The 48439-nt window shown below is 68.8% G+C and carries 34 protein-coding genes; 5 read left to right on the top strand and 29 right to left on the bottom strand.

Annotated elements, in window-relative coordinates:
* Both ACYQ2W_RS11110 and ACYQ2W_RS11105 read right to left on the bottom strand, forming a co-directional pair.
* Positions 1-3879, bottom strand: a 3879-nt coding sequence (locus ACYQ2W_RS11110) for a fibronectin type III domain-containing protein (protein ID WP_459866491.1), incomplete at its 3' end; no start/stop codon positions are given.
* A 335-nt stretch (positions 3880-4214) separates the two neighbouring features.
* Complete coding sequence (locus ACYQ2W_RS11105) at positions 4215-5033, bottom strand: esterase/lipase family protein (RefSeq protein WP_459866488.1); 819 nt, start codon at positions 5031-5033, stop codon at positions 4215-4217.
* 133 nt (positions 5034-5166) lie between these two features.
* On the opposite strand from ACYQ2W_RS11105, the gene ACYQ2W_RS11100 reads away from it, so the two are divergent.
* Positions 5167-6357 (top strand): PQQ-dependent sugar dehydrogenase, encoded by a 1191-nt coding sequence (locus ACYQ2W_RS11100; protein ID WP_459866485.1) that lies wholly within the window; start codon positions 5167-5169, stop codon positions 6355-6357.
* 179 nt (positions 6358-6536) lie between these two features.
* Here ACYQ2W_RS11100 and ACYQ2W_RS11095 read toward each other — a convergent pair whose 3' ends face one another.
* A complete protein-coding gene (locus ACYQ2W_RS11095) occupies positions 6537-7268 on the bottom strand; it encodes a sulfite exporter TauE/SafE family protein (protein WP_459866482.1) in 732 nt (243 codons plus the stop codon).
* A 401-nt stretch (positions 7269-7669) separates the two neighbouring features.
* Here ACYQ2W_RS11095 and ACYQ2W_RS11090 point away from each other — a divergent pair, with 401 nt between their 5' ends.
* Both ACYQ2W_RS11090 and ACYQ2W_RS11085 read left to right on the top strand, forming a co-directional pair.
* On the top strand, positions 7670-9118 hold the full coding sequence (locus ACYQ2W_RS11090) for a methyl-accepting chemotaxis protein (RefSeq protein ID WP_459866479.1): 1449 nt from the start codon (positions 7670-7672) through the stop codon (positions 9116-9118).
* A gap of 19 nt (positions 9119-9137) precedes the next feature.
* On the top strand, positions 9138-10937 hold the full coding sequence (locus tag ACYQ2W_RS11085) for a response regulator (RefSeq protein ID WP_459866476.1): 1800 nt from the start codon (positions 9138-9140) through the stop codon (positions 10935-10937).
* Between the two features lie 257 nt (positions 10938-11194).
* On the opposite strand, the gene ACYQ2W_RS11080 is transcribed toward ACYQ2W_RS11085, so the two are convergent.
* From ACYQ2W_RS11080 to ACYQ2W_RS11040, 9 genes are all read right to left on the bottom strand, one after another.
* Positions 11195-12472, bottom strand: coding sequence for a dihydroorotase (locus ACYQ2W_RS11080; RefSeq protein ID WP_459866473.1), 1278 nt, complete (start codon positions 12470-12472; stop codon positions 11195-11197).
* Positions 12472-13455 carry an aspartate carbamoyltransferase catalytic subunit gene (locus ACYQ2W_RS11075; protein ID WP_459866470.1) on the bottom strand — a complete coding sequence of 328 codons (984 nt, stop codon included), beginning with the start codon at positions 13453-13455 and terminating at the stop codon, positions 12472-12474. The genes ACYQ2W_RS11080 and ACYQ2W_RS11075 overlap by 1 nt, the downstream gene beginning before the upstream one ends.
* 37 nt (positions 13456-13492) lie before the next feature.
* On the bottom strand, positions 13493-13996 hold the full coding sequence (gene pyrR / locus ACYQ2W_RS11070) for a bifunctional pyr operon transcriptional regulator/uracil phosphoribosyltransferase PyrR (RefSeq protein WP_459866494.1): 504 nt from the start codon (positions 13994-13996) through the stop codon (positions 13493-13495).
* Positions 13996-14463 (bottom strand): Holliday junction resolvase RuvX, encoded by a 468-nt coding sequence (ruvX, locus tag ACYQ2W_RS11065; RefSeq protein ID WP_459866467.1) that lies wholly within the window; start codon positions 14461-14463, stop codon positions 13996-13998. Before ruvX ends, pyrR begins: the two co-directional genes overlap by 1 nt.
* A gap of 107 nt (positions 14464-14570) precedes the next feature.
* Complete coding sequence (locus tag ACYQ2W_RS11060) at positions 14571-15131, bottom strand: YqgE/AlgH family protein (RefSeq protein ID WP_459866464.1); 561 nt, start codon at positions 15129-15131, stop codon at positions 14571-14573.
* A 268-nt stretch (positions 15132-15399) separates the two neighbouring features.
* A complete protein-coding gene (locus ACYQ2W_RS11055) occupies positions 15400-15927 on the bottom strand; it encodes a cache domain-containing protein (RefSeq protein ID WP_459866461.1) in 528 nt (175 codons plus the stop codon).
* On the bottom strand, positions 15927-19799 hold the full coding sequence (locus ACYQ2W_RS11050) for a non-ribosomal peptide synthetase (protein ID WP_459866458.1): 3873 nt from the start codon (positions 19797-19799) through the stop codon (positions 15927-15929). The genes ACYQ2W_RS11055 and ACYQ2W_RS11050 overlap by 1 nt, the downstream gene beginning before the upstream one ends.
* Positions 19800-20212: 413 nt before the next feature.
* Positions 20213-22372 carry a cyclic nucleotide-binding domain-containing protein gene (locus ACYQ2W_RS11045; RefSeq protein WP_459866455.1) on the bottom strand — a complete coding sequence of 720 codons (2160 nt, stop codon included), beginning with the start codon at positions 22370-22372 and terminating at the stop codon, positions 20213-20215.
* 316 nt (positions 22373-22688) lie between these two features.
* A complete protein-coding gene (locus ACYQ2W_RS11040) occupies positions 22689-24305 on the bottom strand; it encodes a B12-binding domain-containing radical SAM protein (protein ID WP_459866452.1) in 1617 nt (538 codons plus the stop codon).
* A 175-nt stretch (positions 24306-24480) separates the two neighbouring features.
* Here ACYQ2W_RS11040 and ACYQ2W_RS11035 point away from each other — a divergent pair, with 175 nt between their 5' ends.
* Positions 24481-27366, top strand: a complete 2886-nt coding sequence (locus ACYQ2W_RS11035; protein WP_459866449.1) for a TIR domain-containing protein — start codon at positions 24481-24483, stop codon at positions 27364-27366.
* Positions 27367-27924: 558 nt separating this feature from the next.
* Complete coding sequence (locus ACYQ2W_RS11030; RefSeq protein ID WP_459866446.1) at positions 27925-28380, top strand: REP-associated tyrosine transposase; 456 nt, start codon at positions 27925-27927, stop codon at positions 28378-28380.
* A gap of 162 nt (positions 28381-28542) precedes the next feature.
* Here ACYQ2W_RS11030 and ACYQ2W_RS11025 read toward each other — a convergent pair whose 3' ends face one another.
* From ACYQ2W_RS11025 to ACYQ2W_RS10945, 17 genes are all read right to left on the bottom strand, one after another.
* Positions 28543-28887, bottom strand: coding sequence for a hypothetical protein (locus ACYQ2W_RS11025; protein WP_459866443.1), 345 nt, complete (start codon positions 28885-28887; stop codon positions 28543-28545).
* Between the two features lie 514 nt (positions 28888-29401).
* The gene (locus tag ACYQ2W_RS11020) at positions 29402-31060 is read right to left on the bottom strand and encodes a B12-binding domain-containing radical SAM protein (RefSeq protein ID WP_459866440.1); all 1659 of its coding nucleotides are present in this window, start codon (positions 31058-31060) and stop codon (positions 29402-29404) included.
* 230 nt (positions 31061-31290) lie between these two features.
* Entirely contained in the window at positions 31291-32955 is a 1665-nt protein-coding gene (locus ACYQ2W_RS11015) for a B12-binding domain-containing radical SAM protein (protein ID WP_459866437.1), read from the bottom strand.
* Positions 32956-33834 carry a class I SAM-dependent methyltransferase gene (locus ACYQ2W_RS11010; RefSeq protein WP_459866434.1) on the bottom strand — a complete coding sequence of 293 codons (879 nt, stop codon included), beginning with the start codon at positions 33832-33834 and terminating at the stop codon, positions 32956-32958. It lies immediately after the preceding gene.
* Between the two features lie 464 nt (positions 33835-34298).
* On the bottom strand, positions 34299-35240 hold the full coding sequence (locus ACYQ2W_RS11005) for a prohibitin family protein (RefSeq protein ID WP_459866431.1): 942 nt from the start codon (positions 35238-35240) through the stop codon (positions 34299-34301).
* A 54-nt stretch (positions 35241-35294) separates the two neighbouring features.
* Positions 35295-35726, bottom strand: coding sequence for a CoA-binding protein (locus ACYQ2W_RS11000; RefSeq protein ID WP_459866428.1), 432 nt, complete (start codon positions 35724-35726; stop codon positions 35295-35297).
* A gap of 67 nt (positions 35727-35793) precedes the next feature.
* Complete coding sequence (locus ACYQ2W_RS10995; protein WP_459866425.1) at positions 35794-36852, bottom strand: DUF2202 domain-containing protein; 1059 nt, start codon at positions 36850-36852, stop codon at positions 35794-35796.
* A gap of 127 nt (positions 36853-36979) precedes the next feature.
* Entirely contained in the window at positions 36980-38665 is a 1686-nt protein-coding gene (locus tag ACYQ2W_RS10990; protein ID WP_459866422.1) for a potassium channel family protein, read from the bottom strand.
* 120 nt (positions 38666-38785) lie between these two features.
* Complete coding sequence (locus ACYQ2W_RS10985) at positions 38786-39169, bottom strand: DUF6394 family protein (RefSeq protein WP_459866419.1); 384 nt, start codon at positions 39167-39169, stop codon at positions 38786-38788.
* Between the two features lie 49 nt (positions 39170-39218).
* Positions 39219-39644: a type II toxin-antitoxin system VapC family toxin gene (locus ACYQ2W_RS10980; RefSeq protein WP_459866416.1), complete on the bottom strand. Its 426-nt coding sequence runs from the start codon at positions 39642-39644 to the stop codon at positions 39219-39221.
* On the bottom strand, positions 39641-39967 hold the full coding sequence (locus ACYQ2W_RS10975; RefSeq protein WP_459866413.1) for a FitA-like ribbon-helix-helix domain-containing protein: 327 nt from the start codon (positions 39965-39967) through the stop codon (positions 39641-39643). The genes ACYQ2W_RS10980 and ACYQ2W_RS10975 overlap by 4 nt, the downstream gene beginning before the upstream one ends.
* Positions 39968-40104: 137 nt before the next feature.
* On the bottom strand, positions 40105-41169 hold the full coding sequence (fba, locus tag ACYQ2W_RS10970; protein WP_459866410.1) for a class II fructose-bisphosphate aldolase: 1065 nt from the start codon (positions 41167-41169) through the stop codon (positions 40105-40107).
* Between the two features lie 209 nt (positions 41170-41378).
* The gene (pyk, locus tag ACYQ2W_RS10965) at positions 41379-42824 is read right to left on the bottom strand and encodes a pyruvate kinase (RefSeq protein ID WP_459866407.1); all 1446 of its coding nucleotides are present in this window, start codon (positions 42822-42824) and stop codon (positions 41379-41381) included.
* A gap of 81 nt (positions 42825-42905) precedes the next feature.
* Positions 42906-44087, bottom strand: a complete 1182-nt coding sequence (locus ACYQ2W_RS10960; protein ID WP_459866404.1) for a phosphoglycerate kinase — start codon at positions 44085-44087, stop codon at positions 42906-42908.
* A gap of 278 nt (positions 44088-44365) precedes the next feature.
* Positions 44366-45370: a type I glyceraldehyde-3-phosphate dehydrogenase gene (gene gap / locus ACYQ2W_RS10955; protein ID WP_459866401.1), complete on the bottom strand. Its 1005-nt coding sequence runs from the start codon at positions 45368-45370 to the stop codon at positions 44366-44368.
* A 55-nt stretch (positions 45371-45425) separates the two neighbouring features.
* The gene (gene tkt / locus ACYQ2W_RS10950) at positions 45426-47414 is read right to left on the bottom strand and encodes a transketolase (RefSeq protein ID WP_459866398.1); all 1989 of its coding nucleotides are present in this window, start codon (positions 47412-47414) and stop codon (positions 45426-45428) included.
* 330 nt (positions 47415-47744) lie between these two features.
* Positions 47745-48299 (bottom strand): thioredoxin family protein, encoded by a 555-nt coding sequence (locus ACYQ2W_RS10945; RefSeq protein ID WP_459866395.1) that lies wholly within the window; start codon positions 48297-48299, stop codon positions 47745-47747.
* Between the last annotated feature and the right edge of the window lie 140 nt (positions 48300-48439).

Raw genomic sequence — 48439 nt, 5'->3', positions numbered from 1 at the left:
CCAACGCACCTCCACCACGCCGCCACTCACCCTCACCTCCGGCCCGGCGATCAGCGCCGGCGCCTGGAGGTCCGCCGCGACCGGCGTCTGGAAGGTGATCGGCGCGGCCTGCGCCCGATTCCCGGCGCCGTCGCTGGAGGAGGCGGTCAGGCGATAGGCGGTCCCCGGGGTGAGACCGGTCAGCACCAGCTGGTGATCGAAGCGTTGGACCAACTCGGCCGCCGTCCGTCCCTCGCCACCGGCGGCCGGGGCGTAGGCCACCCGGCTGTCGGCGATCTCGTCGGTCCGCCAGCGGATCACCGCCCGGTCGAGCGCCAGATAGAGCGCGGCGGGCACCTCGACGAACTGCGGTGGCGTGACATCGGCCTGCGCCGGGGTGGTGAAGCCGCCGCCGGCGGCCCGCCGCTCGCCGGCGATGCTCTCGAAACGCACCGGGTTGCCGGCCAGATCGCAGGATTGGATCAGGAAGGAGTGGGCCGCGCCGGGAGTGAGGCCGGTGAGGGTCACCCGGTGCTCGCGCTGCCGGCGACCGTCGCCCAGGGTGCGGTCGGTGGCGCCGCCGAGCCCGTAGGAGACCACCCCGTCGGTGGGCTCGTCGGTCACCCAGAAAAGGGTGGCGGAGGTGGCGTCGGCGCCGATCACCTGCGGCGTCTCCAGCAACAGCGGTGCCGCGGTATCGGGGAGTGCCGCACTGCGGAAGGTGGCGAGCGCCGACGTCCAGCGGTTGCCGGCGCTGTCACTGGAGCTCGCCCGGAAGTGGTAGAGGGTGTCGGCGGCGAGCCCGGTGAGCTGCACCGAGTGCTGGACGGTCAAACGACTCTCGGTCGCCCGTCCGTCGAGGGCATCGGCGGCGGTGCCGAAGGCCACCACCCCGTCGGCCGGCTCGTCGGTTCGCCACTGGATCAGCGCCGAGTGATGGGTCAGCCCCACCACCCGCACCTCGCCGATCAACATCGGCGGGGTGACGTCGGCGGCGGCCAGGGTGGTGAAGGTGAACGGGGTGCCCAACGTCGGCCCGTTGCCCTGCGCATCGGAAGAGGAGACGGTCACCTGATAGGCAGTGGCTGCGGCCAGTCCGGTGAGGGTCACGCTGTGGCGGGTGAGCGGACGCTCATCGCTGAGCACCTGATAGTGGACACCGTCGTTGAACGAGACGCCGCTGGTGGCAGGCTCGTCGGTCTCCCACTCGACCATCGCCTCGCGATCGCTGATGCCGGTGACGATCGGCCCGGCGACGATCACCGGGGGTACGGTATCCGCCGCCGCCAGGGTGGTGAAGGTGACCTCCGCACTCTGCGTGGGGCCGTTGCCGAGGGCGTCGCTGGAGCCGACCGTGAGCGCATAGGTGGCGGCGGGGGAGAGCCCGCTGAGACGGAAGCGGTGCTCGACGGCATACCCGCCGTCCCGCGCCCACACGCTGCCGTCGGCGGCGAGGACGACGCCGTCGGCCGGCTCGTCGGTGCGCCACTCCACCGTCGCCTGATCGGCGCCGATGGCGGTGATCACCGGCCCTTCGATGATCACCGGCGGCGTGCGGTCGGCCTGCTCGCCGGTGCGGAAGGCGACCGTCGCGGTGACCGGGCCGTTGCCGGCCGCATCGCTGGAGGAGACGTCGGCGACATAGTCGGTGGCGGGGGCGAGACCGGTAAGGGTCACGCTGTGGACGGTGGAGAAGGCGCCCTCCTCGGCATGGGCGGAGCCGGCGCTGACCGCGCCATCGGCCGGTTCGTCGGTAAGCCACTCGATCACCGCGCTGGTGGCGCCGATCTGGCGGGCGTGAGGGCCGGAGAGGATCCGCGGAGCGGTCTGATCCAGATGCTGGAGGATGATGTCGTTGCGGGTCGCCCCGGTGATTTCGACACCGGGCACCACGGTATCGAGAAAGCCGCTGTCGGCCGGCGGATAGATCTTGAACTGATAGCTGCGGCCGGCCAACCCCAGGCGATAGGAGCCGTCAAGCGCGGAGGTGATCAGCTCGCCGCTCGTCCCGTCCGGGTAGTAGTCCCTCAAATAGCGACCGTCCGCGGAGGAGTCTCCGTTGGCGCTCACGCCGACTCCCGGCACCGGCACGCCGTTGCCGTCGGTGGTGAAGCCCGCCACGGTGTAATAGGGGGGCAAGACGATATCCTGGACCGTGTCGCCCGTGAGCGTCAGTGACTGATAGCGGTGGTAATAGAAACGGCCGGAGGTCACCACGGTATCGTCACTGACCCGGGACTTGCTCAGCATGAAGGCGTACGGCCCGGGGGCGGCCGAAAAGCGGTATCGGCCATCGGCACCGGTAACGTCGTAGTCGATCAGCGTGGGGACCGCTCCATCGGCGTAGAGGCCCACCCAGACGCCGGCCACCGGGGTCGTGCCGTCGGCGGCGAGGAGCGTGCCGCTGAGTTCGACCGGCCCATCGACCGGCAGATCCACGGCGGGCTCGTCGCCGAGGGCGAAATCGACGAGGCGCGTGGTCGCCAGCGCCCCCCCCGCGGGAGGTTCCAGGGTGAGCTGGTAGGCGGCGGGGAGCGTAGTGAACGAGTAGCTCCCGTCGCTCCCGGAGTGTACCGGGCAACCCTCGGCGCCGAGGGTGACGGTATAGGTGACGTAATCCTCGGTATACCAGCGTGCCGTCGCCTGAATACCCACCCCCGCCACCGGCGTACCGCCGTTCACGGTGTGGCCGGATACCGTCTGCATCGCGGGGAGGGCAACGTCCAGGGTGGTCTCGCCGGAGACGCTGAAGTTGTGGTAGCGGTCGATCAATAGAGCGGTGGGCGCCGCCAGATTGCCGCCGGCACAGGCGCTCCGCTCGATCGACAGCGCATAACTGTCCGGTGCCAGATCGACGCTGTAGCTGCCGTCCGCGGCGGTGGTCACGCTGGCCACCCGCACCCGTCGGTAGCGCTCTTCGATATGGATCTGGAAGTTGTCCGCCGGGGTGACCCCGTCCGCCGCGGTGAGCACGCCGTGGACCCGCACGCCATCATGCACCACCAGGTCCAGCGGCCCCCCATCGACGACCGCGACCTGCGGGTGGACCGTGTAGGCGGGCGTCCCGCCGGCAGGCGGGATCAACTGGATCCGGTAGTCGGCCGGCAACAGCGTCAGCTCGTAGCTGCCATCGGTTGCGGAAAAGCGGGGACAGCCGTCGTCACCCTCACGTACGCCATAGGTTCCCAAGTCGGTCTGCCCCGAGGCGAGGCTGCTGATGCGCACGCCGGCGAGGGGATTGCCGGCCTCGTCCACGGTGCGGCCGCGGAGGGTCAAAAACGACGGCAGGGAGAGATCCCGTTGGGTGTCTCCGGCGACGCTGACCACCTGCCAGTCGGCCAGTTGGAAGAAGCCCGGCGTGCCCACCCCCCCGGTGGCGGCGCACGCCTCCTTGTCCACCTTCACCCGGTAGTCGGCCGCATCCACCTGGAAGCGGAATGCACCATCGGGGCCGGTGGTCAGTTGCCCCGCCAAGCTGCGGGTGGCCGCGTTGTAGAGCGTCAGCCGGATGTTCTTCGCCGGGGTGACCCCGTCGGCGCCGAACAGCGTTCCGCTCCACACGGCGTGGGCGGCGAGGAGGAAGACGTTCTGCGTGGCGTCCCCGTCGCTCACCGCCACCGCATCCACCTGGGACGCCTGATAGGCGCTGCCGGCGGGCGGCACCACCGTCAGGCGGTAGCTCCCGACGAGTCCCGTCACCGCATAGCCGCCGTCCCCGCCGGTGGTCACCGTGGCGACCAGCGATCCGCTCGTCGCGTCGCGCACCTCGACCTGCGCCTCCGGCAGCGCCTGCGCCCCGCCGAAAACGGTGCCGCTCAGGGTATGGGCCAGGCCCGGCGCCCCCCACAGCAGTCCACACAACAACCCGACCAAGCGAAAAGCCGACCAACGCGCGTCCATGAGGTTCCCTTCCATCTCCGGGACCGCCCGACCCGCGCAATCGCGAAAATCAGCCGATCATGCTAAGGATTTTCCTCAATTATCGGCACGAACGTATGTTCGGTTCCAGAACATAAATGGTGATTTGGAGCCCGGAATTTTCCTACGGGTTTTTACTAGCCCGCATTTTTCACCAGTCTCCGTAGCGAGGGCACCGAGATCCCGCTGTGACGGGGCGCGCGGACCGGAGGGTGACGATGGCATAGCTGACACTATGTTGAGGAGCCCGGAGGGAGCACGCCCCGTCACAGCGGGAAGATCGGCGGCCGCAGTAGGAGACTGGTGAGAAAGGCGGGCTAGAGGGAAAGAATCCGCGCGACCAGCTCGCCGTCGGCCGGAGTGAGGCCGTGGCCGGCCGGCGTGAGGTAGAGGGTGGCCCGACCGCGCAGGGCGGGAACCTGGTTGAGGTCCTGACTGAAGGCGGGGACCAGGGCGTCGCCCCCCTGGCGCACCACCGCGTAATAGGCGATGTCGGGGTGGGGCTGGCGGTTGAGCCAGTCGGTGAGATTGCCCGGCGCGACGGGGGTCAGATCCACCAGGGCGGCGCGGGAGTCGCGCAGGTAGCGGTAGCTGCCGCCCCCCACCATCTCCTTGAGGAAATCGACCCCGGGACCGGGACAGAAGAAGGGCCGCCCCTCGGCCACCTCCAACCCCTGCAGGGCGCGCCCGGTGCCCAGATTTGGGGTGGCGATGGTGATCAGGGTGTCGACCCGCGGCGCCCCCGGCGCCACCAGGGCGAGCCGCGCCACCAGCCCACCGGCGGAGTGGCCCACCAGGTGGAGCGGCTGGTCGGGGTAGCGGGCGCGCAGGTAGCGCAGCTCCGCCAGCAGCTGCCCCGCCTGGAGGGTAAGCGGCGCCTCGGCGATGCTCTGGGCACGATAGACCGTCCGCTCGCCGTCACCCCGGCCGCCCACCCGGTAGACCCCGCCCGGCCCGGCCACCACCACCCCGCCATCGCGCCAACCGTGGCCCTCCAGCACCGGCACCACTCCGGAACGAAACCAGGTATCGGCATCGGCGGCCCAGCCGTGGACCAGCACCAGCAGATCGGCACGGGCCGGGGTGGCGACGAGCAGGGCGAGCCAGAGGAGGGCGAGCAGGGGGGAGCGGAACATGGCGGACCTCTTCGGAGACGGGGGGTAGGTTCGGACGCGCTTTTTATACCACGAAGGACAAGCCGCCGAATCGAAGTCCCCACGCCGGCAGACTATAGTGGGTGGGCGGAATAACAGCGGAGCCGACCGGAACATGAAACCCCTCCTCGCCCTCCTCTTCTCCCTCATCGTCCCGGCCACCGTCCTGGCCGCCCCGCAGCCGGTCAAGCTGATCGAAAGCACCATCGAGGCGGCCGGCCGGCAGGAGGCGGTGCAGGTGCCGGACGGTTTCCAGTTGGAGCTGCTGACCAACCGGCTGAACGGGCCACGGCTCTTCACCTTCGCCCCCGGCGGCGAGCTGCTGATCGGATCGCGCTCCGGCAACCTCTACCGGCTGCCGCCCCCGTACACCGATCCGCAGGTGCTGGCGACCCTCGACGGCTACCCCCACAGCGTCGCCCTGCGCGGCAACGACCTGCTGGTGGCGAAGACCGACGGTCTCTACCGCGCCCCCTACCACGACGGGACGGAACACATCGAGGCGGGCGCCTTCACCCGAGTGGCTCCGCTCCCCGCCGGCTCGGGACACAACAGCCGCAGCGTGGTGATCGGCCCCGACCGGCGGATCTACGTCTCCCTGGGGATCAGCGGCAACTGCAGCGATCAGTACATCGGCGAGGGCTACCCTTTCGACCAGCGACGCGGCGGCGTGCTGGTACTCGACGAGGGCGCCGATCCGCCCGTCTGGCGCCCCTACGCCGGCGGCCTGCGCAACCCGGTGGGCATCGCCTGGCGCCCTCGGGACGGCACCCTCTACGCCTCCAACAACGGCCCCGACCACCTCGGCTACGACCTGCCGCCGGAGTACTTCAGCCGCCTCACCCCCGACTCCTTCCACGGCATGCCGTGGTTCCAGTACGACGGCCACGCGATCCGCCGCGACGCCTGCATCGAACGGGATCCGCCCCGTCCGGCGGCGGAGGTGACGGCGCCGGCGGCCACCTTCCCCGCGCGCAACGCCCCCATGGGGGCCGCCTTCGTCCCCGACGGGGCCGGACTGAAGGCGCTGGTCGGCGACGCGGTGGTGGCGCTGCACGGCTCCTGGGGGACCCGCCCCGGCGGCGGCGCCTACGGCAGCGCCGCCAGCCGGCGGCCGCCGGCCCTGGTGGCGGTGCGTTTCGAGGGGAATCGGGCGACGGGAGTGGTTCCGCTGGTGAGCGGCTTCCAGCGCGTCGACGGCAGCCGCTGGGCACGCCCGGTAGGCGTCGGGGTGGGGCCCGACGGGGCGCTCTATTTCACCAGCGACGGCGGGACCAACGGGCTGTTCCGGTTGCGCAAGGAGTAATCCCCTTGGGGGACCGGAGCCTTTCGGCGCCAGGTAAAAGGCGAAAGGTCAAAGGTTAAAGGTTAAAGGAAAACAGGCCATGCCAATCTGACATATCGCTCTCCAAACGGTACGACGTGGAGAGAACGGGTAGCGTCGAACAAAGGTCCTTTCGCCTTTAACCTTTCACCTTTGACCTTCTATTTCACGAGCAGCGCGACACCGGAGCCGAGCAGCACCACGGCGACGATGCGGACGAAGGCGCCACGCGAGAGGGTGGTGTGGACGTGCCCCCCGACATAGAGCCCGGCGGCCACCGCCGGCAGGCCGGCCAGGGAGAGCAGCAGCGCGTCGCGGGCGTAGAGCCCGCTGACCGCGAAACCGACCAGCCGCATGCCGCCGTCGAGCAGGAAAACGGTGGCGATGGTGCCGCGAAAGGCCGCCTTCTCCAACCCGCGGATGGTGAGATAGATGACGGTGAACGGTCCGCCGGTGGCGAACAGGGTGCCCACCAGGCCGGCGAGAAAGCCGGCGGGGATGGACCACACGCGGGAGCCGCGCAGCTCGGGCAGCGGCAGCAGCGAATAGAGTGCATAGGCGATGACAAAACCGCCCAGCGCGCTGGTCAACAGCCCCGGCTCCACTCGGTGCAGCAGGTAGAGGGCGACGACGATGCCCACCAGGGTGAAGGGGAGCAGCGGCCACAGTTCGCGCCACTGGATGTGGTGACGATTGCCGAAGCCGTGCCCCACCGAGCCGAGGTAATCGAGCAGCACGACCACCGGCACCACCACGATCAGCGGCAGCAGCAGCGCCAGCAGCGGCACCGCTACCAGGGCGGAACCGAAACCGGCGATGCCGCGGACGAAGTAGGCGGCGAAGAGGATCGCGGCGACCGCGCCCCATTGGGAGATGGTCAGGCTTTCGAGCATCGCGGGTGATGTCGGCGGAGAGGGGCGCGTACCCTACTCTCCCCGGGACAGCGGGTCAATTTCCCCTCGCCCGGGAATTCCCCTATCATCCAAACGCTATCAATCAATTCGTTAGGGACGCGTAAAGAATAAATTACCCCGAATTGCGCCGGATCGCGGCTCGTCTTCAAGGGTCGCTCCCGGCGTCCTGCCTCCCGCGACACTTGCACGTCCCCGCACATCGCGCGGCAAGGGGCGCATCGCCCGGCCAGGTAGCCCTTGCCGCAACGCCGAAGACGGGCCGCGAGACAAGCAATTCGGGGTAATTTATTCTTTCCGCGTCCCTCATGGCCCGAGTCCGGAACGTTACCGGGGTGAGTCCCCCGGCCATCCTAACCCTCGACACTACGGAGCCGTGCACCATGCACAGCCTGACCGCCCGCCTGCAATGGGGCCTGCTCGGCCTGACCGCGCTGGTCCTGCTGCTTGCCGGAATCTCCCTCTACCGCAACGGCATCGATGCCGCGGCGATCGCCACCGGCCTCCTCGCGCTGACCATCCTCGGCCTGCTCCAGCGCTCCCTGCGCCGGCTCCACCGCCAACTGGTGCACACCTGCGATGTCGCCGAGCGGATGGCCGCCGGGCGCTTCGAGGAGCGCTTCACCCACCTCGGCGACCGCGACGAGCTGGGGCGCACCGGCTGGGCGATGAACGATCTGCTCGACCAGTTGGAGACCTTCGTGCGCGAGGTGAAGGCCGCCTTCCACGCCGCCAGCGAGAGCAACTTCTCCCGCCGCGCCTTCCCTGAGGGGCTGCACGGCGAGTTCGCCGACATGCTCGGGCGCATCGGCCAATCGCTCAAGGTGCTGGAGGACAACGCCAACAACAACCTGAAGAACGTGCTGCTCTCCGAGCTGGGGCTGCTCAACTCCAGCAATCTGATGAAGAACCTCAACCAGAACCAGAACGATCTGGTGCGGATCAACGGCGAAATGGAGTCGGTGCGCGCGGCCTCCGGCGAGACCGCCACCGAGGCGCTGAGCGGTCAGCAGGCGGTGGGCCAGGTGGTCGCCGCCCTCGGGCGGATCGGCGGGCAGATCGACGCCATGGGCGAGAGCGTCGGCAAGCTCAACCGCCAGAGCGAGGAGATCGGCCGGGTGCTGACGATGATCACCGAGATCGCCGAACAGACCAACCTGCTGGCGCTCAACGCCGCCATCGAGGCGGCCCGCGCCGGCGAGCACGGCCGCGGCTTCGCGGTGGTCGCCGACGAGGTGAAGAGCCTCGCCGAGAACACCAAGCAGGCCACCGGCGAGGTGGGCCAGATCGTCGCCTCGTTCCGCCGCCAGGCCGAGGCGATGATCGCCGAGACCGCCACCATGCGCGAGGAGGCGAGCGGCTCCAGCGGGGTGATAAGCGAGTTCGAGCAGCGCTTCGCCCGCTTCGCCGAGGCCTCCAACCACACCGTCGAACGGCTGCAACTGGCCCAGGACATCAGCTACACCTCGCTGCTCAAGGTGCACCACATCATCTACAAGCAGAACGGTTACATCGCGATGACCGAAGGGAACGACTCGGAGCAGGCCCGCGCGGTGCGCCAGACCCATGCCCAGTGCGACCTCGGCCGCTGGTACGAGCAGGAGGGGCGTGAACGGTTCGGCCATCTCCCCTCCTTCGCCGCCCTCACCGCCCCCCACGTCAAGGTCCACGAAAGCTTCCGCCAGGGCACCACCTGCCTGGAGCGCAACTGGGGCCGCTGCCGCGACGACCAGGTGGAGATCCTCAACAGCTTCTACGCCGGCGAGGAGGCGAGCCTGGAGCTGATGGAGCTGATGGACCGCTTGATCGCCGAGAAGCACCCGCAACACTGAACCCTGGCGCAGCGCAACGATGGATCGACAACGGCGCACCCGTCTGCTCATCGCCGCCGTCCCTACCGCGGCCTCCCTGATCGCCGCCCTGCTCACCGGGCGGGCGGAGTTCTACGCCCTCGGCCTGCTCTTCTTCGCCGCCCTGCTGATCACCCCCTGCCCGCGGCCGCCCCCACGGTCGACCCTTCCATCGCCCCTTCCATCGACCCATCCGTCGACCATGAGCCGCATGACATCGGAGGAGCCCGCTCCCGTCGAAGCCCCGCCGCAGGAACCCCGCAAGCCCCTCCCCGCCCGGGCGGCCGCGGACGACGCCCTGCCGGAGGAGCGGGAGTCGCCCTGCCCGCGGCTGCTCCAGGAGCAGCGGACGAGGCGACGGGCGGAGCGCTCCGCCCGCCTCCACCGACGGGTCGCCGGCGGCCTGCGCCGCCACCTGCGGGAAACCGTCGCGGTGCTACGCGACAGCGACCGCCGCGAGCGCCTCGCCCGCGCCGCCGCCCTCCAGCGGCGACTCGCCGACCTGGAGGACCTGAGAGACCTCGAAGGGGACCGCCTGGAGGTCGACCTCCACCCTTTCTCCCCGCGCCGTCTCGCCGAAGAGCTGCTCGCCCGCCACGGGGCGCGGGCGACGGAGCGCGGTATCACCCTCAGCCAGCAGTGCCACGACGGACTGCCACCGACCCTGGTGGGCGATCCCGGGCGCCTCGGCCGCGCCCTCGACCACCTGTTGGAGAACGCCGTGGAGGCGGGCGGTTCGCGCTTGATTCGGGTCTTCCTCGAGCCGCTCCACACCGGCAACGACCGCCTGCGCCTGCGCATCACGGTAAGCGACGGCGGCCCCGGCCTCAGCCGCGAGCGGATCGCCGCCCTCACCGAGCCGGGGGTCGACCCCGACGAAACGGAAGGAGAGGCGGTGGGGCTCTACTTCGCCCGCGCCCTCACCGAGGCGATGGGCGGCAGCCTTGGGGTCGAGAGCGCGCCGGGCGAGGGGAGCCGGTTCTGGCTGGAGCTGCCGGTGGAGGCGCGCGAATCGGCACTGGAGGGGGGGGCCACCACCACCGTGCTGGTGGCCGAGGACGAAGAGGCGACGCGGATGATCGTCACCGCCCTGCTGGAGCAGTCCGGCTGCCGGGTGATCCGCGCGGTGGACGGCCGCCAGGCAGTGGAACGGGCGGCGGAGCACACCCCGGAGCTGGTGCTGATGGACCTGCAGATGCCGGAGATGGACGGCTTCGAGGCGGCCCGGCGGATCCTCGCCCAATCCCCCCTCCCACCGCGCATCGTCGCCATGAGCGCCACCGACGACCCGCGCGAGGAGGCCCGCGCCCAGGAGGCGGGGATGCCGCGTTTCATCACCAAGCCGCTCACCCTCGACAAGCTGCGTGCGCTGCTCTCGCCCCGGGCGTGGAGCGACCGGCCAGACGCGCCGGCGGCGGCCGTCCCCGCCGAGGCCGCCGAGGAGCCGGCCGCCGCGGTGTTCAACCCGCAGCGGCTCACCGAGATGATCTTCGACCTCAGCGCGGTGTGGATCGACAAGGTGACCCGTACCGGCGCGGTGTCGATCAGCGAGACCGCCGAGGCACTGGCGGCAATGGACCCGGCCGGGGAGCTGGAACCGCTGCGCGCGGCGGCCCACAAACTGAAGGGGGCGGCGGGCAACAACGGCCTGGATCGGCTACGGGCGCTGGCCGCCGAGCTCGAGCGCCACGCCAGGGAGGGGGAGCGGGAACCGATCAGCGGGCTGCTGGCGCAGGTGGACCCGCTGGTGGAGCAATCCCTGGAGGCGCTGGCGGCGTGGAAGGAGAATCCGCGGGGGTAGGATGGTGGACGGTTACGACGCAGAGCGTCATAACCAGAAAAGGGACGGTTACGACGCAGAGCGTCATAACCAGAGAACGGACGGTTACGACGCAGAGCGTCATAACCAGAGAACGGACGGTTACGACGCAGAGCGTCATAACCAGAGAATGGACGGTTACGACGCAGAGCGTCATAACCAGAGAATGGACGGTTACGACGCAGAGCGTCCAAGGCGTCTGGTTACGACGCGGAGCGTCGTAACCAGACAGTCCCGGTTCAGGTAGCCTTGTAGACCAGCCGCCCCGCCACCACGGTATGGGTCACCCGCCCGGCGAACTCCCAGCCCAGGAACGGCGTGTTGCGTCCGCGGCTGACCATCGCCGACTCGCGCAGCCGCCAGCGCGCCGCGGGATCGAAGATGCACAGATCCGCCGGCGCTCCCGGGGCGAGGCGCCCCACCGGCAGCCCGAGCACCTCCGCCGGCTCCCAGCTCAACCGCGCCACCGCCTGGGAGAGGGTCAGCACCCCCTCCTCCACCAGCCGCAGGGCCAGCGGCAGCAGCGTCTCCAGGGCGGAGATGCCCGGCTCGGTGAGCGGGAAGGGGAGCAGCTTGGCGTCGGGCTGGTGCGGCTGGTGGTCGGAGCAGAGCACACCAACCGCGCCGCGGGCCAATGCCTCGCGCAGCCCCTGGCGGTCGCCTCGGGTGCGCAGCGGCGGGGTCACGTGGCAGTTGGCATCGAACCCCTCCAGCGCCTCGTCGGTGAGGAAGAGCTGGTGGGCGGCCACGTCGGCGCTCACCGGCAGCCCCTCCTCCCGCGCCCGCTCCACCATCCGCGCCGCCCGCGCGCTGGAGAGGCGGCCGAAGTGGGCGCGCACCCCGGTCTGTTCGATCAGCGCCAGGTCGCGGGCCACCGCCGCGGTCTCCGCCGCCTCGGGGATGGCGGTCAGCCCCATGCGCGAAGCGACCGCCCCCTGATGGGCGCAGCCGCCGCCGGCCAGCGACGGCTCCTCGGGATCGAGGAACAGGGTCAGCCCCTGGCTGGCGGCGTACTCCATGGCGCGCATCAGCACCTGCGGGTTGGCCAGCGGCCGGCGGGCGTTGCCGATGCCGACGCAGCCCGCCTCGCGCAGGGTGGCCATCTCCGCCAGGTGCTCGCCGGCGAGCCCCTGGGTCAGCGCGCCGAGGGTCACCACCCGGGCGGCACCGGCCTGCTCGGCGCGACGGCGGATCAGCTCCACCACCGCCGGCTCGTCGATCACCGGCCAGGTGTCGGGGGGAATGCACACGGTGGTGATGCCGGCGGCCACCGCCGCGCGGCTCTCACTGACGATGTCCGCCTTCTCCATCTGGCCCGGTTCGCGCAGCCGCGCCGCCAGGTCCACCACCCCGGGGATCACCACCCGGCCGCCGGCGTCGATCTCGCGGTCGGCGACGAACCCCTCCGGGGCCGCGCCGAGGGCCACCACCTTCTCCTCGACGATGTAGAGGTCCTGGACCCCGTCCACCCCCTGGGCCGGGTCGACGATGCGCCCGCCATGAATCCGGATACGCATTACTCGCCCTCCCGCAGGCTGGAGGCCTGATTGCCCAGCACCATCGACATCACCGCCATGCGCACCGCGATGCCGTAGGTGACCTGCTGGAGGATCACCGAACGCTCGCCGTCGGCCACCTCGGAGTCGATCTCCACCCCGCGGTTGATCGGCCCGGGGTGCATCACGATGGCGTGGTCGGCGGCCCGCGCCAGGCGCTTCTCGGTGAGCCCGTAGAGGTGGAAGTACTCCTGCTCGCTGGGCAGCAGGGCGCCGGCCATGCGCTCCTTCTGCAGCCGCAGCATGATCACCACGTCGACCTCGCGCAGCCCCTCGTCCATGTCGTGGAACACCCGCACCCCGAGGGACTCGGGTTGCGGCGGCAGCAGGGTCTTCGGCGCCACCACCCGCACCTCCTCCGCGCCCAGGATGTTGAGGGCATGGATCTGCGAGCGGGCGACGCGGGAGTGCTTGATGTCACCGACGATCACCACCTTCAACCCCTCGACCCGCCCCAGCTTGCGGCGGATGGTGAACATGTCGAGCATCGCCTGGGTGGGGTGGGCGTGGCGGCCGTCGCCGGCGTTGACCACGCAGACGTGGGGGGCGACGTGGCGGGCGACGAAGTGGGCGGCGCCGCTGGCGTTGTGGCGCACCACGAACATGTCCGACTGCATCGCCTCCAGGTTGTGCAGGGTATCGAGCAGGCTCTCCCCCTTGGAGGTGGCGGAGGTGGCGATGTTGAAGTTGAGGACGTCCGCCGAGAGCCTTTTCGCCGCCAGCTCGAAGGTGGTGCGGGTGCGGGTGGAGCTCTCGAAGAAGAGGTTGACGATGGTCTTGCCGCGGGCCAGCGGCACCTTCTTCACCTGCTGGGCGTGGACCCCGGCGAAGGACTCGGCGGTGTCGAGGATCTGGGTCAGCAGCTCCTTCGGCAGCCCCTCCACGGTGAGGAAGTGGCGCAGCTTGCCGTCGGCGTTGACCTGGAGGGCGTAGTGGGGGTTCATGGGCTCTCGTCGGCGCGCGGGGTAGATGGATCGTTATTCAGGGGGCCCGCTGGATCACCAGGGTCAGGTCGTCGGCGTCGGTGAGCTTGATGTGCTCGTGGGGCATGAGGTCGAGCTGCATGCCGGAGACGTCCGCCTCCACCGGCAGCTCGCGGCCGTTGCGGTTGACCAGCACCGCGAGGGTCACCGAGGCGGGGCGGCCGTAGTCGAACAGCTCGTTGAGGGCGGCGCGGATGGTGCGCCCGGTGTAGAGGACGTCGTCCACCAGCACGATGTGGCGCCCCTCGATCTCGAACGGCAGGTTGGAGGGGCGCACGTCGGGGTGCATGCCGATGCGGGTGAAGTCGTCCCGATAGAAGGAGATGTCGAGACTGCCGAGGGCGTCGGCCAGCCCCAGTCGACGATGCAACCGCTCCGCCACCCACACCCCGCCGGTATGGATGCCGACCATCGCCGCATCCTCGATGCCCCGCTCGGCGAGATGCACCTTCAGGTTCTCGGCCATGGCGGCGATCAGCCGCTCCACCGCTTGCGCTCCAATCACACCGCACGCTCCCGCTGGTCGAACCAACTCTGCAAAATGATCTGTGCCGCCTCCCGGTCCACCGTTCCCGCCTGCTCGGCGCGGTGCCAGTCGCGGACCCGCCCGGCGAGCCGCTCGCGCGCCTCCACCGAACTCAACCGCTCGTCGACGAAGGCCACCGGACGGTGGAACCGCCCCTCCAGCCGGCGGCCGAAGTTGCGCGCCGCCCGGGTCAGCTCCTGTTCGCTGCCGTCCATGTTGAGCGGCAGCCCCACCACCACCAGCACCGGCCGCCACTCCGCCAGCAGCCGCTCGATCCCCGCCCAGTCGGTCTTGCCGTTGACCGCCTTGAGGGTGGTCAGCGGCGCCGCGGTGGCGGTCACCCCCTGGCCGACCGCCACGCCGATGCGCTTCAGGCCGAAATCGAAGCCGAGCACGGTGCCACTGGCGGGATCAACCGTCATGAGTTCGTCGCTGTTCTGCATCCCGGAAGAAGATCCAACCGCAGATTAACGCAGATTGGCGCAGATATTTGCTTTGTTGAATCTGCGGTTCGTCCGATCTGTGATTGGGATACAGGACCCTCACGGGATCAGGCGTGTCCCGCCTCGCCGGAGAGCAGATTGAGGTCGACGCCGAGCAGCGCGGCGGCCGCCTCCCAGCGCCGCTCGTGGGCCATCTGGAAGAGGATGCCGGGATCGGCCGGGCCGCTCAGCCAGGCGTTCTGCACCATCTCCTGCTCCAGCTGGCCGGCCCCCCAGCCGGCGTAGCCCAGGGCGATCAGCACGTCCTTCGGCCCCTCGCCCAGGGCGATGGCGGCGAGAATGTCCTTGGAGGTGGTCAGCGCGATCTCCTCGGCGATCGGCAGGGTGGAGTCCCAGCGTCCCGGCGGACGGTGGATGACGAAACCACGATCCTGCTGCACCGGCCCGCCGGTATAGATCGGCAGGTCGGCCCGCGCCCCGCGGGCGTCGATCCCCATGTGCTCGAAGATCTCCCCCAGATGGAGTTCGGTCGGGCGATTGATGACGATGCCCATCGCCCCGTCGTCGTTGTGCTCGCAGATGTAGGTGACCGTGTGATGGAAATTGGGGTCGGCCAGCTGCGGCATGGCGATCAGGAAGTGGTTGGTGAGGGAGGTGGAGGCGTTCATGGAGCGATAGTATCCGAACTCGCGACAACAGCCGCAAGGGGCGATCGAGCAAACCGCCGGCCGGGGCATCCAGGGATTCATTCCTGGATGCCCCGGCCGGCGGTTTGCTCGATAAAGAACGCGCGTTTGACGGTTCCGCCCGCTGCCGCGCGGGTGGAACGTCGCCGGCTACGGGAGCCGATGGAGTTCGGTGAGGGTGAACAGATCCCCCATCGGCAGCATTTGCGGCACGGGGAAGGGAGCGCCACCACTCCCCCGCCGCGGCGTATCAATCCAGATAGATGGCGCTGCAGACGATGTACGCCTTGCCGTCGGAGCCGGTGACCCGCTGATAGTAGGCGCGCTTGGGATGGATCCCCTCGGCGTCCGGCTTGCTGTAGTGGTAGTCCTCCCAACCCTTCCCCGCCTTCTTCGCGCCGGCGAGGATGTCATCGCGGTAGAACTTGCCGTCGGCATCGGCTACTCCCTTCATGTTGCGTCCCACCAAGTCGTGGCGGTAGTGGGCGACGATGGTCAATTGCATGTCGTAGACGAAGACGTAGCGGGTCGGATCTTGCGGGTCGCGGTAGGGGGCTTGGCCGGCATTGATCGCGGCGAGGGTCGCCGCGGCGTCCTCGGCCAACGCGGCGGCGGTGCGCTCCAGCAGGGCGATGGCGTGGGTGGCGGCCTCGCTGGAGGCCTGGGCGTCGGCCAAATCGGGGGCGGAATCGGCGGCGCGGGCGGCGGGCGCAAGCGCCGCCAACCAAGTGGCGAGCAGCAGGATGAAGAGGCGGGCGTGGGAATGGTGAATGGACATCACGTTTCTCCGGGTGGTTGGGGGGATTCGGGCGGGAGGTCGCCGCGCAGCCGGGCGGCCAGCTCGGCGACGTGCTCCGGGTTGAAGATGGTACCGTGATGGCCGGCCACCCGGCACACCTCCAGCCCGGCACCGAGCAGCCGGCACCACGGACCGAACAACACCCGCTCCCAACGGGCGACGCCGGAGGAGACGATCAGGGTGGCGGGACCGGCGTAGGGCTGCGGGCGCAGGCTGCGCTGCGCACACACCTGGGCGCTGAGGCCGGGGTCGCTGAACAGCGAGCCGAGGGTGCGGCCGTTCATCGTCACCTCCTGGAAGCGCAGGGTGCGCACCAGCCACGCCGACAGCCGCCACGGCAGGGCGCGGCGCATCAACCAGTGGGGGTAGACGGTATCGAGCAGCACCAGGCGGCGGATCGCCACGCCGCGGGCGGCGAGGACGCGGGCGGTCTCCAGGGCGGTGATGCCGCCCACCGAGAAGCCGGCGAGCAGCGGCGGCGGATCGTCACGCTCCAGGGTGCGCTCCTGGATCAGGTCGGCGTAGCGCTCGGCCAGTTCGCCGAGGGTGCGGAAGGGGACGCCGCTCGCCGCCAGCGGCGGTTGCAGCATGTGCAGGGTGTAGGTGCCGGCCAGGGCTTTGGCCAGCGGCGCCAGGCGTAGGGCATCGCCATGGCCGGAGGCGGCCAGATAGAGCGGGGTCTCGCCGTAGCCCCCTTCCTCGCCGAGGGTCACCAGCAGGGAGCCGGCCCCCATCCGCCCGGCGAGCGCCGCGGCCAGCTCGGCCACCGTCGGGTGTTCGGTGAGCAACGACAGCGGGTTGCGCCGGCCGCTCAGGGCATCGACGGCGGAGAGCAGGGTGACCGCCGCCAGGGAGTCGCCGCCCCGTTCGAAGAAGTTGTCGTGGATACCGATGGAGGTGCGCCCCAGCACCTCCTGCCACAATTCGACCAGACGCCCTTCCAGACCGTTGCGCGGGCGGCCTCCACCGCCGTTCACCACGCCCTCCACCGGCTCGGGCAGGGCGCTGTAGTCGATCTTGCCGCTCACCCTCTCCGGCAACCGCGGCAGCGCGGTGATCCCGCGCGGCAGCATGTAGTCGGGGAGGCGTCGGCGCAGGGCGCGCTGGAGCGCCTCGGCGGTGGGCGCGGCGCCCGGCTGCGTCGCGACCCAGGCGTGCAGCGCCCGCCGCCCCTCGCGTCCCACCAACTTGACCGCCGCGGCGCGCACCCCGGGCTCGGCGGCGAGCGCCGCCTCGATCTCGCCGGGCTCGATGCGGTAGCCGCGCAGTTTCACCTGGCGGTCGACCCGGCCGAGGAAGTGGAGGTTGCCGTCGGCCCCCCAGTAGCCGCGATCGCCGGTGCGGTAGATACGCCCGCCCGGCACGAACGGATCGGCGCGGAACGCCTCGGCGTCGAGGTCGGGTCGGCCGAGGTAGCCGCGGGCGAGGCCGCCGCCACCGATGTAGATCTCGCCCGCCTCGCCGGTAGGGCGCGGCTGCATGGCGTCGTCGAGCACGTAGATGCGGCTGTCGTCCACCGGACGACCGACCGGCAGCACCTCGCCCTCGGCCAGCGTCTCGCAGGCCCAGGCGGTGGCGAAGATGGTCGCCTCGGTGGGGCCGTAGACGTTGTAGAGGCGGCCACCGGTGCGGCGGGTGAAGCGCTCGGCCACTGCCGGGGGGAGCACCTCGCCGCCGCAGCAGGCGACCCGCAGGCGCAACCCGTCGAGCCCCTCGGCGGCGGCGAGGAAGCGCGCCAGCGTCGAGGGCACGAAGGCGATGAAGGTGACGCCGAAGGCGGCGGCGAAGCGCGCCAGCCGCTCCGCCGGCAGCCGGCCGGGCGGCGGCAGGGCGACGCTGGCACCGTGGCTGAGCGGCAGCAGCAGCTCGATCAGCGCCGGATCGAAGATGAGCTGGGTCGACTGGCCGGCACGGTCACGGGGGCTGATGGCGTAGTTGCGGGCGAGCCAGGCCAGCCGCCGGGCGAGGGCGCCGTGCTCCACCATCACCCCCTTGGGGCGGCCACTGGAGCCGGAGGTGAAGAGGACGTAGGCCAGTTCACCGGCGGTGGGCGGGGCGTCCGGATTCCCGTCCGGCAAGGAGGCATCGAGCAGCGGACTGTCGGCTGCATCGAGGGCAAGCAGCGGCACGTCGAGGGCGGCGAGCCGCTCCAGCAGGTGGGACTGGGTGAGCAGCAGCGGTGTATCGCTCTGGCGGACGATATCGGCGAGCCGCTCCAGCGGCGCGTCGGGGTCGAGGGGAAGGAAGGCGCACCCCGCCTTGGCCACCGCGAGGATCGCCGCGACCACCTGCGGCGAGCGCTCCATGACCAGGGCGACGACCTCCTCGCGCCCCACGCCGAGCTCGCGGAGGCGGTGGGCGAGGCGGTTGGCGCGGCGGTTCAGTTCACCGTACTCCAGCCGGCCGGCCTCCCACAGCAGGGCGTCGGCGTCGGGGCGTAGCGCCGCCTGGTGCTCGAAGGCGGCGATGAAGGGTGTCGGGTCGTCGTGGTGCGGCACCTCGGCGTGGATGCCGTCGATCAGCTCGCGCCGCTCCTCGGCGGGCAGGGGGTCGGCGGCGGCGAGCGGTGCGCCGGCGTCCGCGGCCAACGCCTCCACCAGGTGGTGCAGACGTCGCGCGAGCAGCGCCGGCTCGCCCTCGGCGAAGCAGTCGGCGGCACCCTCCAACACCAGCTCCACCGGCTGCTCCGGGTGGAACTCGCAGACGGTCAGCGCCAGCGGGTAGCGGGCGACACCGGTGAAGAGCTGGCGCGCCTCCGTCAACACCGCCTCCCCGAAACGGACCGCGTAGTCCTGGCGCTCGAAGGAGAGCAGCACATCGAACAACCGATCGCGGCCGTGGCGGATCAGCTCCAGCTCGCGGCCGAGCGCACTCAACGGATAGCGCGGATGGCGATAGGCCGCACGCAGCGCCGCCGCCACCTCCGCCAGCAGCTCCGCCACCGTGCCCTCCTCCGGCAGGGTCACCTTCAGCGGGAAGACGCCGACGAACATCCCCAGGGTCGCCTTGTAGCGCCGCCCGCCGCGGTTCAGGCTGGGCACGCCGATGACCACCTCGCGGCGGCCGTGGAGGCGGCCGTAATAGAGGGCGAGCGCCGCCAGGAACAGGTGGAAGACGCTCCCCCCCTGCCCTTCGGCGAAACGGCCGAGGCGGTCGTAGAGTTCACGCGCGAGCAGATGGGTATGGAGCCGCGCCTCGGGCAGCGCGCCATCGGCGCGGGCGGCGCGACGCGGCTCGATCAGCGGCTCCGGCGGCACGGGGAGATGCTCACGCCAGAAGGCGGCGTCCTTGGCGTAGGCGGTGGAATCGGCGTAGGCGAGGGACTCCTCGATGAAGCGCAGATAGCCGGGATCGCCGCTCGCCGGCGGCGCCTCCCCCGCCTCCAGGGCGTTGTACAGCTCCGCCCAGCGCTGGAACACCCGCGCGGTGCCCCAGCCGTCCATCACCAGGTGGTGGAAGAGGATCATCACTCCGTGGCGGCGGTCGTCGGCACGCAACAGCTCGACCCGCCAGGGACGACCTTCGCCATCGAGGGAGAGGGGACGCCGGAACGCCGCCTGCCACCACTGCCGGATCGCCGCGGAGGGGTCGTCGACATCGCCGAAGTCGTGGAACTCCAGGGGCTCGCCGACCCGCTCCAGCAACCGCTGCCCGCCTTCCGGCAACGGCACCAGGCGCAGCGCCTCGCTCTCCACCACCAGCAGCCCCAACGCCTGCGCCAACCGCTCGCGGTCCAGCGGGCCGTCGAGGAAACAGCAGCCGCCGATGTTGAGGTGCGCGCTGTCGGGGTAGGCCCGGTAGTCGAGCCACACCTCGCGCTGGCTGAGGGAGAGGGGGTGACTCCCGCTCACGATCCATCTCCGTTGGCGAATGGGCGGACGAGGCGCGCCGAACGAACCATGGAAAAACCCTGCAAGGAGTGGATATGACCCACCGAGGATACCGAAGACGGCCCGCGGTTACGCGCCGGATTCCCCTGAATTGTGATCCGTGCACCTTTCACGGGTCACGCCTTGCCATTCCGCCCCGTGCCTGCATGGAGATGCAAAACTCTCACAGCGTCTATCGAAAAAACGTTCCCGATACCGCACGCTCCCCGAACGAGACGTAGGTCGGCGCTACCGCGCCGACGCGAACGAAAGCAGCGGGCTCATGGCCATGACGATCGTGCCGGACGGGACGTTCCATCCGGACGGCACGGCATAACCGGTGGAAGCGGTGCCTCCGTTTACGTCGGCGCGGTAGCGCCGACCTACGGCCGAATTCAACGCCCCGGCAGGGAGTCCCAGGCAGCGATCTGTACCGCGGCGTAACGGTAACCCACCTCGGCGATCTCCTCGTTGCGCCGGTAGCCGAGCATCGGGAAGCCGGAGACCGGCGGTTGCAGGTAGTGGTCGGCCAGCTCGATCTGCCGCTCGCGGCGGGCGAGGCCGCCGATGTGGCCGGCGCGGGTGAGGAGATCGACGATGCCGGGCAGGCGCTCGGGCGCCTCCACGCCGCGCAGCCGCTGCTTCAGCGCCTGCCACACCGGGATGCGGCTGAGCGAGGGGTCGACGCTCAGCTCCTCGCGCACGTCGACGTCCACCGCGATCAGCGGGCCGCCGCCGATCCGTTCGCGCATCGCCTCCACCGGCACGTTGTCGAGCAGCGCGCCGTCGACCAGCAAATCCCCCCCCTGCACCACCGGCGGCAGGATGCCGGCGGGCGAGTTGCTGGCGAGCACCGCCTGCCACAGCGGCCCCTCGTCGTGGACCCGCATGGCCGCCCGGCTGAGGTTGCAGGAGACGGCGAAGTAGGGGTGCCACATCGCCTCGATGGCGGTCTCGCCGAAGCGCGCGCGCAGGTCGCGCTCCAGCCGCCGGCCGGCGACCAGCGAGACCAGCGGCAGCGCCGGCATCTCGCCGGCGAGGATGAACTTGCGGGTCCAGCGCTGGATCTCGGCGAGCGGCAGGCCGAGGGCGTACTGGGCGGCGATCAGCGCACCCATGCTGTTGCCGCCGATGATGTCCACCGGGATCTGCGCCTCGGCCAGGGCGCGCAGCACGCCGATATGGGCGAAGCCGCGGGCGCCGCCGCCGCCGAGCACCACGCCGACGGCGCGGTCGCTGAGGAAGCGGGCGAGCCGCTCGACGTCCCCCCGCTCGCCCTCGCGCAGCGGGTAGACCCGCTCCAGATCGCGCCCGGCACGCCACCGCCCGGTGGGCGGCGGCGCGCCGCCGGGGGCGTGGTGGATCAGCACCAGGCTCTTGCGCACCACGCCGAAGCCGGGCTCGCCGGCGAGCGCCCGCTCGATCGGCCAGGGGGCGGGATCGGCGCCGGCGTCGGCCACCAGCAGCAGGTGATCGGCCTGGCGCGCCGCCTGACAACTCCACGGCGTGGGTTCCGCCTCCGCTTCGTAAATCAGGTAGTCGTAGCGGTGCTCCAGGTCGCTCAGCCGGCCGATCGCCGCGGCCCCCTCGCCGGCGTGCAGCGCCCGCCCCTCGGCGGGGGTGAGCAGATGGGCGCGACCGGCGGAGGAGAGCGCGTCGCACAGCTCGCGGGCGAAGCGGCCGGCGGCGGGTCCGGCGTGCAGCGGCACCACCGCCAGGGTGCGCGCGCTGTGGCGCAGCGGCCGCACCGCCCCGCGGGCGAACTGGAAGATCACCCGCGCCACCGCCCGGTTGAGGGCCACCGGGTGGCGGGCGAGCAGCCGCTCGAAGGGCTCCCGCGGCAGCCAGGCGAGGGTCGAGTCGCGCACCGCCACCACGTCGGCGGAGCGCGGCTGGCGCAGCACCATGCCCGCCTCGCCGGCCCCCTCGCCGGGGCCGATCTCGGCCAGCCTCTCGGTCACCCCGTCGACCGTACGCGAGGCGCGCAGGCGACCGCTGACCACCATCACCATGCTGTCGGAGGGCTCCCCCTCGCGCAGTACCGGGGCGCCGGCGCGCACCGTGGCCAGCGCCATGGTGGTCTCCAGGTCGCGCAGCAGCGGCGGCTCCAGGTCGCTGAACACCACGCTGTCGCGCAGCGCCTGACTGAGGTAGCGCTGTTCGAGCACCAGCGGGCGCAGGGCCGGCAACCGCTCCAGAGCGGCACCGGCGGTGCAGCAGGCGCGGCGCAGGGAGGCGCCGTCGAGTTGGGCGAGGCGCAGCGGCTCACGGGCGGTCGTCTCGGCGGGCCAGCAGCGCCCCTCCATCAGGGTCGCGGCACCGAGCAGGTCGCCGGGGTGGAGCGGGCGTTCGCCCTCCGCCGCCGCCCCCTCCAGCAGCAGATAGAGATCGGGCTGCGCCGCGCCCGCCTCGGCGATCCGCTCACCCGCCTCGACGTGGACCTCGCGGGCACCGTGCAGCAGGGTCTCCAGGGCGAGGGTGTCGAGGAGCGAGAAGGGAGGGCGTTCCACCAAGCGCTCCAGTTCGTCGACGGAGAGAGGGCCGATGGATTTCATGCGAAGGATCTCTGGTTGCGTCCCGTGCGGCACCGTATAGGGCGGGCCGTGCCCGCCGCGGCCTCTCCGCCGGCACCTCGCCTCGCCACGAGATTCAACGCCGCGGCGGGCACGGCCCGCCCTATGGAAAATCCGGCCTTAGGGCTCGCGGAAGAATAACTTCCTGTTTTGGGGCGTCGAGACGCCCGTCCGGCAAGGCGCGCAAAGGGGCGCATACTCGTTGTATGCAACCCTTTGCGCAACGCCGCCGGGCGGAGCGGATCGGCGTCCCAAAACAGGAAGTTATTCTTTCGCGAGCCCTTAGCCATCTCCGCCTTCATCGCTCGCGAAGCAGCTTACGCAACACCCGCCGGGCACGCAGGGACAACAGGAGGAAACCCACCTGGGCGCGCAGCGTACGCCAGGCCCGTTGCGGATAGAAGCGCCACACCGGCTCCAGCGGCAGCCCCGGCCGGCGCTGATGACGGCGGCGACGGCGGATCAGCCCGCCGACCAGCGGATGGACCCCCTCGTAACGGGGCAGCCCGTAATAGAGCACCCAACTGGCCAGCACCTCCTTCGCCGGCAGCCCATCGTCCAGCGCGCGGCGCAGGGTGCGCTCCAGGTGCTCGTCGCTGTAGAACCAATCCCAGGCATCGCGGTAGAGCTGGAGCCACTCGTCGTGGCCCATCAGCGGATGCCCGCTCACCGGCTGCTCATCGGTATAGCGGTTGAAATCGGGATCGAGCGCGGCGCCGGAGGCTAACAACCTTTGGTGGTCCACCGAACCGGGCAGCGGGGTGAGGATGAAGAACTCCAGGATGTCGATCGCCACGTTTTCCTGGAGGAAGCGGATGTCCTCGGCCACCCGCTCGGGGGTGTCGTGGGGAAAGCCGATGATGAAGGCGCCGTAGATCATCACCCCGGCGCGCCGCCAGGCGGCCGCCATCTCACCCAACTCCGCCCCCTTGTTCTGCTTCTTCGCCGCCGCGCTGAGGTTGTCCTCGCGCACCGTCTCGATACCGATGAAGACCCGCCGGCAGCCGGCGGCGGCGACCTTCTCGACGAAGCGCGGGATGGCGGTGGCGCGGGTATCCACCTGGATGAACAGCTCCGCCGCCAGCCCCTCCTCCTCGCGCAGCCGGATCAGCGCGTCGCAGATCGCCTCCCAGTGGCGGTTGCGGGCGAAGTTGTCGTCCACCACCAGGAAGCGGTGGATGCCCAGCTTGGCCGCGTGGCGCACATACTCCACCGCCGCCTCCGCCGGGCGCTGGCGCGGCTTGCGGCCGTGGACGTTGATCACCGTGCAGAACGAGCAGAGGAAGGGGCAGCCGCGCCCCAGGTCGATGCCGGCAAGGCCATGGAACACCTTGGCCATGGTCTCGGGATCGATCCGCGCGGCCGGCGCCCGCTCCATGTCGACGGTCGGCTGGAGGTGGTCGTAGAGCGGCTTCAGGGTGCCGCGCCAGGCGTCCGCCAGCAGCCCGTCGACCGCCTCCTCCAGCTCGCCGGCGAAGAGCGCAATGCCCGCCTCGCGGGCCGCCGCCAGCCCGTCGCCCCACTGTGGGGTGAGGGCGTGGATACCGCTGACGTGGAAGCCGCCCATGAGGGTCGGGATGCCGGCGGCGACGAACCGGCGCCCCAGATCCACCGCCCGCGGATACTGGCTGGTCTGCACCCCCACCAGCATCACCAGCGCCCGTTCCGCGCCGCCCAGCCAGCGGGCCAGTTCACCCGGCTCGACCACGGTGGCGATCTCGTCGACCACCTTCACCTCCAGCGCCACCCCGGCGCCGAGCACCTGGCGCTCGGCGGCATCGAGCAGGATGCCGTTGATCACCGCCAGCGCCTGGGTCGGCACCAGGGCGCGCCACCACTGCACCACGTAACCCTCCTCGTCGTAGTGGGAGGGTTTGAGGAGGAGGATGCGCAGGGTGGGGCTGGCGGGTGTCACGGGGTGGGGGAGCGATCCGGGGTGAACGGGGTCATTCTCGGGTATCGTGGCGGCTTTCGCCACAGCGGGCGGCGGAGTTGGGGCATTCCCGGTGATATCCTCACGGGATTGGGGCGGATAACTCCCACATCCGTCGGTGCGGAGCGATTTTCGAGCAGGGAATACGAGGGACGATATGGCGCGGGTATTCATCAGCTACAGCCACCGGGACGAGAAGTGGAAAGAGCGAGTGGTTCGCCAGCTCGGTGTGCTGGAAGAGCAGGGCATCGAATTGTGGGAAGACCGCCAGATCATGGCGGGTGACGAATGGGAACAGGAGATCACGCAAGCGCTCGAATGGTGCAACATCGCCCTCCTGCTCGTTTCAGCCCACTCCCTCACCTCCGACTACATCCTGCGCAAGGAGGTCACCGCCCTGCTCGAACGCCGCCGACGCGACGGGGTGCGCCTGATCCCCCTCATCCTCTCCCCCTGCCAGTGGAAACAGCTCCCCTGGCTCTCCCTGTTGCAGGTGCGCCCCACCGACGGCCGCCCCCTCTCCGGCATGAGCGAGCACGACGCCGAACAGGCGCTCAGTGAACTCGCCGGAGAGATCCACAAACTCACCCAACGGGGCCAGCCCACCGCCGCAACCGGCCCGTCCCTCCCCTTGCCCCCCGACGCGGTGGAGATCCACCTCCCCCGCGGCGCCGATCACTTCTTCGGCCGCGAGGTGGAGCTGGCGACCTTGGACGACGCCTGGGAGGCCGCCGACGGCATCACCGTGGTGGAGCTGATCGCCCCCGGCGGGGTGGGCAAGACCTCCCTGGTGGACCGTTGGCTCGGCACCCTGCGCCGGGACAACTGGCGCGGCGCCCGGCGGGTCTACGGCTGGAGCTTCTATAGCCAGGGCACCGGCGAAGATCGACAGGCCTCGGAGGAGCACTTCCTCGACCAAGCGGTGAAGTGGTTCGGCGTCGAGGTGGCGGAAAACGCCGATCCCTGGACCAAGGGCCAGAAGCTCGCCGAAGCGGTGGCCGCCCAACGCACCCTGCTGATCCTCGACGGGGTGGAGCCGTTGCAGTACCCGCCGGGACCGCTCGCCGGCGAGCTGCGCGCCCCCGGCCTGAAGACCCTGCTGGAACACCTCGCCCGCGCCGGCCAGCCCGGCCTCTGCGTGGTCACCAGCCGGGAGCGGCTGGAAGACCTCAACCCCGAGGTGCGCGATGCCGATTGTCCCCACGGCGCGGTGGCGCCCATCGACCTGGGCGAGCTGAGCGAGGCCGACGGCGCCAAGCTGCTCCACGCCCTGGGGGCCAACCGCGCCGGGGCCGCCCCCGTCGAGGCCGGCGACGGGGAGTTGAAGGAGGCGGCCCGCGCGGTCCGCGGCCACGCCCTCACCCTCTCGCTGCTGGGGCGTTATCTCGCCCTCGCCTACGGGGGGGATATCCGCAAACGGGATCAGGTGGACCTCCATGAGGCGGACACCGAAACCACCGACGGCCACGCCTTCAAGGTGATGGCCGCCTACGAGACCTGGTTCGTCCGCGAGGGGGAGAAGCGGGCGCGGGAGCTGGCCGCCCTGCGGCTGCTCGGCTTCTTCGACCGTCCCGCCCACCCGGCGGGGCTGGCGGTGCTGCGCGCCGAACCGGCCATCGCCGGGCTCACCGAACCGCTGGTGGGGCTGAGCCCCGCCCAATGGAACACCACCCTGACCCGGCTGCGCCAGTGCGGCCTGCTCCTCGAAGGCGAAGGGAGCGGCGAGGCGGCGGGCACCCTCGACGCCCACCCCCTGGTGCGGGAGTATCTGGCCCGGAGGCTGGCGAAGGAGCAACCCGCGGCGTGGCGCGAGGGGCACCGGCGGCTCTATGAGCAGCTCAAGGGGAGCGCCCCCCACCACCCCGAGGGGCTCGCCGCCCTCCAGCCCCTCTATCAGGCGGTGGCCCACGGCTGTCTGGCGGGGCTTTATGAGGAGGCGCGGGCCGAGGTCTACCGCGACCGCGTCCTGCGGGGTACGGGATCGGGCGGTTTCTACAGTACCAGACAGCTCGGTGCCTTCGGTGCCGACCTGGGGGCGGTGGCCTGCCTCTTCGAGATGCCCTGGCGGCGACCGGCCCCGGCCCTGAGCGAGGCCGCCCAGGCGTGGCTGCTCAACGAGGCGGCCACCCGCCTGCGCGCCCTGGGCCGGCTGGAGGAGGCCCTGGAGCCCATGGAGGCCGGGGCGGAGAGGTTGGCGAAACAGGAAGCCGCCACCTCCTACGGCAACCTGAGCGAGCTGCAACTGACCCTGGGCCGGATCGATGATGCGGTGGGCGCCGCCGAGCGGTCGGTGGAGCTGGCCGACCGTAGCGGTGACGCCTTCCAGCGCATGGTCAACCGCACCACCCTGGCCGACGCCCTGCACCAGCGGGGGGAGTTCGCCGAGGCGGCCGAGCGCTTCCGGGAGGCCGAGGCGATGCAGGCGGAGTGGCAGCCCGGCTACCCGCTCCTCTACTCGCTTCAGGGTTTCCGCTATTGCGACCGGCTGCTGACCGAGGCCGAGCGGGCGGCCTGGCGCGGGACGGGAGAGGCGGCGCCGATCCGGGCGTGCGAGGCGGTGGCGGAGCGCGGAGCCAAGATGATTGAGTGGCGCCTACCCACCGACTCCATGCTCGACATCGCCCTCGACCACCTCACCCTGGCCCGCTGCGCCCTCTACACCGCCCGCCTCCAGGGCCGCCCCCCCGAGGCCGCCGCGGAGCCCACCGAAGAGGCCGTGACCGGCCTGCGCGCCGCTGGCGACCAAGACATGCTCCCCCACGCCCTCCTCACCCGCGCCCACCTCCGCCACGCCCTCGGCGACCCCGCCGGTGCCGCGGCGGACCTGGCCGAGGCCCGGCGCATCGCCGCCCGCGGCAACATGCGCCTCCATATGGCCGACTACCACCTCCACCACGCCCGCCTCTTCCCCGACCGCCCCGACGCCCGCGACCACCTGCGGCAGGCCCGCGAGCTGATCGAGGCGTGCCAATACCTCCGCCGCCTGCCGGAGCTGGAGGACGCGGAGCGCGCTGCCGGCCTCCCCCGTAGGAGCGGCTCCTAGGCCGCGATGGCGCCCTTTCCGCTAACCCCCGCCGGTGTGATCAGGTAGCGGCACTCCGCACTATCGCGGCCTGGGGGCCGCTCCTACAAAAAGGGGCGGCGGTGCACCAAACGCCCTCCGGCTTCGCCGTTGGCTGTAGGAGCGGCTCCCGGGCCGCGATTGCCTACAGGGATGTAGGTACTTGGCGTGAGCAGGATGCGGAAGCCGGGCGCCTTTTCCGCGAACCTCCGCCGGTGGGATCAAACGGCGGCACTTCGCACTATCGCGGCCTGGGGGCCGCTCCTACAAAGAGGAGGGGTGGCGGTGCACTAAACGCCCTCCGGCTCCGCCGTTGGCTGTAGGAGCGGCTCCCAGGCCGCGATTGCCTACAGGGATGTAGGTACTTGGCGTGAGCAGGATGCGGAAGCCGGGCGCCCTGTCCGCGAACCTCCGCCGGTGGGATCGAACGGTGTCACTCCGCACTATCGCGGCCTGGGGGTCGCTCCTACAGGGGATACATTCACCTTTTGGTGTATCGTTAATGGCATTATCAGCATCCATTCCGGAAAAGGATCTTCCATGGACCACCGCCCGCACGGCCGCAATCTCCGCAAGGGGCGGGTCTCGGAAACGGGGCGGATCTACCTCGTCACCACCATCACCATCGGGCGTCGTCCGCTCTTTGCCGACCTATCGACGGGACGGGAGGTGGTCAAGGCGATGCAGTGTGAGACGAAACGGGCGGAGACCCTCGCCTTCGTGGTGATGCCGGACCATCTCCACTGGCTGCTCCAGCTTCGCGAGCGGGTGACGCTGGAACGGGCAGTGCGCAACGTGAAGGCGTTCAGCGCGCAGAGGATCAACCGGCGGGAGGGGAACGGAGGCCCCGTCTGGCAGCGGGGATTCCATGACCACGCCTTGCGCCGGGAAGAGGAGCTGGTGAAGCTGGCGCGCTACGTCGTCGCCAATCCGTTGCGGGCCGGGTTGGTAACCCGCATCGGCGACTACCCGCTGTGGGATGCGATCTGGCTGTAGGAACGGCTCCCGGGCCGCGATTGCCTACAGGGATGTAGGTACTTGGAGTGAGCAGGGTGCGGAAGCCGGGCGCCTTTTCCGTGCCACCCCGCCGGTGTGATCAAGCGGTGTCACTCCGCACTATCGCGGCCTGGGGGCCGCTCCTACAGGGGAGGTTGGTGGTTACTTCACCTTTTCCGCCGTGGTGCGGTTGGTCGGCGGGCCGCTGAGCGGGGCGCCGGGGCCGTAGGCGACCTTGGCGAAGCCCTCTCCCTCGCGGTAGATGAAGTCGTGCCAGCCGTCGCTCCAGGCGAAGTGGAGGCGTTCGCCCTCGAAGGTCCAGGTCCCCTCCTCGCCCTGGTCCCAGTCGCTGGTCGCGCGACCGTCGGCGCGGGCGGTGATCAGGATCGGGGTGCCGTCGCCGTGGGCGATGCGCCAGACGCCGACCGGGTCGAAGGGATAGTCGCCTTCGGCCGTGGCGGTGAGGGAGAGGAGCAGCAGGGTCATGGTGAGGAGAATGCGTTTCAAGGTTTCAACCTCCGGTGATTTGGCGTAGGTCGGTGAGGCTTCGCCGACGCGAACGGGGGCACTTGCGCATGCCCCCGTGGAATCCGGGTCGAACGGGATGGTGGTATTCGGCATTGTGCATCAAAGCCCCAAGCCCGCCGCTTTCGTTCTTCGCCTCCCCCTCGTTCCCACGCTCTGCGTGGGAACGTCCGGTTCGACGCTCCGCGTCGTGGGGGGCGGAGGCATCCGCGTTCCGGCGCGGCGCGACGACTCGGCCACGAAGTGGCCGAACGTGCAGCTAGGAGCCTGTCGGACTATGGGGGATCGAGTCGCGGGAGTGGGAGGGCGGCCCCAATTTTTCGAGAATTCGAGGAGAATAGCGAGCTATTTGACGAGGATTTTCGGAAAAGTGGGGCCGCCATCCCGCTTTCGCGGCCGATTCATCCATAGTCCGACAGGCTCCTAGGACGCGGAGCGTCCGAGCAGAGGTTACGACGCGGAGCATCGTAACCAGAGGGGCTGGTATCGACCGGGATCAGCGCTCCTCGCCCAGCTCCAGCATCGCCTCGCGATAGCCGTCGCGGGCGTACGCCTTCTTCACCCGCCAGTAGAGGCGGTACATGCGCCAGCTGTAGGCGATCAGCTCCTTCTGGAGGCGCAGGATCTCCAACCAGCGGCGGGGGTGGTAGCGCCACGCCGGTTCGACGGCCAGGCCGGGGCGGCGGCTGGTGCGCACCTTGCGCCGCACCATGCCGCTCTGCAGCGGGTGGACGCGATCGTAGTGGATCGCGGCGTAGAAGCCGAGGAGGCTCTTGAAGACGTCCTTTACCGAGAGGTTTGACGCCAGCGCCCGTTTGAGCAGGCGCTCGATGTGCTCGGGGGTGAAGTACCACTCCCACACCTGCCAGTAGAGCGCCTCCCACTCGGCGCGGCTCATGTGCGGGTGGTCGATCACCGCGTGTTCGGTGTCGTAGCGGTTGAGGTCGGCGTCCATCGCGACGCCCTGTGCCAGGAGCCGCTGGTGGTCCTCGGAGCCGGGCAGCGGGGTGAGGATGTAGAGTTCGGGGACGTCGATCGCCACCTCCTCCATCAGGAAGCGCACGTCCTCGGCGACCCGCTCGGGGGTGTCGTTGGGCAGGCCGATGATGTAGCCGGCGTAGACGATGGCCCCGGCGCGCTTCCAGGTGAGCACCATCTGCTGCAGTTCGGCGCGCTTGTTCTGCTTCTTGCGCATCTCCACCAGGTTGTCGTCGCGCACCGACTCGACACCGATGAAGACCCGCCGGCAGCCGGCGCGGATCGCCTTGTCGACGAAGCGCGGGATGCCGGCGGCGCGCACGTCCACCTGGATGAACAGGTCGAGCGGGATCCCCTCCACCTCGCGCAGTTGGATCAGCTCGTCGAGGATCGCCTCCCAGTTCCGGTTGCGGGCGAAGTTGTCGTCGCTGACGATGAAGTCGCGCACCCCCTGCGCGGCGCAGCGACGCACGTACTCCGCGGCGATCCGGGCGGTACGCTGGCGCGGGCGGCGGCCCTGGACGTTGATGATGGTGCAAAACGAGCAGAGGTAGGGACAGCCGCGGCCGAGGTCGATGCCGGCCATCCTACGCAGGGTCTTGCCGGTGGTGGTCGGGTCGATCAGCGGCGGCGGCGCGCGCTCCAGGTCGACCAGCCGGTCGAGGTGGTTGTAGAGCGGCTTGAGGCGCCCCTTCCACAGATCGCGCAGCAGTTCGTCGATGCCCTCCTCCAGTTCGCCGGCGAACAGCGTGATGCCCAGCTCGCGGGCGTCGCGCAGCCCCTCCGTCCAGTCGGGGGTCATGGCGAGCACGCCGCTGACGTGGAAGCCGCCCATGATGGCGGGGATGCCGGCCTCGACGAAGGGGTGGGCGATGTCCACCGCGCGCGGGTACTGGTTGGTCTGCACGCCCACCAGCAGTACCGCCGCGCGCTCGGCGCGGCGCAGCCAGCGCAGTTCGCGGCGGGTATTGATCACCATCGCGGTCTCGTCGACCGGGCGGCACTCGATGCTCACCCCATCGGCGGGCTGGCCGCGCACCGCGGCGTCGTGGAGGATGCCGTTGAGCACCGCCAGGGTCTGCGCGGGGACCAGGTTGCGCCACCACTGGATGACGTAGCCGTCGTCGTCGTAGTGGGAGGGTTTGACCAGCAGCAGGCGGAGGCGGCGTTTACTCACGACTTCGCCACCTCCCCCACTCCCTCTCGTTCCCACGCTCTGCGTGGGAACGTCCGGTTCGACGCTCCGCGTCGTGGCGGGGGGAGATACTCACGTTCCGGCACGGCACAGCGACTCGACTGCGAAGCTGCCGAACGTATGGCTGGGACGCGGAGCGTCCGGGCAGAGGTTACGACGCGGAGCGTCGTAACCAGAGAGGTTGGTGAGGGTTGGGAAAGGAAGACCATCGCTTACGCCTCGCCCTCATGGGAGACCGGCGCCAACGCCTCGTCGGTGTAGCCATGCCGCGCCACCTCGCGCTTGGCCCGCCACAGCGTGCGGTACATCCGCGCCATGTGAACGGAGAGACGCGCGTAGTAGCGGGCGGTCCCCCACCACTGCGCCGGGTAGAAGCGCCAGGCGGGGACGATCGGCAGGCCCGGCCGGCGGTCGGTGCGCACGCGGCGCCGGCCGAGGCCGCCGCCGAGGGGGAGGATCGCGTCGAGCTGGCTGCCCACCGAGTAGCCGAGCAGCGACTTGAACACCTCCTTCACCGGCAGATCGCTGACCATCGCCCGTTTAAGCACCGTCTCCATGTGCTCGAAGCTGTAGTAGCTGCGCCACACCTCGTGGTAGATCGCCTGCCACTCCGCGCGGCTGTGGTTGGGCAGGTCCACCACCACATGCTCGGTGTCGTAGCGGTTGAAGTCGGGGTCCATCTCGACCCCGGCGGCAAGCATCATCTGCTGGTCCTTGCAGCCGGGGTAGGGGGTGAGCACGGCAAACGCCGCGATGTCCACCGCGAGGTGGTTCTTGATCAGCTCCAGGTCCTCCATCACCCGCTTGCGGTCGTCGTTGGGCAGGCCGAAGATGAAGCCGGGGTAGATGATCGCGCCGGCGCGCTTCCAGGTGAGGATCATGCGGTTGATCTCCACCTTCTTGTTCTGCTTCTTGTGGACGCTCTCCAGGTTGTCCTCGCGCAGGCTCTCGATGCCGAGGAAGATCCGTCCGCAGCCGGCGCGGAGGGTCTTCTCGACGAAGCGCGGGATGCTCGCCGCGCGCACGTCCACCTGGATCAGGATGTCGAGCGCGATCCCCTCCTCCTCGCGCAGCCGGATCAGCTCGTCGAGCAGCGGTTCCCACTGCGGGTTGCGGGCGAAGTTGTCGTCGGTGATGAAGTAGTGGCGGATGCCGTTGGCCCAGTTGGCCTTGACGTAGTTGCGCATCCCCTCCACGGTGCGCTCGCGCATGCGCCGGCCGTGGACGTTGATGATGGTGCAGAACGAGCAGAGGTAGGGGCAGCCGCGGCCGAGGTCCATGCCGGCGAGGTGGCGCACGGTGTGGCGCACGGTGGGCAGGTCGAGGTCGGGCAACGGCGCCTGGTCGAGGGCGGGGGTGTCGGCGAGGTGGTTGTAGAGCGGCTTCACCTCGCCGCGCCAGAGATCGCCGAGCAGTTCGTCAATCCCCTCTTCCAGCTCACCGGCATAGAGCGCGATCCCCGCCTCGCGGGCGTCGCGCAGGCCGGCGTCCCAGTCCGGGGTCAGCGCCAGCACGCCGCTGACGTGGAAGCCGCCCATCACCACCGGGATGCCGGCGGCGATGAACGGGCGGGCCAGATCCACCGCCCGCGGGTACTGGCTGGTCTGCACCCCGGTGAGGAACACCGCGGCGCGCTTGGCACCGCGCAGCCAGGCGATCTCGCGGCGGTGGCGGACCACTTCCGTCGGCTCGTCGATCACCCGCCGCTCGATGGTCACGTCGGCACCGAGCGCGCCGCGCCCGGCGGCGTCGGCGAGGATGCCGTTGATCACCATCATCACATGGCCGGGGGTGAAGGTGCGCCACCACTGGATGACGTAGCCCTCGGCGTCGTAGTGGGAGGGCTGGATCAGCAGGATGCGCAGGCGTCCGGCCATCTATTCGGCCTCCGCCAGCGCCAGGAACTCGCCCTGGTGCAGAGGACCCGCCGGCCCTCCCGGCAGATAGCGGGGGGCGAGATCCGCGTCGTTGGCCTGATCGATCAGCCGGTAACCCTGAAGGGTGACGAAGGCCTCCAGATCGGCCTGCTCCAGATTCCAGGCCAGGGGTTCGTTCTTCAGCGCGAGGTAGAGACGCAGCAGCGGGCCGGTGTTATTGCGCGGCGAACCGATCGGCGAGACGGCGGTGAAGACGAAACGGGTGCCGGCGCCGGAGAGACGCTTGAGGGTCGCGAACAGCCCGGTCACGGCATCCGGCGGCAGGTAGACCAGCACCCCCTCGCAGATGTAGAGGGTGGGCCGCGCGGGATCGAACGCCGTGCAATCGCGGAGCACCGCCTCCAGGTCGTGCTCGGCCAGATCCACCGCCAGCAGGTGGAGGTTTTCGCCGCTCACCTTCAACGCCTCGCGCTTCACCGCGCTGGTGGCGGGGTGGTCGATCTCGATGAAGGTGACCTCGGGGTGCTGGCGATGGAGCCGCCATTCGAGGGTATCGAAGCCGGCACCGAGGCTCACCACCTGGGTATAGCCGTCGGCCAATGCCTTCAGCGCGGCCTCCTCGATGAAGCGTTTGCGCAGCACGTAGTGGAGGGCGAAGCCGGGCAACGCCAGCCGCTCGGCCAGCGGCGCGAGCGTGCGGTAGAGCGGACTCTCCACCTGCTGCAGACGCCGCCGCCCCTCCTCGGAGGCGGCGAGGATCTCGCGGGCGGCCGCCTCGACCTCCTCCGCCACCACTCCGGCGTAGATCGGCTTCGAGGCGGTGAGCAGGATCCCCTGCAACACGGTGAAGGCGGTGGAGCTGGCTTGTTCCTCTTTCATCGGGCGGCTCTCGCTGGTGCGCGGCAGTCAGACCGCTCTCAATCCAGGGTATCGGAAATGGAGCCATTCTCCATTGGGGAAACTCCGATGGATCAATCTTTCTCGTTCGTTTGGTGATCCATTACCAAACGATTGTTCCAGACCCGGTGACGATACCGCCGGTATCCGGGGGCATCGGTCGAGGATAGCAGCAGCCCTCGCGACAAAACATCGAAATACAGTAAAACCAATCAGTTAACCGTTATCCCGGCGAGCAACCAGGAATCCCATCGGCACCGATGGGCAAAACACCCCATGGCACCGATGAAATCACCGATTGAGGGTGCCCCGCGGGCGCCGTGTCGAAACACCGAAGCCTGCCGGCGGGGTTCGATTCAAACCAGCGGAGAAAATGGAAAAGGGCGTCTCGGTGGGTTTCGCTGCGCTCTTCCCACCCTACGCCGCCCACCCAGAGCCCGCGGAGTTCACCGCGGGATATCGCCCATGTGCATCAGCGGCAGCGGACTGGGCGAGTCGCCGTTGAGGAAATAGATCTTCGAGGCGGGGTCCTTGGAGATCGACTGCAGCGCCTCCAGGGCGCGCAGCTTGACGTAGGCGGGGCTGTCGCCCAGCGCCTCGTTGACCTTGCTGATCTCGTAGGCCTGGGCGTCGGCGAGCACCCGCTTCTTCGCCGCCTGCTCCTCGGCCGCCTGCCGTTCGGCCTGGGCCTGGGCGATCTTCTGCTGCTGCTCCTGGCGGAAGCGCTCCAGTTCCGCCTTCTGCTTCTCCACCGCCTGCTCGCGCTCCTTCTTCGCCTCGATCGCCTTGACGATGAACGGCGGCAGGGTGATGTCGCGCAGCAGCACCGCGCTCACCTCGATCCCCTTCGGCGCCAGGTAGCTCTTCAGCCCCTCCTCCAGGGAGGTCTGCAGCCGCCCCTGGGTCTCCTCGGTGAAGAAGTCCTCGGCACGCTTGATGGTCTTGCCCTGCTCGCGCAGCAGCGAGCGCAGCTTGGGCACCAGGTGGACGTTGATCGCGTCCGCCACCGTGCCGGTCTCCTTGAGGATGCTGGCGGCCAAGTTGCGGTTGATGCGGTACTGCACGCTGACGTCGACGCGGGTCAGCAACTGGTCCTGGGAGGGGACCGCGGCCTGCTCCTTGTGGGTCTTCTCGCGGGTGTCGTAGAAGTACCAGTGGTAGAGCGGGTTGACCGGCACGTGGAGCCCCTCCTGATAGGGCTCGGGCTTGACGTCGCCGAACAGCGTAGCCACCGCCACGTAGCCAGGGGGCACGGTGACCCAGAAGTGGCTACCGAAGGCGAAGGCGATCGCCAGCACGACGACGACGGCGAGCAGCTTGGCGACGCCGGACTTGGCGCGGCCGGCGACGGCGGAGAGATCGGGCGGGCCCTGGCGGTCGTTGGTCATGGGTCGTTCCTCCGGGTTCGACGGGTGGTGACCCCAGCATGGGGCCTTTTCGTTTCAGCTCTTCGTGGCGAAGGCTAGATAGTCCTTGTAGATGCAGCGGTCCATCACCACGGTGATGCCGGCAGCGGCGGCGCGGCTCGCCTCGGCGGGGTTGACCACCCCCTCCTGGAGCCACAGGTAGGGTACCTCGCGCTCGATGCAGGCGTCGACGATGGGGCCGACGTGTTCGGGGGCGCGGAAGACGTCCACCAGGTCGATCCGGCCGGGGACGTCGGCGAGCGTCGGGTAGGCCTTGACACCGAGCACCGCCTCCGTGGCCGGGCGCACCGGGACGATCTCGTAGCCGTAGCCCTGCATCGCCTCGGAGACCCAATAGCTGGGGCGGGCGGGCTTCGGCGAGAGGCCGACCACGGCGATCCGTTTCACCTCGTCGAATAGGCGGCGCAGGGTGGCCTCGGAGGGGTTTTCGAAGGGGGGTTCACTCATCGCTCGGATGCCTCTTTGCGGATGAAAAGGCCGCAGCCGGCGGTGCGGACACCGCCGGCTGCGGCGCTCAACGGACGCTGAAGCGCAGCGGCGCGGAGCTGGTGACGACGCTGCCGTCGCCCAGACGGTAGCCGACGGTGACGGCGTAGTCGCCGGGGTAGCCGGCAAGCGTGCCGTCGAGCAGTCGATAGCGCTCCGCCGCCCCCAGGGGCGCGCTGGTACGCAACGGCGCCAAGGTGGCGAGGGCGCCGTTCCAGGGCTGCCAGCGGGCGGTGTCGTCGAGCTGGAACAGGGCGTCGCCACGGGCGGCCACCGCCAGCAGCTCGGCGTCGAGACCGACATGGGCGCTCTCGGGGAGCAGCTCGACGGTGAGTTCCACCCCCTCGCCTTCGCCGAGCACCAGGCCGTCGCCGACCCGCCCGTCGTCGGCGATCAGCAGCGGGATGAAACAGCTGGCGGAGAGGCCGCCGTCGAGGGTCAGGGCGGTGCCTCCGTCGGGGGCGAAGTCGCCGGCGAGGATCCAGCTCACCTGCTCCTGCGGCAGCACCTGGGCGGTGTAGGCGACGCCGCGCCGGGTGAGCTGGCGGACGAAGGCCTGAAGGTGGCGGTAGGAGCCGGTCATCAGGTTGACGTAGGAGAGGCGCTGGTCCGCATCGGCGGTGGCGACGAGCGCCTGCTGCAGATCCTGGATGTCGATCTCCTCGACGTAGGCGGCGGCGCTCAGCGCCCCCTCGGCGCGCTCCTCGCCGCGGGCCGCCAGCCGGTCGTAGAGGGCCTGGATCGCGGCGTCGCTGAAGCGGCCGTTTTCGCCCGGTGCCGGATCCTCCAGCCCCTGGGCGGTGAGGTGGGCGAGCATCCGGTCCATGTGCTGCTGTTCGGCGTCGGCCACGTTGGTGAACGGTGTCAGCCCCCAGCGCTCGTAGAACAGCAGATAGAGGTCGCGGGCCATCTTCTCCTCTTCGCGCATGCGCAACAGGTTGGCGCGCTCCGCCTCGTCCAGCGCCACCGCCGCCGGTGCCGGCAGGGCGGCCGCGCAGCCGCCCCCGCTCATCCCGTTGCCGGCGGCCAGCACCCCGGACACCATCCCGACGCCCAACAACAGCGCGGCCCAAACCCTTCTCGACATTCGATCTCTCCTTCAACCATTTATTCCGACGCTCGAGAATAACGCGGAGCACGCAAAGACGCAGAGAACGCAGAGTTTTTCTTTCTCTATCTTTGCGTTCTCCGCGTCTCTGCGTCCTCCGCGTCAATCATCCTCGGCCGGAGCGTGCCTCCAACCAGCGCCACACCGCACCGTCGGGACGGTCGCGGCCGGTGAGGACGTAGCTGGCCACGTTGTAATTGCGCACGGTCCAGGCCATCGCACTCTCCCCACCGGAGCCGCCGCAGAAGAGCCAGCGGTCGCCCAGCTCGACCTCCATCCCCTCCTCCGGGAGCAGGGTGTATTCATAGCCGCGGGCGAGCAACAGGGGGAGCGCCGGCAGCCGCTCGTGACGGGCGCGGGGGTCGCGCAGCAGGTCGCCGGCGGTCACCGTGACGCCGTCGCGCAGCAGGTGGCATATGCCGTCGGCCTCCTCGCGGAAGATCTCCACCTCCCAGATCTCGGGGGCCACCTCGTCGACCACCGCGCTGATCCGCGCCAGCAACTCGTTGGCCCAGGCGTTGTCGCGCTTGCGGGCGAGGAACAGGAAGCGGGCGAGCAGCGGCTCGGTGAGCACCGCCAGCATCTCGTGGGCGATGATCGAGCTGGCCTGCATCACCAGGTCGGCGGCCACCGCCTGGAACAGCGCGTCGTTGGCGCGGCGGTTCTGGCGCATCACCACGAACAGCTGCGGATTGAGTTCGGTGGCGGTCATCACGATGGAGAGGTTGGTGTGGTCGTCGTTGGTGCCGGCGACGATCCCCACCGCCTGTTCGACGCCGGCGGCGAGCAGCGTCCGCGCCTCGGTGCCGCTGCCGACCACGCAGTCGGTGCAGCCGGTCATCTGCGGCGCGGCCTCGATGATCACCGTCTCCACCCCCTGGCGGCGCAGGTTGGCGTTGACCGCCTTGCCGAAGCGGCCGTAGCCGCAGATCACCCACATCCCGCGGGGCGGATAGAGCGGCTCCACCAGGGTGCTGTCGGGCACCGCGGTGAGCCACTCGTGGACCAGCCAGAGCCCGGGCGAATGGATCGCCATGGCGAGGTGCTGGGCGAAGCTGTCGAAGGGGTCGACGATGTGGTCGGTGCCGAAGGAGGCCATGTTGGCCTCCACCTCGTGGCTCTCGGCGCGGCTGGTCACCGGCAGCAGCGGCCGCAGCAGCTTGCCGGCGATGGCGATGGCGAGGTTGGCCTGGTCGTCGTTGGTCAGCGCGATCAACCCGGCGCACTGGGGGTGCTCCAGCCCCGCCAGCTTGAGGCTCTCCGGCAGGGAGGCGTCGGCACACAGTCCGGGGACGAAGATCGGGTAGTTCTGGAACTCCAACGAGGTGATCCGCTCCGGGTCGATGTCCATCGCCACCGCCGGCCGGCCGCGGGCGGTGAGCGCCTCGATCAGCATCGATCCGGTGTCGCCGTAGCCGCAGATCAGGAAAAAGCGCCGGCGCAGCGCGCGCACGCTACGCGCCACCCGCTGTTCGGCCACCGCCCGCTTGAAGGCGGGATTCTGGAGCAGCGAGAGAATCACGCCGATGGCATAGAGCCAGCTGATCACCGTGAGGTAGATGGAGATCAGCACCCACCCCCGCTGGACCATGGTGAACCCCTCGGGCAGCTCGCCGAAGCCGATGGTGGTCGCCATGTAGGAGACGAAGTAGAAGGCGTGGAAGAAGTCGACGTGGTGGCCGTTGGGGCCGGGGATCAGCACCAGCCCGAGCACCGAGACCGCATAGACCACGATCAGCGCGATCAGCGGCATGCGCATGCCGCGAAGGATCAGGGAGGTGATGCTGCTCATTGGGGTTACGCGGAAAGGCCGATCAGGAGACGGGAAGAATGAACCGCAGATTTCGCAGATGAACGCAGATCCGGAAATTCGACAATCTGCGTAAATCGGCGAAATCTGCGGTTGAATATCTTAGCGGCGGAGCATCACCGTCTCGACCACCAGCAGCACCACCGAGGTGGCGTTGGCGAGCAAAGCGCCGCCGGAGAGCGAGACGATGGAGGCGACCAGTTCGGGGGTGAGCCCGCCCTCGACGACATGCACCCCGTAGCCCCACACGATGGCCGCGGCGATCAATTGGAGATCGGCCACCAGGGAGGTGGCCAGCAGCACCGCCCCCACCTGGGTACGATCGCCGAACTTGAGCACGGTGGCGATCAGGCTGACCACGATGGCGGCGAACAGCTCGAAGACGTGGTGGTGCTCGATGTTGTGGAACTCGCCGAGGAAGAACCCGAAGTTGAGGGTGCAGGCGAGCACGATGAAGAAACCGAAGACGACCTTTTCCGGGTTCATGGGTGCCTCTGACGAAAAGGATTATGCGGAACTCGGGTTTGATCCGAGTTCAGTGACGAATATTCCACGGGTTGACGATCTCTATGCTGCACTCTTCGAAATCGCTCTGGTTGCGGGTAGCGACGACCGCCCCCCTCGATTTGGTTATAGCCGCAATCTGGGCATCCAACTCGGAAATGGGACGCCCGATGGCGCGGCGTCTCGCGGCAATCTCCGCAAAGGCATGAGCCGCATCCCCATCGAACGGCAGAACCCGCCCGGAAAAGACGTTGGAAAACACCTTCTCGGCCGAGGCCTCGAGAAGGCTCCGCCGCTGCCCGATCGGAAGTATCGATATCCCGTAAAGGATTTCCGCTTCGGTCACCGCGCTGGTGAACAGGCTTGAGGCCGGTTGATCGAACAGCCATTGAACCACCATTCCGCTGGGCTCAGCCCTCATCAACTCGGAAAGGATATTGGTATCTATGACGATCACCGGGAAAAATCCGGAGGTTCCCGCATCGGCTGGCGTTTCGGGATCTCGAGATCGACACCACCCAAGGGCGCGAACAGACGCCGGATCGCCTCCGCCGGATGGAGCGCGGATTGATCGTCCGCCAACGTGGTGCGCAGGATCTCCCGCACCTCGTCCTCCATTGACCGCCCATGATCCGCCGCACGGCGACGCAGGCGCTCCTTCAGGTCGGTCTCCAGGTTACGAACGGTAATGCTGGCCATGAACAAGGTACTCCAAAACATCGCCGCCAAAGCGTAATCAATGATTGCAACACACTCAAGGCAGATTTTCTCTCGCAGCATCCCGGCGCCCCGACCTTCCACGGTGCGTGGGGGGGAATGCCGGATAACATCGTGGCGAGCACGGCCCAGCCGAAAAAAAAAGGCGGGGATAACCCCGCCCTTCTTCACCTGCTGATTTTTCGCCCCAAGGCGAAAAATCAGTTGACCTTCTGATCCAGCTCGCCAGCGGTGTAGCGGCCGGCCATCTTCTCCAGGGAGATGGCGGTGAGCTTGGAGGCCTGCCCGGCGGCGCCGAACGCCTCGTAGCGGTTCTTGCAGATCCCCTTCATCGCGTCCTGCGCTTCCTTGAAGTACTTGCGCGGGTCGAAGTTGGACTTGTTGTCGTTGAGGTGCTTGCGGATCGAGCCGGTGGAGGCCATGCGCAGGTCGGTGTCGATGTTCACCTTGCGCACGCCGGACTTGATGCCCTCGACGATCTCGTCGACCGGCACGCCGTAGGTCTGACCCATGTCGCCGCCGTAGTCGTTGATGATCTTGAGCCAGTCCTGCGGCACGGAGGAGGAGCCGTGCATCACCAGGTGGACGCCGGGGATGCGCTCGTGGATCTCCTTGACGCGGTCGATGCGCAGGATCTTGCCGGTAGGCTCCTGGGTGAACTTGTAGGCGCCGTGGGAGGTGCCGATGGCGATCGCCAGTGCGTCGAGGTTGGTCTTCTTGACGAAGTCGGCGGCCTCGTTGGGGTCGGTCAGCAGCGCGGAGTGGTCGAGCACGCCGTCGGCGCCGTGGCCATCCTCCTCACCCATTTTGCCGGTCTCGAGCGAGCCCAGGCAGCCCAGCTCGCCCTCGACGGAGACGCCGCAGGCGTGGGCCATGTCGACCACCTGCTTGGTCACGTCGACGTTGTACTCGTAGCTCGACGGGGTCTTGCCGTCGCTCATCAGCGAGCCGTCCATCATCACCGAGCTGAAGCCGGACTGGATGGCGTTGACGCAGACCGCGGGGGAGGCGCCGTGGTCCTGGTGCATGCACACCGGGATCTGCGGATAGGCCTCCAGGGCGGCCAGGATCAGGTGGCGCAGGAAGGGCTCGCCGGCGTACTTGCGGGCACCGGCGGAGCCCTGCAGGATCACCGGGCTGTCGGTCTCGGCGGCGGCCTCCATGATGGCCTTGACCTGTTCCATGTTGTTGACGTTGAAGGCGGGCAGGCCGTAGCCGTTTTCGGCGGCGTGATCGAGAAGCTGGCGAAGCGAAATCAGGGCCATGGGGTCGGTTCTCCCTCGTGTTTTGCTGATCGTTTAGGTTGCGTGATGTAGTCGGTCGATTTTAGGCGCCTCTCCGAGGCACATCAACTCACTGAGCAGGACGAAAGCTCGCCCCATCAAGAGGATCAACCGCAGATTAACGCAGATTTCCGCAGATCGGGTCGGGAACTCATCTGCGAAAATCTGCGTCCATCTGCGGTTCAATTTCTTCAACTCTCTCCCGGCTCGACCAGGTCGCCGACGCGGACGATCTTCAGCGCGTTGGTGCCGCCGTGAACGCCGTGCAGATCGCCCTTGGTGATGATCACCAGGTCGCCGTTGCGCACCGCGCCGCGTCGCACCAGCTCGTCGATCGCCTCCTTGTTGACCACCGCGTGGTCGGTGGAATCGACCTCGAAGGAGACCGGGGTGACGCCGCGGTAGAGGGTCACCTTGCGCCGGGTCTGGACGTGGCGGGTCATCGCGTAGATCGGAATGCCGGAGCGGATGCGCGACATCCACAGCGGCGTCGAGCCGGACTCGGTGAGGGCGGCGATCGCCTTCACCCCGAGGTGGTTGCCGGTGTACATGGTGGCCATGGCGATCGCCTCGTCGACCCGCTTGAATTCGTAGTTCATGCGGTGACCGGAGACCTGGGTATCGCGATGGGTCTCGGCGCCGCGGCAGACCCGGTCCATCGCCGCCACCGCCTTCGCCGGATAGAGGCCGGCGGCGGTCTCGGCGGAGAGCATCACCGCGTCGGTGCCGTCGATCACCGCGTTGGCCACGTCGAGCACCTCGGCGCGGGTGGGAATGGGGCTCGCCACCATCGACTGCATCATCTGGGTGGCGGTGATCACCACCCGGTCCATGGAGCGGGCGCTCTTGATGATCTTCTTCTGCACGAAGGGCAGCTCGGCGTCGCCGATCTCCACCCCCAGGTCGCCGCGGGCGACCATCACCCCCTCGGAGACCTCGAGGATCTCCTCCAGGTTATCGAGGGCCTCGGCGCGCTCGATCTTGGCGATGATGCCGGCATGGCCGCCGGCCGCCTCCAGCAATTCGCGCGCCTGACGGATGTCGTCGGCCGAGCGGGGGAAAGAGACCGCCAGGTAGTCCGCCTCGATGGCCGCGGCGGCCTTGATGTCCTCGCGGTCCTTGTCGGTCAAGGCGGAGGCGGAGAGACCACCGCCCTGGCGGTTGATCCCCTTGTTGTTGGAGAGCTCGCCGCCCACCACCACCCGGCAGTTGATCTGCTCGCCCGTCACGTCGTCGACCCACAGCACGATGGCGCCGTCGTCGAGGATCAGGGTGTCGCCCCGCTTGACGTCCTGCGGCAGCTCCTTGTAGGTGAGGCCGACGCGAGTCTCGTCACCGTCGTTGACACCAAGGGCGGCGTCGAGGATGAAGAGATCCCCCTCCTTGAGATGGACCTTGCCGGTCTTGAAGCGATCGATGCGGATCTTGGGCCCCTGCAGGTCGGCGATCACGCCCACCTGGCGGCCGTAGGCGCGGGCCCGGTTGCGCACCTCGTCGGCGCGCCGCTGGTGCTCCTCATGGGAGCCGTGGGAAAAGTTGAGGCGAACCACGTCCACGCCCGCCTCGATCACCGCGTCGAGTACCTTGGGGTCGTCGGTGGCGGGGCCGAGGGTGGCGACAATTTTGGTTCTGCGCATGGTGGTCTGGCTCGAAGGGAAGAGGGGCGGCGGCGCGCGGTGGCCGCGCGCTGCCGAGGTGTCGCCGAAGGTCGCGGGACCTTACTTGTTGGCCGCCTCTTCGAGCATTGCCACCGCGGGCAGGGTCTTCCCTTCCAGGTACTCCAGGAACGCGCCGCCGGCGGTGGATATGTAGGAGACCTTGTCGTAGATGTCGTACTTCTGGATCGCCGCGATGGTGTCGCCGCCACCGGCCAGCGAGAAGCCGGCGGCGTTGGCGATGGCCATGGAGACGGTCTTGGTGCCCTCGCCGAACTGGTCGAACTCGAACACGCCGACCGGGCCGTTCCAGACGATGGTGCCGGCCTTACTGATGATCTCGGCCAACTCCTTGGCGGAGTCGGGGCCGATGTCGAAGATCATGTCGTCGTCGTCGACGTCACCGGCCGCCTTGAGGGTCGCCTCGGCAGTCTCGGAGAACTCCTTGCCGCAGACCACATCGGTGGCGATCGGGATGTTGGCGCCACGGCCCTTCATCTTCTCGACCAACGCCTTGGCGGTGTCGACCAGGTCGTCCTCGCACAGCGACTTGCCGACGTTGTTGCCCATCGCCTTGAGGAAGGTGTTGGCGATGCCGCCGCCGACCACCAGCTGGTCCACCTTCTCGGAGAGGGCTTCGAGCACGGTCAGCTTGGTGGAGACCTTGGAGCCGCCGACGATGGCGACCATCGGGCGGGCCGGGTTGGCCAGCGCCTTGGCCAGGTTGTCCAGCTCGTCGGCGAGCAGCAGGCCGGCGCAGGCGACGGGGGCGAACTTGCCGGCGCCGTGGGTGGAGGCCTGGGCGCGGTGGGCGGTGCCGAAGGCGTCCATCACGAAGACGTCGCAAAGGGCGGCGTACTTCTTCGCCAGCTCCTCGTTGTCCTTCTTCTCGCCGGCGTTGAAACGCACGTTCTCGAGCAGCACCACCTCCCCCTCGGCGACCTCGAAGCCACCGTCGAGGTACTCCTTGATCAGGCGGACCTCCTTGCCCAGTTTGGCGGACATGTCGGCGGCGATCGGCGCCATCGAGTTCTCCTCGTCCACCTGGCCCTCCTCGGGGCGGCCGCGGTGGGACATCACCATCACCTTGGCGCCGGCCTTGACGCAGTGCTCGACGGTCGGCATCGAGGCGGTGATGCGGGCGTCACTGGTGACCTTGCCGTCCTTCACGGGCACGTTGAGATCGGCGCGGATCAGCACGCGCTTGCCGGTGAGGTCGAGGTCGGTGAGCTTGATGAAGGCCATGGTGTGAACTCCGTGACGAAGGTCGAAAACAAAAGGAAAGATGCAAAAAGGAATTTGGCAAGGCACGCGCCTTGGCGAATCCCTCTCTTGGTGGAGAGGAAAGAGAAAAGAGGAAAGATAAAAGGGAGAGGAGATGAGGTCCCCGAAGAGTCCTCGACCTCGCCCCGTTATCCTTGCCGCCTTTCTCTTACCGAGGACAAAGGGCGGAAATCCCGGCAAGAGGGCGGGCGAAGCCGCCTCGCCCTCTTGCTTTGATCTTTTCCCTTTACTCTTTTCTCTTAGTTGGCGGCGACGTGCTTGGCGAAGCGCATCATGTTGCAGGTGTAGCCGTACTCGTTGTCGTACCAGGAGACTACCTTGACGAAGGTGCCGTCCAGCGCGATGCCGGCACCGGCGTCGAAGATCGAGGAGTAGCCGACGCCGCGGAAGTCGGTGGAGACCACCTTCTCGTCGGTGTAGGCCAGGGTGTCGCCGATCCCGGCGGTCTCGGAGGCGGCCTTCATGGCGGCGCAGATGTCGTCGTAGGAGGCGTCCTTCTCCAGCTCGACGGTCAGATCGACCACGGAGACGTCGGAGGTGGGCACGCGGAAGGCCATGCCGGTGAGCTTGCCGTTGAGCGAGGGCAGCACCTTGCCGACGGCCTTGGCGGCACCGGTGGAGGAGGGAATGATGTTCTCCAGGATGCCGCGGCCGCCGCGCCAATCCTTCTTGGAGGGGCCATCGACGGTCTTCTGGGTGGCGGTGGCGGCGTGCACGGTGGTCATCAGGCCGCGCTTGATGCCCCACTTGTCGTGCAGCACCTTGGCCACCGGGGCCAGGCAGTTGGTGGTGCAGGAGGCGGCGGAGACGATCGCCTGACCGGCGTACTCCTCGTGGTTGACGCCGTAGACGAACATCGGGGTGGCGTCCTTGGAGGGGGCGGACATCACCACCTTCTTGGCACCGGCGGCGATGTGCTTCTGGCAGCCCTCCTCGGTGAGGAAGAAGCCGGTGCACTCGAGCACCATGTCGACACCGACATCACCCCAGGCGAGGTTGGCCGGATCGGTCTCGGCGGTCAGGCGGATCTCCTTGCCGTTGACGATCATGCCGGAGCCGCCGGGGGCCACGTCACCGCCGAAACGGCCGTGGACCGAGTCGTACTTCAGCATGTAGCAGAGGTAGTCGGCGTCGAGCAGGTCGTTGATGGCGACCACCTCGAACTCGGGGAAATCCTTGGCGATGGCACGGAAGGCCATGCGACCGATGCGACCGAAACCGTTGATACCAACTTTGATAGTCATGTTCTCAATGCTCCTACTAGTAAATCTGATGATTATTCGCTAATCGGCCCGAGACTCAGCCCAGCACCTTCTTGGCGGTGGCGACCACGTTGTCGACGGTGAAGCCGAACTGCTCGAAGAGCTGGCCGGCCGGGGCGGACTCACCGAAGGAGGTCATGCAGACCACGGCGCCGTCGAGGCCGACATACTTGTGCCAGCCCAGATCGACGCCCGCCTCGATGGCGACGCGCTTGACGCCGGGGGTGAGGACGGAGTCCTTGTAGGCCTGATCCTGCGCATCGAAACGGCAGGTGGAGGGCATGGAGACCACGCGCACCTTGCGGTCGGACAGCGCCTCGGCGGCCTTCACGGCCAGCTCCACCTCGGAACCGGTGGCGATCAGGATCAGCTCGGCGTCACCGTCGCAATCCTTCAGCACGTAGCCGCCGTTCTCGATCGCCTTCACCTGCTCCGCGGTACGCGCCATCGGGGTCAGGTTCTGACGGGAGAAGACCAGCGCGGTGGGGCCGTTGTCGCGCAGCATCGCCACCTTCCAGGAGACGGCGGACTCGATCGCGTCACAGCCGCGCCAGGTCTCGAAGTTGGGGATCGCACGCATGGTGGCCAACTGCTCGACCGGCTGGTGGGTGGGGCCGTCCTCGCCCAGACCGATGGAGTCGTGGGTGTAGACGTAGATGGGGTTGATCTTCATCAGGGCGGACATGCGCAGGGCGTTGCGCATGAACTCCATGAACATGAAGAAGGTGGCGCTGTAGGCACGGAAGCCGCCGTGCAACATCATGCCGTTGACCATATGGGCCATGCCGAACTCGCGCACGCCCCAGGAGATGTAGTTGCCGTTGGCGTTGCCGGCGTTCACCTTCACGGTGCCGGACCAGTTGGTCAGGTTGGAGCCGGTGAGGTCGGCGGAACCGCCGAACAGCTCGGGCACCACCGGACCCATCGCCTCGATGGCGTTCTGGGAGGCCTTGCGGGAGGCGATCTTGGGCATCTCCTCCTGGGTCTTGGCGATGTAGGCGTCCATCGCCTCCGCGAAGTTGGCGGGCAGGGTGCCGGCCATGCGGCGCTCGAACTCCGCCGCCTCGCTGGGGTACTCCGCCTTGTAGGCGTCGAACTTGGCCTGCCAATCGGCCTCGGCGGCGGCGCCCGCCGCCTTGTGATCCCAACCGGCGTAGATCTCTTCGGGGATGACGAAAGGCTCGTGCGCCCAACCCAGCTGATTACGGGTGGCGGCGATCTCGTCGTTACCCAGGGGGGCGCCGTGACAATCGTGGGTACCGGCCAGATTCGGGGAACCGAAACCGATGGTGGTCTTGCAGCAGATCAGGCTCGGCTTGGCGCCCTCGGCCTTGGCGGCCTCGATGGCGGCGTTGATGGCCTCGGCGTCATGGCCGTCCACGTCGCGGACCACGTGCCAGCCGTAGGACTCGAAGCGACCGCCGACGTCCTTCTCCATCCAGTCGGAGATGTGGCCGTCGATGGAAATATCGTTGTCGTCCCAGAAGGCGATCAGCTTGCCGAGGCCGAGGGTGCCGGCCATGGCGCACGATTCGTGGGAGAGACCTTCCATGAGGCAGCCGTCGCCCATGAAGACGTAGGTGTGGTGGTCGACGATCTCGTGCCCCGGCTTGTTGAACTGACCGGCGAGGGTGCGCTCGGCGATCGCCATGCCGACGGCATTGGTGATGCCCTGACCGAGCGGACCGGTGGTGGTCTCGATACCGTCGGCGTAGCCGTACTCGGGGTGACCGGCGGTCTTGGAGTGGAGCTGACGGAAGTTCTTGATGTCATCCATGCTCAGGTCGAAACCGGTGAGGTGGAGCAGGGAGTAGATCAGCATGGAGCCGTGGCCGTTGGAGAGAACGAAACGATCACGGTCGGCCCACTTGGCGTTCGTGGGGTTGTACTTCATGTGGCCGTTCCACAGCACTTCGGCAATGTCGGCCATGCCCATCGGGGCGCCGGGGTGGCCGGAATTGGCCTTCTGGACCGCATCCATACTGAGGGCACGGATGGCGTTGGCTAGTTCTCTGCGCGAGGGCATGCGTTTCTCCTTCTGCGGCGTGGTCGGCACCCCGCCGAGGGGGCGATTCCAAGGTCTGGGCCGGCTGCCGCGCCTGATGGTTTTTTATGAGAAATCTCAGATAGTTGTCCCGAACCCGCGAACGGAACGGGGACAGCGGCCGGTTATTAAAAACCAAGATCAACCATCTTGGCAACCGCGCGGAATTTCATTGGCCCATAAGCTGCCACGCATAACCCTCGCAACCATCTGATTTTTCAAAATTAATAATTTTGTGTTAAAGACCGGACCCAATTCGTGGAAACCCTTACACGAGGCGGCGTGCGCGAACCGCCGGGGCATTCGGCGGGCCTACACCTTCCACTTGATCGAGCACCCCATGCTCGGAATCTGTTCGGCCGGCCCCCGTCCGCTGCGCGCCACCTCCACCATCCCCTCGAACAGGTCGCGACGCACCTCGGCCGGGGCGGTCTCCTTGCGCGAGGCGTCGAGACGGCCGCGGTACTGAAGCTCCAGATCGCCGTTGTAGCCGAAGAAGTCGGGGGTACAGACCGCGCCGAAGGCCTTGGCCACCACCTGGCTCTCATCGAGCAGGTAGGGGAACGGGAAACCGAACTCGTCGGCCACCCGCTTCATCATCTCCGGCGAATCCTCGGCATATTGGGTCGCATCATTCGACATGATCGCCACCGAGCGGACGCCGTGATCGAGCAGTTCGCGGGTATCGCGCACGAGCCGCTCGCGCACCGCCTTGACGTAGGGGCAGTGATTGCAGATGAACATCACCAACAGCCCCCGCTCCCCCTTGCATTCCTCCAGCGTCCAGACCTTTCCATCCGTATCGGGCAAGGCGAAGCCGGGGGCAGGCTTGCCGAAATCACATACGGGAGTCTCCAGCGAAACCATTCGAAACCTCCTGATACTCGATCCATCGTTGACCCGGCAACATCACCGGAAGCGGCATGGAGACTACTATCACCCGAGGGACCGCCAGCGTCCACCCCATCAAAATCCCCCTTTCGCCACGCCATCCGACATTCGCTACC

It is taken from the genome of Endothiovibrio diazotrophicus, assembly GCF_054657215.1.
Note: the sequence above shows the minus strand (reverse complement) of the source record. Positions and strands in the feature narration are given on the sequence as shown.

Excerpts from the sequence above, each read along its gene's own strand:
- ACYQ2W_RS11095 (WP_459866482.1), bottom strand. The coding sequence starts at position 7,268 with ATGCTCGAAAGCCTGACCATCTCCCAATGGGGCGCGGTCGCCGCGATC.
- ACYQ2W_RS11105 (WP_459866488.1), bottom strand. The coding sequence starts at position 5,033 with ATGTTCCGCTCCCCCCTGCTCGCCCTCCTCTGGCTCGCCCTGCTCGTC.
- ruvX (WP_459866467.1), bottom strand. The coding sequence starts at position 14,463 with ATGCAGAACAGCGACGAACTCATGACGGTTGATCCCGCCAGTGGCACC.
- ACYQ2W_RS11090 (WP_459866479.1), top strand. The coding sequence starts at position 7,670 with ATGCACAGCCTGACCGCCCGCCTGCAATGGGGCCTGCTCGGCCTGACC.
- ACYQ2W_RS10975 (WP_459866413.1), bottom strand. The coding sequence starts at position 39,967 with ATGCTGCGAGAGAAAATCTGCCTTGAGTGTGTTGCAATCATTGATTAC.
- ACYQ2W_RS11035 (WP_459866449.1), top strand. The coding sequence starts at position 24,481 with ATGGCGCGGGTATTCATCAGCTACAGCCACCGGGACGAGAAGTGGAAA.
- tkt (WP_459866398.1), bottom strand. The coding sequence starts at position 47,414 with ATGCCCTCGCGCAGAGAACTAGCCAACGCCATCCGTGCCCTCAGTATG.
- ACYQ2W_RS11080 (WP_459866473.1), bottom strand. The coding sequence starts at position 12,472 with ATGCGTATCCGGATTCATGGCGGGCGCATCGTCGACCCGGCCCAGGGG.
- ACYQ2W_RS11030 (WP_459866446.1), top strand. The coding sequence starts at position 27,925 with ATGGACCACCGCCCGCACGGCCGCAATCTCCGCAAGGGGCGGGTCTCG.
- ACYQ2W_RS11015 (WP_459866437.1), bottom strand. The coding sequence starts at position 32,955 with ATGGCCGGACGCCTGCGCATCCTGCTGATCCAGCCCTCCCACTACGAC.
- ACYQ2W_RS11100 (WP_459866485.1), top strand. The coding sequence starts at position 5,167 with ATGAAACCCCTCCTCGCCCTCCTCTTCTCCCTCATCGTCCCGGCCACC.
- ACYQ2W_RS10995 (WP_459866425.1), bottom strand. The coding sequence starts at position 36,852 with ATGTCGAGAAGGGTTTGGGCCGCGCTGTTGTTGGGCGTCGGGATGGTG.
- fba (WP_459866410.1), bottom strand. The coding sequence starts at position 41,169 with ATGGCCCTGATTTCGCTTCGCCAGCTTCTCGATCACGCCGCCGAAAAC.
- ACYQ2W_RS10990 (WP_459866422.1), bottom strand. The coding sequence starts at position 38,665 with ATGAGCAGCATCACCTCCCTGATCCTTCGCGGCATGCGCATGCCGCTG.
- ACYQ2W_RS10985 (WP_459866419.1), bottom strand. The coding sequence starts at position 39,169 with ATGAACCCGGAAAAGGTCGTCTTCGGTTTCTTCATCGTGCTCGCCTGC.
- ACYQ2W_RS10960 (WP_459866404.1), bottom strand. The coding sequence starts at position 44,087 with ATGGCCTTCATCAAGCTCACCGACCTCGACCTCACCGGCAAGCGCGTG.
- ACYQ2W_RS11060 (WP_459866464.1), bottom strand. The coding sequence starts at position 15,131 with ATGAACGCCTCCACCTCCCTCACCAACCACTTCCTGATCGCCATGCCG.
- ACYQ2W_RS10945 (WP_459866395.1), bottom strand. The coding sequence starts at position 48,299 with ATGGTTTCGCTGGAGACTCCCGTATGTGATTTCGGCAAGCCTGCCCCC.
- ACYQ2W_RS11045 (WP_459866455.1), bottom strand. The coding sequence starts at position 22,372 with ATGAAATCCATCGGCCCTCTCTCCGTCGACGAACTGGAGCGCTTGGTG.
- ACYQ2W_RS11075 (WP_459866470.1), bottom strand. The coding sequence starts at position 13,455 with ATGAACCCCCACTACGCCCTCCAGGTCAACGCCGACGGCAAGCTGCGC.
- ACYQ2W_RS11000 (WP_459866428.1), bottom strand. The coding sequence starts at position 35,726 with ATGAGTGAACCCCCCTTCGAAAACCCCTCCGAGGCCACCCTGCGCCGC.
- gap (WP_459866401.1), bottom strand. The coding sequence starts at position 45,370 with ATGACTATCAAAGTTGGTATCAACGGTTTCGGTCGCATCGGTCGCATG.
- ACYQ2W_RS11010 (WP_459866434.1), bottom strand. The coding sequence starts at position 33,834 with ATGAAAGAGGAACAAGCCAGCTCCACCGCCTTCACCGTGTTGCAGGGG.
- ACYQ2W_RS11055 (WP_459866461.1), bottom strand. The coding sequence starts at position 15,927 with ATGTCCATTCACCATTCCCACGCCCGCCTCTTCATCCTGCTGCTCGCC.
- ACYQ2W_RS11085 (WP_459866476.1), top strand. The coding sequence starts at position 9,138 with ATGGATCGACAACGGCGCACCCGTCTGCTCATCGCCGCCGTCCCTACC.
- ACYQ2W_RS11005 (WP_459866431.1), bottom strand. The coding sequence starts at position 35,240 with ATGACCAACGACCGCCAGGGCCCGCCCGATCTCTCCGCCGTCGCCGGC.
- pyk (WP_459866407.1), bottom strand. The coding sequence starts at position 42,824 with ATGCGCAGAACCAAAATTGTCGCCACCCTCGGCCCCGCCACCGACGAC.